Source organism: Mucilaginibacter lappiensis, from assembly GCF_900155965.1.
Classification (GTDB): domain Bacteria; phylum Bacteroidota; class Bacteroidia; order Sphingobacteriales; family Sphingobacteriaceae; genus Mucilaginibacter; species Mucilaginibacter lappiensis.
In genome coordinates this window covers 115,344-173,014 of sequence record NZ_FTMG01000003.1, presented here as the reverse complement: position 1 = coordinate 173,014, position 57,671 = coordinate 115,344, and the positions used below count along the sequence as shown (strand labels likewise).

At 41.4% G+C, this 57,671-nt stretch carries 58 protein-coding genes (2 of these 58 cut by a window edge); 38 read left to right on the top strand and 20 right to left on the bottom strand.

Annotated elements, in window-relative coordinates:
* Nucleotides 1–851, bottom strand: partial view of a tetratricopeptide repeat protein gene (locus BW976_RS08000; protein ID WP_076372229.1) — the 5' portion only. It extends 1,381 nt beyond the left edge of the window; only the first 851 of its 2,232 coding nucleotides appear in the window; the start codon lies at nt 849–851; the stop codon falls past the left edge of the window.
* A 677-nt stretch (nt 852–1,528) separates the two neighbouring features.
* Here BW976_RS08000 and BW976_RS07995 point away from each other — a divergent pair.
* The 5 genes from BW976_RS07995 to BW976_RS07980 all read left to right on the top strand — a co-directional run bounded on the left by BW976_RS07995 (nt 1,529) and on the right by BW976_RS07980 (nt 4,331).
* Nucleotides 1,529–2,119 carry a TetR/AcrR family transcriptional regulator gene (locus BW976_RS07995; RefSeq protein ID WP_076372227.1) on the top strand — a complete coding sequence of 197 codons (591 nt, stop codon included), beginning with the start codon at nt 1,529–1,531 and terminating at the stop codon, nt 2,117–2,119.
* A gap of 51 nt (nt 2,120–2,170) precedes the next feature.
* A complete protein-coding gene (locus tag BW976_RS07990; protein ID WP_076372225.1) occupies nt 2,171–2,539 on the top strand; it encodes a VOC family protein in 369 nt (122 codons plus the stop codon).
* A 43-nt stretch (nt 2,540–2,582) separates the two neighbouring features.
* Nucleotides 2,583–2,864, top strand: a complete 282-nt coding sequence (locus BW976_RS07985) for a YciI family protein (protein WP_076372223.1) — start codon at nt 2,583–2,585, stop codon at nt 2,862–2,864.
* A gap of 259 nt (nt 2,865–3,123) precedes the next feature.
* Nucleotides 3,124–3,348, top strand: a complete 225-nt coding sequence (locus BW976_RS29010) for a hypothetical protein (protein ID WP_139332247.1) — start codon at nt 3,124–3,126, stop codon at nt 3,346–3,348.
* A gap of 293 nt (nt 3,349–3,641) precedes the next feature.
* Nucleotides 3,642–4,331, top strand: a complete 690-nt coding sequence (locus BW976_RS07980; RefSeq protein WP_139332246.1) for a hypothetical protein — start codon at nt 3,642–3,644, stop codon at nt 4,329–4,331.
* Here the strand turns inward: BW976_RS07980 and BW976_RS07975 are convergent.
* A complete protein-coding gene (locus BW976_RS07975) occupies nt 4,328–5,173 on the bottom strand; it encodes an alpha/beta fold hydrolase (RefSeq protein ID WP_076372220.1) in 846 nt (281 codons plus the stop codon). The genes BW976_RS07980 and BW976_RS07975 overlap by 4 nt on opposite strands.
* A 232-nt stretch (nt 5,174–5,405) precedes the next feature.
* Between BW976_RS07975 and BW976_RS07970 the strand changes: the two genes are divergently transcribed.
* The gene (locus BW976_RS07970; protein ID WP_084192117.1) at nt 5,406–6,224 is read left to right on the top strand and encodes an N-acetylmuramoyl-L-alanine amidase family protein; all 819 of its coding nucleotides are present in this window, start codon (nt 5,406–5,408) and stop codon (nt 6,222–6,224) included.
* 168 nt (nt 6,225–6,392) lie between these two features.
* On the opposite strand, the gene BW976_RS07965 is transcribed toward BW976_RS07970, so the two are convergent.
* On the bottom strand, nt 6,393–6,986 hold the full coding sequence (locus BW976_RS07965) for a class I SAM-dependent methyltransferase (protein WP_076372218.1): 594 nt from the start codon (nt 6,984–6,986) through the stop codon (nt 6,393–6,395).
* Between the two features lie 106 nt (nt 6,987–7,092).
* The gene (locus BW976_RS07960; protein ID WP_076372216.1) at nt 7,093–7,560 is read right to left on the bottom strand and encodes a hypothetical protein; all 468 of its coding nucleotides are present in this window, start codon (nt 7,558–7,560) and stop codon (nt 7,093–7,095) included.
* Nucleotides 7,561–7,793: 233 nt separating this feature from the next.
* Here BW976_RS07960 and BW976_RS07955 point away from each other — a divergent pair, with 233 nt between their 5' ends.
* Both BW976_RS07955 and BW976_RS07950 read left to right on the top strand, forming a co-directional pair.
* Nucleotides 7,794–8,015: a hypothetical protein gene (locus BW976_RS07955; RefSeq protein ID WP_076372214.1), complete on the top strand. Its 222-nt coding sequence runs from the start codon at nt 7,794–7,796 to the stop codon at nt 8,013–8,015.
* Nucleotides 8,016–8,382: 367 nt separating this feature from the next.
* Complete coding sequence (locus tag BW976_RS07950) at nt 8,383–8,958, top strand: YceI family protein (RefSeq protein WP_076372212.1); 576 nt, start codon at nt 8,383–8,385, stop codon at nt 8,956–8,958.
* 247 nt (nt 8,959–9,205) lie between these two features.
* Here BW976_RS07950 and BW976_RS07945 read toward each other — a convergent pair whose 3' ends face one another.
* Nucleotides 9,206–9,607, bottom strand: a complete 402-nt coding sequence (locus BW976_RS07945; protein ID WP_076372210.1) for a hypothetical protein — start codon at nt 9,605–9,607, stop codon at nt 9,206–9,208.
* 264 nt (nt 9,608–9,871) lie between these two features.
* Here BW976_RS07945 and BW976_RS07940 point away from each other — a divergent pair, with 264 nt between their 5' ends.
* A complete protein-coding gene (locus BW976_RS07940) occupies nt 9,872–11,122 on the top strand; it encodes a DUF2130 domain-containing protein (RefSeq protein WP_076372208.1) in 1,251 nt (416 codons plus the stop codon).
* Between the two features lie 611 nt (nt 11,123–11,733).
* Nucleotides 11,734–12,741 (top strand): ABC transporter ATP-binding protein, encoded by a 1,008-nt coding sequence (locus BW976_RS07935; protein ID WP_076372206.1) that lies wholly within the window; start codon nt 11,734–11,736, stop codon nt 12,739–12,741.
* A gap of 85 nt (nt 12,742–12,826) precedes the next feature.
* Here the strand turns inward: BW976_RS07935 and BW976_RS07930 are convergent, their stop codons facing one another.
* The 4 genes from BW976_RS07930 to BW976_RS07915 all read right to left on the bottom strand — a co-directional run bounded on the left by BW976_RS07930 (nt 12,827) and on the right by BW976_RS07915 (nt 16,471).
* Nucleotides 12,827–13,780 carry an EamA family transporter gene (locus BW976_RS07930; RefSeq protein ID WP_076372204.1) on the bottom strand — a complete coding sequence of 318 codons (954 nt, stop codon included), beginning with the start codon at nt 13,778–13,780 and terminating at the stop codon, nt 12,827–12,829.
* Between the two features lie 8 nt (nt 13,781–13,788).
* Nucleotides 13,789–14,268: an Lrp/AsnC family transcriptional regulator gene (locus tag BW976_RS07925; RefSeq protein ID WP_076372202.1), complete on the bottom strand. Its 480-nt coding sequence runs from the start codon at nt 14,266–14,268 to the stop codon at nt 13,789–13,791.
* A 458-nt stretch (nt 14,269–14,726) separates the two neighbouring features.
* Nucleotides 14,727–15,017 carry a DUF3892 domain-containing protein gene (locus BW976_RS07920; RefSeq protein WP_076372200.1) on the bottom strand — a complete coding sequence of 97 codons (291 nt, stop codon included), beginning with the start codon at nt 15,015–15,017 and terminating at the stop codon, nt 14,727–14,729.
* 200 nt (nt 15,018–15,217) lie between these two features.
* Complete coding sequence (locus tag BW976_RS07915) at nt 15,218–16,471, bottom strand: metallophosphoesterase (RefSeq protein WP_076372198.1); 1,254 nt, start codon at nt 16,469–16,471, stop codon at nt 15,218–15,220.
* 149 nt (nt 16,472–16,620) lie between these two features.
* Here BW976_RS07915 and BW976_RS07910 point away from each other — a divergent pair, with 149 nt between their 5' ends.
* Nucleotides 16,621–17,478: a glycoside hydrolase family 16 protein gene (locus BW976_RS07910; protein WP_076372196.1), complete on the top strand. Its 858-nt coding sequence runs from the start codon at nt 16,621–16,623 to the stop codon at nt 17,476–17,478.
* 203 nt (nt 17,479–17,681) lie between these two features.
* The gene (locus BW976_RS07905; protein WP_076372194.1) at nt 17,682–17,879 is read left to right on the top strand and encodes a hypothetical protein; all 198 of its coding nucleotides are present in this window, start codon (nt 17,682–17,684) and stop codon (nt 17,877–17,879) included.
* Between the two features lie 122 nt (nt 17,880–18,001).
* On the opposite strand, the gene BW976_RS07900 is transcribed toward BW976_RS07905, so the two are convergent.
* Nucleotides 18,002–18,673: a Pr6Pr family membrane protein gene (locus tag BW976_RS07900; RefSeq protein ID WP_084192115.1), complete on the bottom strand. Its 672-nt coding sequence runs from the start codon at nt 18,671–18,673 to the stop codon at nt 18,002–18,004.
* Nucleotides 18,674–18,850: 177 nt separating this feature from the next.
* Between BW976_RS07900 and BW976_RS07895 the strand changes: the two genes are divergently transcribed.
* Together BW976_RS07895 and BW976_RS07890 are read left to right on the top strand one after the other, a co-directional pair.
* On the top strand, nt 18,851–19,105 hold the full coding sequence (locus tag BW976_RS07895; protein ID WP_076372192.1) for a hypothetical protein: 255 nt from the start codon (nt 18,851–18,853) through the stop codon (nt 19,103–19,105).
* A gap of 72 nt (nt 19,106–19,177) precedes the next feature.
* Nucleotides 19,178–19,675, top strand: a complete 498-nt coding sequence (locus BW976_RS07890) for a VOC family protein (protein ID WP_084192114.1) — start codon at nt 19,178–19,180, stop codon at nt 19,673–19,675.
* Nucleotides 19,676–19,808: 133 nt separating this feature from the next.
* Here the strand turns inward: BW976_RS07890 and BW976_RS07885 are convergent, their stop codons facing one another.
* The 4 genes from BW976_RS07885 to BW976_RS07870 all read right to left on the bottom strand — a co-directional run bounded on the left by BW976_RS07885 (nt 19,809) and on the right by BW976_RS07870 (nt 22,185).
* The gene (locus BW976_RS07885) at nt 19,809–20,024 is read right to left on the bottom strand and encodes a hypothetical protein (RefSeq protein ID WP_084192113.1); all 216 of its coding nucleotides are present in this window, start codon (nt 20,022–20,024) and stop codon (nt 19,809–19,811) included.
* Nucleotides 20,025–20,122: 98 nt separating this feature from the next.
* A complete protein-coding gene (locus BW976_RS07880) occupies nt 20,123–20,527 on the bottom strand; it encodes a hypothetical protein (protein ID WP_076372188.1) in 405 nt (134 codons plus the stop codon).
* A gap of 49 nt (nt 20,528–20,576) precedes the next feature.
* Nucleotides 20,577–21,134, bottom strand: a complete 558-nt coding sequence (locus BW976_RS07875) for an RNA polymerase sigma factor (protein ID WP_076372186.1) — start codon at nt 21,132–21,134, stop codon at nt 20,577–20,579.
* A gap of 451 nt (nt 21,135–21,585) precedes the next feature.
* Nucleotides 21,586–22,185 carry a trypsin-like peptidase domain-containing protein gene (locus tag BW976_RS07870; protein WP_262494187.1) on the bottom strand — a complete coding sequence of 200 codons (600 nt, stop codon included), beginning with the start codon at nt 22,183–22,185 and terminating at the stop codon, nt 21,586–21,588.
* Between the two features lie 415 nt (nt 22,186–22,600).
* On the opposite strand from BW976_RS07870, the gene BW976_RS07860 reads away from it, so the two are divergent.
* Together BW976_RS07860 and BW976_RS07855 are read left to right on the top strand one after the other, a co-directional pair.
* Nucleotides 22,601–25,438, top strand: coding sequence for a TolB family protein (locus tag BW976_RS07860; RefSeq protein ID WP_076372180.1), 2,838 nt, complete (start codon nt 22,601–22,603; stop codon nt 25,436–25,438).
* Nucleotides 25,439–25,513: 75 nt separating this feature from the next.
* Complete coding sequence (locus tag BW976_RS07855) at nt 25,514–25,771, top strand: hypothetical protein (protein WP_076372178.1); 258 nt, start codon at nt 25,514–25,516, stop codon at nt 25,769–25,771.
* Between the two features lie 268 nt (nt 25,772–26,039).
* Here BW976_RS07855 and BW976_RS07850 read toward each other — a convergent pair whose 3' ends face one another.
* From BW976_RS07850 to BW976_RS07840, 3 genes are all read right to left on the bottom strand, one after another.
* Nucleotides 26,040–26,792 carry a copper homeostasis protein CutC gene (locus tag BW976_RS07850; RefSeq protein ID WP_076372176.1) on the bottom strand — a complete coding sequence of 251 codons (753 nt, stop codon included), beginning with the start codon at nt 26,790–26,792 and terminating at the stop codon, nt 26,040–26,042.
* Nucleotides 26,793–26,988: 196 nt separating this feature from the next.
* A complete protein-coding gene (locus BW976_RS07845; RefSeq protein WP_076372174.1) occupies nt 26,989–27,996 on the bottom strand; it encodes a glycosylasparaginase in 1,008 nt (335 codons plus the stop codon).
* Between the two features lie 176 nt (nt 27,997–28,172).
* Nucleotides 28,173–28,589, bottom strand: coding sequence for a putative signal transducing protein (locus tag BW976_RS07840; protein ID WP_076372172.1), 417 nt, complete (start codon nt 28,587–28,589; stop codon nt 28,173–28,175).
* A gap of 198 nt (nt 28,590–28,787) precedes the next feature.
* Here BW976_RS07840 and BW976_RS07835 point away from each other — a divergent pair, with 198 nt between their 5' ends.
* The 4 genes from BW976_RS07835 (at nt 28,788) to BW976_RS07820 (ending at nt 31,318) form a co-directional block, all read left to right on the top strand.
* Nucleotides 28,788–29,738, top strand: a complete 951-nt coding sequence (locus BW976_RS07835; RefSeq protein ID WP_076372170.1) for a helix-turn-helix transcriptional regulator — start codon at nt 28,788–28,790, stop codon at nt 29,736–29,738.
* Nucleotides 29,739–29,815: 77 nt separating this feature from the next.
* Nucleotides 29,816–30,283: an EVE domain-containing protein gene (locus BW976_RS07830; protein ID WP_076372168.1), complete on the top strand. Its 468-nt coding sequence runs from the start codon at nt 29,816–29,818 to the stop codon at nt 30,281–30,283.
* A gap of 62 nt (nt 30,284–30,345) precedes the next feature.
* A complete protein-coding gene (locus tag BW976_RS07825) occupies nt 30,346–30,768 on the top strand; it encodes an SRPBCC family protein (protein ID WP_084192112.1) in 423 nt (140 codons plus the stop codon).
* A 79-nt stretch (nt 30,769–30,847) separates the two neighbouring features.
* Nucleotides 30,848–31,318 (top strand): GyrI-like domain-containing protein, encoded by a 471-nt coding sequence (locus BW976_RS07820; RefSeq protein ID WP_175614070.1) that lies wholly within the window; start codon nt 30,848–30,850, stop codon nt 31,316–31,318.
* A 181-nt stretch (nt 31,319–31,499) separates the two neighbouring features.
* Here the strand turns inward: BW976_RS07820 and BW976_RS07815 are convergent, their stop codons facing one another.
* Nucleotides 31,500–32,834, bottom strand: a complete 1,335-nt coding sequence (locus tag BW976_RS07815) for a dihydroorotase (protein ID WP_076372162.1) — start codon at nt 32,832–32,834, stop codon at nt 31,500–31,502.
* Between the two features lie 324 nt (nt 32,835–33,158).
* On the opposite strand from BW976_RS07815, the gene BW976_RS07810 reads away from it, so the two are divergent.
* From BW976_RS07810 to BW976_RS07775, 8 genes are all read left to right on the top strand, one after another.
* Nucleotides 33,159–34,505, top strand: coding sequence for a DEAD/DEAH box helicase (locus BW976_RS07810; RefSeq protein WP_076372160.1), 1,347 nt, complete (start codon nt 33,159–33,161; stop codon nt 34,503–34,505).
* Between the two features lie 75 nt (nt 34,506–34,580).
* Nucleotides 34,581–34,847 (top strand): hypothetical protein, encoded by a 267-nt coding sequence (locus BW976_RS07805; RefSeq protein WP_076372158.1) that lies wholly within the window; start codon nt 34,581–34,583, stop codon nt 34,845–34,847.
* Nucleotides 34,848–35,173: 326 nt separating this feature from the next.
* On the top strand, nt 35,174–35,503 hold the full coding sequence (gene gldC / locus BW976_RS07800) for a gliding motility protein GldC (protein ID WP_076372156.1): 330 nt from the start codon (nt 35,174–35,176) through the stop codon (nt 35,501–35,503).
* 142 nt (nt 35,504–35,645) lie between these two features.
* A complete protein-coding gene (locus BW976_RS07795) occupies nt 35,646–36,086 on the top strand; it encodes a hypothetical protein (RefSeq protein WP_076372154.1) in 441 nt (146 codons plus the stop codon).
* Nucleotides 36,087–36,307: 221 nt separating this feature from the next.
* A complete protein-coding gene (locus BW976_RS07790) occupies nt 36,308–39,757 on the top strand; it encodes a response regulator (protein WP_076372152.1) in 3,450 nt (1,149 codons plus the stop codon).
* A 1-nt stretch (nt 39,758) separates the two neighbouring features.
* Nucleotides 39,759–40,589, top strand: coding sequence for a CheR family methyltransferase (locus tag BW976_RS07785; RefSeq protein ID WP_175614069.1), 831 nt, complete (start codon nt 39,759–39,761; stop codon nt 40,587–40,589).
* On the top strand, nt 40,579–41,169 hold the full coding sequence (locus BW976_RS07780; RefSeq protein WP_084192111.1) for a chemotaxis protein CheB: 591 nt from the start codon (nt 40,579–40,581) through the stop codon (nt 41,167–41,169). Before BW976_RS07785 ends, BW976_RS07780 begins: the two co-directional genes overlap by 11 nt.
* 21 nt (nt 41,170–41,190) lie before the next feature.
* Nucleotides 41,191–43,119, top strand: a complete 1,929-nt coding sequence (locus tag BW976_RS07775; RefSeq protein ID WP_076372150.1) for a hybrid sensor histidine kinase/response regulator — start codon at nt 41,191–41,193, stop codon at nt 43,117–43,119.
* Between the two features lie 3 nt (nt 43,120–43,122).
* Here the strand turns inward: BW976_RS07775 and BW976_RS07770 are convergent, their stop codons facing one another.
* Nucleotides 43,123–43,608, bottom strand: coding sequence for a methylated-DNA--[protein]-cysteine S-methyltransferase (locus BW976_RS07770; protein ID WP_076372148.1), 486 nt, complete (start codon nt 43,606–43,608; stop codon nt 43,123–43,125).
* A 286-nt stretch (nt 43,609–43,894) separates the two neighbouring features.
* On the opposite strand from BW976_RS07770, the gene BW976_RS07765 reads away from it, so the two are divergent.
* The 7 genes from BW976_RS07765 to BW976_RS07730 all read left to right on the top strand — a co-directional run bounded on the left by BW976_RS07765 (nt 43,895) and on the right by BW976_RS07730 (nt 53,150).
* Nucleotides 43,895–44,578 (top strand): heme exporter protein CcmB, encoded by a 684-nt coding sequence (locus BW976_RS07765; RefSeq protein WP_076372146.1) that lies wholly within the window; start codon nt 43,895–43,897, stop codon nt 44,576–44,578.
* A gap of 177 nt (nt 44,579–44,755) precedes the next feature.
* On the top strand, nt 44,756–45,946 hold the full coding sequence (locus BW976_RS07760; RefSeq protein WP_076372144.1) for a carboxypeptidase-like regulatory domain-containing protein: 1,191 nt from the start codon (nt 44,756–44,758) through the stop codon (nt 45,944–45,946).
* Between the two features lie 152 nt (nt 45,947–46,098).
* The gene (locus tag BW976_RS07750) at nt 46,099–49,767 is read left to right on the top strand and encodes an ABC transporter permease (RefSeq protein WP_084192110.1); all 3,669 of its coding nucleotides are present in this window, start codon (nt 46,099–46,101) and stop codon (nt 49,765–49,767) included.
* 296 nt (nt 49,768–50,063) lie between these two features.
* Nucleotides 50,064–50,735 (top strand): cytochrome c biogenesis protein, encoded by a 672-nt coding sequence (ccsA, locus tag BW976_RS07745; RefSeq protein ID WP_221276129.1) that lies wholly within the window; start codon nt 50,064–50,066, stop codon nt 50,733–50,735.
* Nucleotide 50,736: 1 nt separating this feature from the next.
* A complete protein-coding gene (locus BW976_RS07740) occupies nt 50,737–50,946 on the top strand; it encodes a CcmD family protein (RefSeq protein ID WP_076372142.1) in 210 nt (69 codons plus the stop codon).
* A 152-nt stretch (nt 50,947–51,098) separates the two neighbouring features.
* Nucleotides 51,099–52,535 (top strand): Glu/Leu/Phe/Val family dehydrogenase, encoded by a 1,437-nt coding sequence (locus BW976_RS07735; RefSeq protein WP_076372140.1) that lies wholly within the window; start codon nt 51,099–51,101, stop codon nt 52,533–52,535.
* Nucleotides 52,536–52,631: 96 nt separating this feature from the next.
* Nucleotides 52,632–53,150, top strand: a complete 519-nt coding sequence (locus BW976_RS07730) for a hypothetical protein (RefSeq protein ID WP_076372138.1) — start codon at nt 52,632–52,634, stop codon at nt 53,148–53,150.
* 14 nt (nt 53,151–53,164) lie between these two features.
* On the opposite strand, the gene BW976_RS29290 is transcribed toward BW976_RS07730, so the two are convergent.
* Nucleotides 53,165–53,335: a hypothetical protein gene (locus tag BW976_RS29290; RefSeq protein WP_175614068.1), complete on the bottom strand. Its 171-nt coding sequence runs from the start codon at nt 53,333–53,335 to the stop codon at nt 53,165–53,167.
* Between the two features lie 351 nt (nt 53,336–53,686).
* Here BW976_RS29290 and BW976_RS07725 point away from each other — a divergent pair, with 351 nt between their 5' ends.
* The 3 genes from BW976_RS07725 to BW976_RS07715 all read left to right on the top strand — a co-directional run.
* Nucleotides 53,687–54,097 (top strand): cytochrome c maturation protein CcmE domain-containing protein, encoded by a 411-nt coding sequence (locus BW976_RS07725; protein ID WP_076372136.1) that lies wholly within the window; start codon nt 53,687–53,689, stop codon nt 54,095–54,097.
* Nucleotides 54,098–54,182: 85 nt separating this feature from the next.
* Nucleotides 54,183–56,651, top strand: a complete 2,469-nt coding sequence (gene ccsA / locus BW976_RS07720; RefSeq protein WP_076372134.1) for a cytochrome c biogenesis protein CcsA — start codon at nt 54,183–54,185, stop codon at nt 56,649–56,651.
* A 460-nt stretch (nt 56,652–57,111) separates the two neighbouring features.
* Nucleotides 57,112–57,671 carry the beginning of an RICIN domain-containing protein gene (locus BW976_RS07715; protein ID WP_076372132.1) on the top strand. 952 nt of this gene lie beyond the right edge of the window, so only the first 560 of its 1,512 coding nucleotides appear in the window; its start codon is at nt 57,112–57,114; its stop codon lies off the right edge, out of view.

Here is a 57,671-nt window from a genome sequence, read left to right as displayed (position 1 = left end):
ATGGCTTTATTAAAATAATCAAGCGCTCCTTTGCTATCGCCTATCTTATTTTCGGCATTGGCCAGGTAAAAGAACAAGTTTTTGAGACTGGGATTAATGGCTGCCGCTTTTTTATAATCATCAACTGCACTCTTATAATCACCCAGATTGCCTTTGGCGTTAGCCCGGTAAAGGTACGCTTCGGCATTTTGAGGGTTAAAGGTTAATGCAGTGCTATAGTCGGCTATGGCCCCGTTATAGTCATTGTTGCTTGCTTTGGCATCTGCCCGGTATCTAAATAAGTCGCCTTTTTGAGGGTTTAGTTTTATGGCTGTATTATAATCGTCAATAGCACCTGTAAAATCGCCTTTGTTGTTTTTGGCCAAGCCTCTGTATTCATATAACTCGGCGTTTCCCGGGCTAAGTTTTAAAGCAAAAGAGAAATCGGCAATGGCTCCGGTATAATCCTGCAGATTTGATTTGGCACTACCGCGATACTGGTACATTTTCGCGTTTTGTGGATCAAGGGAAATAGCTTTATTAAAATCATCAATAGCATTGTGGTAATCGCCAATACTACTTTCGGAATTGGCCTTATAATAATATGCTGTTGAGAAATTTGGTCTTAGATTGATGGTTTTTGCATAATCGGCAATCGCAGCTTCATAATTTTTGAGGTTGCCATAAGCATTTGCACGATAAAAATAAGCGTCACTGTTATTTTCGCTAAGCTGTATGGCTTTGGTAAATTCCTGTACAGCGGCGTTGTAATCTTTTGCATTAGCCCTGGCATTTCCATTTTGTATATAAGTACTTGCAGTTTGGGCAAATGCGCTTAAAGGAAATAGGAAAAGGAGTAAGAATTTTTTCATTTATGAATACTGGTTTGCAAGTTTCAGTAAAACCAATACAAAATGTAACAAAGGCCATACCGAAAATAAAAGCACCCTAAATATACTTTAAATAATGATTTACTATATCGGTAAAACGAAACTTGGGGTATAAAAACCCCATAATTAATTTTTTTAATAATGTGTTTTAGTAAATATTAACTTATAAGGGCGAAATAGTAAATTATTAAAAATAGGATGCTTCGTTTGTTTCGTCTGTATGATTTTTGTCCCGTTTTTTATTATAGAAAATGACGACAGTGCAAATCAGGATGCAAAAAATGGCAGATGATTCAATAACGAAATGAATTAGTGGGATATGACCCGGGCTGTTGGAGATTAAAATACCGGCATCTGGCAGAAGTAATCCAAAGAGTGGAAAACAAAAGAACATTCTCAATATTATTAATTTTTCCATAATTATTAACATTTAGTATGATAATACTAAGATAGGCATTATTTTATTATTATTTAAATAAAAAAACAAACTTATTCGTACTACAGTTGAAGAGCGAAAAAGTTTTGTTTTAAAAAAGTAATTTTCGGTAGTCTGGAAAGATAAATCGAAGCCTAGGTATTTGTTTATTGGAGCATGGAAGATAATAAATTGAAAATAAATTTTTAAATGAATGAACGTTCACTTATATTTACATTGATATATGAGACCACGCGACGAAAATAAGGAGTTACTGATACGCCAAAAAGCCATTGAAATGATAGTTACTGATGGCCTTGACGGGTTTAGTATAAATAAATTGGCAAAGGCGGCGACCGTATCGCCGGCTACTATATATATATATTACAAAGACAAAGATGATCTGATTACCCGATTGTGTATCGGCGTAGCCTCTAAAATGCTGGAGTATAGTTTCGAAGACTTTTCGCCGGAAATGGATTTTGCTGAAGGCCTTAAAGTGCAATGGGTAAACCGGATGAAGTATTTCATTAATTTCCCAATCGAAATGGAATTTATTGAAATTATGCGCTATACCCATTATTATGAAGAGGTAAACAAAATGCTCACCGTTAGTTTTGGATCTGCATTGGGGCCATTTATGGAAAGAGGTATTCAAAAGAAGCAATTGGTGCCATTGCCATTTGAGGTTTACTGGTCAATAGCTTTCGCTCCTTTATACCAATTAATGAAACACCATCACCAGGGTAACAGCTACGTAAATAATAAATTTGAACTTACCGAAGGGATAATGATGCAAACATTGGAGCTGGTCCTGAAAGCGCTTAAACCTTAAAAAATTTGTCAATTTAAATAAATGAACATTCACTTATAATATAAATAAGAAATGAAACTCAACCATATTAATCTGCCTGTAACCGATGTAGCCGCCAGCATCATTTTTTTTGAGCAGTACTTTAATTTTAAATGTGTAGAAATAAAAGGCGATAACTTATTGGCAGTTTTGCAAGGCTCCGATAGTTTTACTTTGGTATTAATGGCCAATAGCTTTAACCGCAAGGGGAATTCTGCTTATCCTGACGCATTCCATATCGGTTTTTTTGTCGAAAACCGCGATAAGGTAATGGATATGTATAACCGGTTACTGGCCGGAGGTTACGCTATGGAACATCCTCCTGGTAGCCTGCGTGGCAGTTATGGTTTTTACTTTAACGCCCCAGGAAACCTGTTGACTGAAATTACCTGTCATGTATAACAACTAATCGAAAGTTAAATCAAAATTTTTAATATTTCATCTTATGACACATGCATCAGCTTATAAAGAACCTCACCATGTAATGCTGTTTTTTGAAGAGAAAGAAATTCTAAACGAGCAGCATACGTGTATTAACGAACGCATTAACTATTACGAAAACCTTAAAAATAGGGGTAAAGTGTTGTTGAGCGGTAATTTCTGGAACCAGGCCTGTAATTTCATCATTGTATACGTCTCCTCGGATACGGAGCTGGAGCAAATTATAGATAATGACCCGGCTGTGCGCAATAATTTGTTTGAATTAGTAAGGGCTATGCCTTTTTAAGCTAATTCATTCATATCATTTTCCTGATGATACTTTAATGTGAGTGATTTATATTCCAAATAATGGATATGTGGCATTGTTATATCCGGTAATAATGATAAATATGACATATGTTGGTAAATTTTATTCGTTAATAGTTAAAATATTTCGACAAAATCTATTAAAATTAACCCTGTTGAAATATTATTTTACTTTTTAAGAAAAATAATTTGCTTCGTATTCCTAAAAGGTGTAAATTAGGAGTATCAAATTGTTAGTTATGGAGGAAATAGCGATTTTTAGAATATTCTCGAGTTTCCCACTGCTGGGATTACTCATTCCCGATGTTTCATCACTATTTATATTCCCGGTGAGGCAGATTTCTGTGACACACCTGTATGTAGAGGGCTTTTTATTATTAACCGTTATTATTTGTACCATAGGCATCTGGTACCATCAAAAGCAAGAACGGGGTACTAATATACAGGTACCAGCAGGCACCTGATCGCTATTTTACAGAAAAGCCGGCTTAACTATAGTTTTGAAATATATAATACGAGCCAATTATAAACCTATTTTGTCCGATACCCTTATGCCCGGTCCATTTAAACCGGGCTTTATTTTTTGTTGCCATGGTTAAATGAGGTAATATTTTCACTTTTAGTAATGAATTAAGGTTTTTTCATATTTTTACTGTAAATGAACCTTAATCAATTTAACCCTGGCACCCCTGGCTTTATGCAATTCAATAGCTATCCGTTTAGAGCCATCCGCTGTTTAAAAACGGTTCTAATTTTAATGTTTACTTGTTTTTTTGGTACGGCTATGGGCCAGCACCGATCGCATGAAGCGTTAACCTGGGGTGGCGGCGGTGGAAGCGGCGGTAATTTTGAATCGGGGTATGGTATCACCTTTGGCGCCGGTATTGACGCCCCGCAGAATTATTTTAAGGATATTTACAAGCCGGCAGTCGCGTTTAATTTAGGGGTATCCCGTTTTATGGATAAATTTACCATAAGCCTTAACGTAGGTTATCATAATTATCAACCCAAGGATGCTTACAATCCAAATAATGTAACTATTGAAGCTGGGAATGGTGAAACAACTAATGACGTCCAGGATCAAAGCGCTGTTACACTTTTTACTAACTATAGGGTGTTTTCGGGTTACGCAAGTATTGTTTATAATGTTAATCTGGCAGATGGAGCAAGGTTTTATGGCGGTGCTAATATCGGCGGGTATTTTACCGATTACTCCTATGTAATTTTAGATCCCAATAACGATCAATCTGGTACGGTAGTTACACCAGAACGTAAGAACTTTTATGTAGCGCCTCGTTTAGGATTGATCTTTGTGCTTACTGACCACATCGGCGTAAGTGTAGAGTCGACCTATAACTTTTATGCTCCGCTAAAAAAACAAAGCAACAGCGGAGGCACGTTTTATACATCGGTAACCGGACTGGCGGCGCTTACCTATAAATTTTAGTGAAAAACTAAAGGGTCCCGTTTAATAAACGGAGTTGAAAAAAACTCATCTACTTTTTTGTTGAATTCGTCCTTATGCTCAATCAACGTGCCGTGGCCGGAGTTGGGTACTATCCATAAATAAGCATTGGGGATGTTTTGGGCAATAAGTACCGTATGCTCCGTAGGAATCAGATCATGATCGCCACCGATAATCAACGAAGGGCATTTGATGGTTTTTAAAGCCGAAAGCTTGATATTGGGCTGAAACCAATCAAGCAGAAATATCTTCCTGTCGTTTTTTTCTTTGGCTGTTTTAAATACCGTGTTTTTTTTTGCTTCGTAATCCTTTTGCTCCAGTTTCCAGTAGGCGGGGATGATCCCTGTAGAATCGGGCCATAAATTGGCGCCTGTTGACGCCAGTTTTATCACTTTTTCCGGATGGCGCATAGCCAGTTCAAGCGCATTGATGCCGCCATCGCTCCAACCAATAACATAGGCCGAATCGATGTGCATGGCATCCAATAAACCTGCAAAATCATCAGCCATCATTTCAAAGCTTAAAGAATCACGACCATCTGTTGATTTGCCATGCGCTCTGCTGTCAACCATAATCACCTTATATTTTTCGGCAAAATAAGGCACATTTTTAGCAAAACTGCTCATGCTGCCTCCGTTGCCATGTATCATTAGTAATGGCTTTCCTGTGCCATAAACTTCGGTGTATAACTTTATGCCTCGTATATCATAGTATTTACCCGCAGCTGCGTTATCTCCATATGGTGTTTTTACCTGGGCGTTACAGGCAGAAAGTGCCCCTAATAAGCCAGCAACTAATACGCAAAGTGATTTTTGAATTTTCATAAGGGTTAACTGTACTGATATATCCGGCGATAAAATTATGGCGCCGGGGGCGTAAATGTATAATTACTTTAAATATATTAATAACCGAAAATATAAAAAACTGTGCTAACACGTTAAGTAATATTACCTTTGCCATATTAATTTAAATACTTTTAAACTATACACGTAAAACAATATTCTACTCAATGTAAATTGATGGAAATGTTTTACTACCTATACCAATATATTATTCATGCCTGCCATTTGCCTAAAAAGTAATTATATAGCTTTTCTTCTTTTTTTTATAGCTGGTCTGTTTAGCGCAGGTGCCGCTTTTGCACAGCAGGACGTTACCGGCAGAAGCACTTTTAAGTTTAAAACCGTAATAGTTGATGCCGGGCACGGCGGCAAAGATCCGGGTGCACATGGCGCTTACTCCAAAGAAAAAAACATAGCCTTGAGTATCGCCAAAAAACTACGCGACTTGATTAACGACGAAATGAGTGGCGTTAAAGTAGTTATGACCCGCAGCACCGATGTTTTTGTAGAGTTGCACAAACGTGCAGATATAGCTAACGACAATCATGGCAACCTGTTTATATCTATACATTGTAACTCATCACCCCAAAAACATAGTACCGAGCGTGGAACTTTGTTGCTCGTATATGGTTTTCACCGGAGCCAGGAGCAACGGGAAGCCCTGCGCGAAAATGCCTCTATTTATATTGAAAAGGATTATAAGGATAAGTATAATGGCTATGGCAGCGATGCGGTTGTAAATACCATTGTATTAAATGCTTTTCAGCAAAAATATCGCAAACAAAGTATACAATTTGGCGATCTGATTGATCATGAGTTTAAAAAAACAGATGACCGGCACAGTCACGGGGTAAAGGAACAGGGGGTGCTGGTATTGGCACAAAGTGGTATGCCTGCTGTGTTAGTTGAAACCGGTTTTATTAATAATGCCGCAGATGAGGAATATCTTAATTCAAGCGCGGGCCAAAATGAAATAGCCAGGTCCATTTTAAGGGCTCTGAAACAATATCGTGATAACCTGGAAGGAAGATAGTTAGCTATATCATTTACCCAGCCCCCAAAGTTAGACACTATTTGAGGACAGGGTAAATGAAAAAGAACAAACAGTACAGCACCGTATTTAAGCTCGAAGTTGGTAAAAAGCATTTACAGGGTTAGCATTACTGCAATAAATGATTTCTAAATCAAATCTGGCCTGTTTTTATTTTCTTAATTTAATTATCGAATAGGTAAAACTGTAACCATATTTAGGCACAGCGATATCAAAAAGTTCACAGGAAAAATTCTCGTTATCAAAAACCCCTAAATGAACAGGATTGTTATATATAATGATGGGGTCCCTATCCGCTATTTCTAATATCTGGTGTGCAAATGCCGTTACCATGACTTCTTTAAAGGGATTGTATAAATAGAATATATTTCCTTGCCCGGGAAAATTATCAAAAATATTATCGCAACGGATCTCCACGTTTTTGAAGCGACTAAGCCTTTTTTTTGTTTTGTTACCCACCATTTGGTTAATTTCATAACCAATCATTTTGTTTGTAAAGCCTTTGTATAAGAGATAATTAAATACCCTGCCTTTACCACAACCAACATCAATGATCACATCACTGGGCTTTAGTGAAATTTTCTGTGAAAAAATAATTTCTAACTCTTCATAATTGGTGCTTACTGTTTTAATAATGTTTTTATCATCGATGCTGGAAACCTTCCCGGCTAAAAAAGTTCGTTGCGTTAAAAGATCTATTTTCAGACGTATCAACTGACGCTGCAGATATCGGAATGAATTCATTTACGCAGTATTTAAAGGGCTTAATTAAAGAGGCTCAATTAAGTTTGTCTAAATTTTGAGTTTACTTTATTAAAGCCCGGCTTTCTCTCTGAAAATCTATCGGCGTTTATTGATTAACTTTAGTGTACTTCAATGTACCTCCGGAAGTAACTGTAAGCGTATCTAAATTACCACTTATTTTATATGGTGCTTTATCAAAAATGAGCTGACTTATAGGTGAACCACTGCTATTAGGATCTGTAGAGTTTAGTTTTTGGTTTAAATTAAGATAAACTACAGTGCCGTTGGTATTATATGTTCCTTTATAAAGCGTACTAGTTGCATTTTTAGTTACCGGAGTGGCATAAACATCAGTTTGTAGGGTTGCAAACTGAGCTCCATCATAAAAAGCAATAGTTTGTACACTATCACCCAGTGGGGTGCGGGGTATCACTCTTTTCCATGCACCTACCAGGTTTGGATCTGCTGTGGCATCTGTGAGTTCGCTTTTTTTAGTACATGATTGGATGGCTGTAATCAAGCCTAATGAAATAACCAGCATGGCTGCTTTTGTGTAATAATTGTTGATGTTCATAGTAACCTTGTAAGTTTACAATTTAGTGTGTTTTCTAGTTAATTATTCCACACTTAACGCTGTTGCACGTAAAAAGTTTTCATAAAGAGCAATTTTTGTTATCGTTTTGTGCATATAGCATATATTCGGAGCACAGTTAACGGATATAATTGACCACAAAAAATTATTTAATCCTTAATTTTTACCAAAGCTGTGAAAAACACTAACTTAGTATAAGTTATAACCCGGTTAACGTGGAATCTTTTGTAGTAACTATCAATAATGTAGCTTATCAGGTAAGCATTCATTCGATATTTCCCAAGTTGTTTGATGTTTATAATAAAAACATTAATTATACCATTGGGAAAACAGATGCCGGTAATTGGGTTTATATTAAACATGAACCATCATCAGCCGTTATACCGCTGGAACAAATCGGGATAGCTATTGATGAACATTTTCCGGAGGAAGGGTAGACGCATGACACCTGCCCAAAAAAGCTAAAGCCCCGGGCGATTCCTTCCCTCGGGAAGGGGAGGAAGGGGTTTATGGAATAGTATAGTCATTGCGCGTATAAACCCCTCCCTGCCATTACACTATCCAACGTACCCGTCCCGTGGGGAGGGAATTAAAAACGACAGCCTTTAGTCTCTCTTGAATCGTCATAACATACTCCCTGGCTATTCGATTACCAATATGTATCAACATAAAGTCCACTAAAATAGTAGAGATTTGTCATTAAATTTCAATAAAAAGATGTTTAAACATTTATTTTGAAAAAGATCAGTTTCAAATATATACTTTTGGTACATAAACAAAAGGAATTTAAAAAAATTAAACACAATGAAAAAGATCTTTATCCTGTTGGCCTCAGCGTTTTTATACACGGCTGCATCGGCACAAACAACCTGGACTGCCGACAAAAACCACTCGAACGTTAAGTTTACAGTGACTCACTTATTGGTAAACGATGTTGACGGAACTTTTAAAAACGTTGATGCAACCATAGTTGCAGCAAAGCCCGATTTTAGCGATGCTAAAGTTGCCTTTACTGTTCAAACAGCTTCTTTAAGTACCGATAATGAAAATCGTGACAAACACCTTTCAAGTGCCGATTTTTTTGATGTTGCCAATAAACCAACCCTTACTTTCACCAGCACAGGTATCACCAAAACATCTGATAAACATTATGCGCTAAAAGGCAATCTTACTTTAGCGGGTGTTACCAAACCGGTTACATTTGATTTATGGTACCGTGGTACCATTACCAACCCAATGAGCAAGGCTGACGATGCAGGTTTCCAGTTAACTGGTGTTATCAAACGTTCTGATTTTAATTTTGGTAGTAAATTTGGCGCTGCTATGTTAAGCGACGAAGTAACTATTAAAGCTAACGGCGAGTTTGCTAAAGCAAAATAATTTTTTAGGACTTTAAGATTCTTGGAGCAAGGATTTTTGGAACAAGGAGCAGGGACTGACTTACGAAGGTTTTTGTTTTGTTTCAAAGATCCTTGCTCTTTTTTTTGGAGTAAGGATAGATTAAGGATTTTTGGAGTAGGGACAGACTTAAATAGAGTATTTATTATTGTTCCGGAAGTCTTTACTCCAAGAAAAAATCCTTGTTCTAAAAATCCTTTTGTCTAAAAAAAATCCTTACTCCAAGAAACTAAATATCTTCGTCGGCCAGTAATTGTTTCAAGGTATCAAACCAAAGCTGGTTTTTGGTGCCGAAAAGGCTATTGTCAATCATCAGGTATATAGTATTGAGCCCATCGGCAACTTTGTAACGAAGTCTTAAGGGTTGCCAAAACGTACCATTATTTTTAATGAGCGAACGTTTGTATACCTCATCAAATCCCAGGTAAACCTGTTCCAGCTGGTTTAAGGGAATATCCAAATAGTTATAACCATCAATTACCAGGGCGCCGGAAGTTAATATAATTTCACCTTCGCGATGGTGTGGGGGCGGGGTGAGCGAAAAAAGCCCTCCAGCCGCGTCAATCAATGTGCATGCTGCAATTTCATAATCATAGCTCCACATTGCCTTTCCTATTTGTAAAATTTGCATCGTTTAAATTTCGACATTATAATTGATAACTGCAACCGCGGTATGTTGTGTGCATGTAAATTAAAATTTCAGGCAGAAATTGCCTGGTGTTGACAACTCACTCCGGTCTGCGCTTAGCTACCCTCTCTTCCGTTTCGCGGCAAAGAGAGAACAAAAAAGGCTTTCTGAAATCTAAACAAGAATCCTTACGCTTTGTTCCAAAAATCCTTGTTCCAAAAAACATTATCTTTGATCTGAAGAACTATTTTTCGCAGTATTTATTATATGGCTACAGAAGTTAAGTGCCCCAGTTGTGGTTTTGGTTTCCCGATAGAGGAAGTGATGGCAGAGGAATATAAAAAGGAGCTTAGGCTTAAAATGCAGGATTATACCCGCCAAAAAGAGGATGAGTACCGTAAAAAAGACGAGGAATATTTAACCAAAGAGCGCCAGCAAAAGGACGCTTTCGAGTTGCGGCTTAATGACGAAAAAAAGCAATTGCAATTGGCTATGGAGCAGAACCTGCGTAAATCCATCAGTCAGGATTATGAGAACCAGATGACGATGCTTAAAACATCGGCCCAGGAAACCGAAGAAAAGCTAAAACTATCTCGCCAGAAAGAATTGGAATTTTTACAGCGCGAAAAACAATTGCAGCAAAAAGAAGAGGAAATGGAGCTTGCCCTGCAACGCAAATTGCAGGAGCAGCGTAACGAACTGAGCGAGCAGATCCGTAAGCAGGAAAACGAACGCCATAGTATAAAAGATACCGAATATCAGCTCAAAGTAAAGGAGCTGGAAAAACAGCTCGACGACCAGAAAAAGCTGGCCGAAGAAATGAAACGAAAGGCCGAGCAAGGCTCCATGCAGTTACAGGGCGAGGCGCAGGAACTGATACTGGAAGAGTTGCTGCGTAATTATTTCCCGTTTGATGTGATCAGTGAAGTAGGTAAGGGCGTTCGGGGAGCCGATTGTGTTCAAACCGTACGTAACCAGTTTGGGCAGGAGTGCGGGAAGATCATTTATGAAAGTAAGCGTACAGCCACCTTCGGCACCGATTGGATCGAGAAGCTGAAAAAAGATATGCGCAGTGTAGGCGTAGATGTTGCCGTAATTGTTACCCAATGTTACCCCAAAGGGATGGATTGCTTTGGCGAAAAGGATGGGGTTTGGATCTGTAGCTTTGATGAAGTAAAAGCGGTGTCCTATATCCTGCGCGATGGAGTGATCAAACTATCCAACCAAGCCAAATCGCAGGATAACAAAGGCGATAAAATGCACTTGCTGTATGATTATTTAACCAGCAGCGAATTTTCTGAACAATGGAAAGCTATCCGCGAAGGTTATATGAGTATGCGCCTGTCTATACAAAAAGAGCGTGATGCCATGGAAAAGATGTGGAAATCGCGCGAGAAACAACTGGATAAAGTATTGCTGAACGCGGCACACATTAAAGGCAGCGTAGAGGGTATAGCCGGCAGTGATTCCATACAATTGAGCCTGACGGACGACGAGGACGCGTTATTGTTGGAGTAAAGTATTTTTAGAGTAAGGATTTTTGGAACAAGGAGCAAAGAGTTACTTACAAAGGTGTTTTGCATTGTTCAAAGATTCCTGCTGTTTGTTCCAAAAATATTTGTTCCACGTCTCAAAATCCTTGTTCCCTAAATCATTTATCTAAAGGTATTTTCGTACATTTGTATGTACAGCAGCCCGGTTTCCCGATATAAAGGAAAGCCGGGCTGTTTGGTTAAAGACAAAACAAGACCAAAAATCGACCATTATGTATGTAGTTATTTGATAGTCAATTATTTGATACTTTTTAAAGTTTTAAAAACACATCAAAACCATACTGGAATTTGTTAAAAAGTGTTAAAATGAGGGTTTTTAAATCAATTTTCAATCGTTTTTACCCCGTTTTCGAACAAAAAAATGTTAAAATTTAAGGTTTAAAAAGTTTTTTCAGCCCTGATGGAGGTGCGGTTTCTATCATCAATTACAAAGTTAGATCTGTTTGCCGGCCATTTTAAAATATCCGCTGATCATCATTTTTTGGTCCTGAACTTTTTTATAGATTAGGTACTTTATTCGTAGTGATATACTCGCTTGTATAAGAGTTGATTAGCTAATTAAAACGCCCCTGCAAAATGAACAATGACCTGATACTGGAAACCATATCAGTTACCAAAAACTTTTTTGGTGATAAATCTTCCGGTGTTAACAATATAACCATATTTATTCCCAAGGGTAAAATTACCGCCATTGTTGGCGAAAGCGGCAGCGGTAAAACTACACTGCTCAATTTGCTATACGGTCACTTACAGCCAGATCATGGCGAAGTTTTTTTTAAGGAAGAGCAGGTTTTAAGCAGGGATAATGGACTACAGCATGCCCATCAGGTAATGCGCTTGGTTACCCAAAACGGAAGCGATATGGATGCACAATTGTCTGTTTGGGATACGATAGCTGCCGGGCTTCAGGAAGAAGATAAAAGCCTGACCATACAAAAAGTGACCGAGGTCCTCAATATGCTTCATATTTATCAGTTGAAGGAGCAGCCCTTTGGTAAATTAAGCGGCGGCGAAAAACAACGGGTAACCATTGCCAAAGCCTTGATCAGTCGTCCGGAAGTATTGTTGCTGGATGAGCCTTTTAACCAGGTTGACGCTACCTATCGCGAAGGATTGCAGCATGATATCCGTTACATTGTAAAGGCATGGGGAGTTACTGTGGTGCTGGTATCCCATGACCCCGCCGAGATCCTGTCGATGGCCGATGAACTGATTGTACTGAAGGAAGGGGAGATAGTTGAAAATGGCAGCCCGGAGCAATTGTATCATTCACCTAAACTGTTGTATACCTCGCAGATATTGGCTAGCTGTAGTCAGCTTACCTCTACCCAGGCCAAAGTTTGCGGTATCAAAAGCAGGCGTGGTGTAGTGGTTATATACGCCGAACATATTAAGTTAGGTGTTTTGGGTAACAAGTGGTTGGTAACGCAGGTGTTGTTCAAAGGTTTTTATGAAGAACTGATCATTGAGCGCGAGGGAGTTATTCTCCGGGTAACTAATCACGATAGGGGTAAATATCCCAAGGGTACTAAAATCAGCATCAACATCAATAAATACTTTGAGTTTGGAAAATGGGAGAATTGAAGCAGAAGCAAGAGATTAGAGTCAAGAATCAAGACTATGGTTACCAAAATGGGACTTTCTTGGATCTCGATTCTTGACCCTCGGCTTACGCCAGTTCCATTTTTGCCTGTTTTTCTTTACGGTATTTGCTTAGGTTGATAAGCAGCACACTGCCCAGGATAATCACCAGGCCGCCTACTTGTAAAAGGGTAATGCTTTCGTGAGCAAACAACACCCCGAGTATAACCGCTATAACCGGGTTTACATAAGCATAAGTACTTACTTGAGTTGCCGGGCGAACCTGCAAAAGCCATACATAAGCGCTAAATGCGGCAATGGAGCCAAAAATTATCAGGTAAAGTAAAGCAAGCCAACTATGGGTTGGTATGTTTTGCCATTGCAGGTTTTGAACTTCGTGGGTTAAAAAACTCGATGGTAAAAACACTAAGCCTGCGGCCAGCATCTGCCAGGCTGTATTTACCGAGGCTGATCCTTGTGTATTATTGTATTTAGAATATAATGACCCGGATGCCCATGACATGGCACCAATGAGTAACAGCAACATTCCCGGCAGTTTAGAGAGCCCGGTTGAGGAATCAAACAAGCCTCGTATTTGTTCGCTGAATAGTAACACCACACCGGCAAAACCTATAATTAAACCAACAATGGTAGATGTGTTTTTGAAATTTACACGCCAGTTTTGTTTGTCAAACAATACAAACCAAATAGGAGCTGATGATACCATAATGGCCACCATAGCACTGGGGAGCGTTTGTTCAACCCAAATTACGGCGCCATTGCCTATTACCAACAGCAAAAAGCCGGTAACAGCAGCATGAATAATATTGCGTTTGATAAAAATCTGTTCGCCTTTAATTTTACACCAGGTCAATAGCAAAATACCGGCAGTAAGAAAACGAAGAGCGCCCAACAACAAGGGGGGAAACCCATCGACAGCCATTTTTATAAAAAAATACGTCGAACCCCAAACAATATAAACTGTTGCAAAGGCGATGATAACCATTAATGGAGATGCGGATTTTTGAGGTGTTAAGGCCATGATGATATTTATTTTTCGGGTATAACTAATTGTTGTTCTTCTTTAACCGTTTCCAGTACTATAGTGGTTCGGGTACTAATGATGTTGGGTATTTTGGCAAACTGGTTACGCATAATACTCATCAATGAAGCCGAGTCGTAAGTGCGCACTTTCACCAGGTAGCAATCGTCACCCGCCACATGATGCACTTCCTGTACTTCGGGTATTTTGGCAAGCTCCAATGTAGCGCCGCTATAACCTGGTCCGTCGGATGCTTTCATAAAAACAAATGCCAGCAGTTTTTGCTGCAGGGCAGCTGGGTTAATACGGGTGGTATACTGTTGAATTACATTTTTTTGCTCCAGTTTTTTTACACGTTCCAATACGCCAGATGGCGCCATACCCAGCTCGCGAGCCATGTCGGCATTTGATATCCGGGCGTTTTCCTGCATGAGGCGTAAAATGTGCAGGTCGGTTTTATCAAGATTGATTTCTGTTTCGCTATTCATTCTGTAATATTAAGTATTTAGTGAATTAAATTCAATATAGTTAATAAAAAATGAATTTAATTCAACAAAAGTGTCTATTTAGTGTTTGAACGCATAATTGAGCTGCGGAAATTTGAATCATGCCTTTGGAAACAGCAATAAATCTGATTTAATTATCTTTCAGGGTAAAGAAAGGGTTGCTAAAAGTTTAGCAAGTGTTTGCTTGAAAGAAGTTAAAACGTAGCACGTCTGATCTTTTTATGTTGGTAAATACTAATTTAATTACCTAATTCTGTTTGTTTATTTATTCAAAACTACGCTGTTGAGTGCAGCGGCTAAACCCGAAACTTGCTGTATACTACTATGATGATTTAGTGGGATAATAGTAGGTTACAGGTTTGATTTTGGTATTCCTGTAAAAAACAAACACCCGCCATTTTTTATGACGGGTGCAAGTACGATAAGGTTAAGGTATTTTGCTATTTCGTAGCCAGCAGTTTTAGTAACTTGTCGGGTTTTGTTTCATCAAAAGCCGTTTTTACATACTTGTAGCCACTTTTAGTGGTTGCAGTAAGTAGTTTGGCTTTATTGCCTTCTTCGTCTAAAACATAGGCTGTACCATTGTCATTGATCCAGTCAAAAAGCACATCTCTTGTAGTTATTCCGCGATTTTGTGTGTAGTCATCGACCCACACCAGTGAGTTAATAGCCAGGTAAGGATTATCATACTCACCAGTTGTGCTGTTTACTCCGGTTATTTGTAAGGGCATCGTTAAATATTATCAGGGTTTGAATATTTTAAAACTCTGAAATAAATGCTAACGAGTCAATCCGTGAAAACACCGTATTTTTACTTATGGAGGCACCGTGTTTTCACGGAGTATTTTTGCGGATTGTCGATAATCAATAGCTCGTTATATTTTAACGGCTTTGCACTTTTTTAGTCTGTAAAAAACGATTATCAATCCGTTTATGCTTTCTTCCTTAATTCAATAACGGTGATTTCCGGCCATATGCCTAACCTGCCTGAAAATGCCAGGAAACCAAAACCACGATTCACATATAGGTATCGGTTTTTTTCATTGGCCAGGCCAGCCCAGTCGAGATAGCGATATTTTACCGGGCTCCATCTGAAACCCGGAATTTCCACACCAAACTGTGCCCCATGAGTATGACCAGAAAGGGTGAGGTGAATATTGGTTTCGTTATAACGAACCTGCTCTTCCCAGTGGGTTGGGTCATGAGATAATAATATCTTAAAAGCATCTTTAGGTACACCTTGCAATGCTTTATTCAGATTGCCTATTTGTATAAAGCCGCGCCCCCAGTTTTGGATACCAATAAGTGATATTTTTTGACCGCTTTTTTCAATGGTCACATTTTCGTCCAGTAAAAGGCGGTAACCTAATGTCTGGTGATGTTGCTTTAGCTTATCCAGATTGGCCGCCTTTTCCTGATCACTATCCCAGTGTATATAATCGCCATAATCGTGGTTGCCCAATATCGAGAATTGTCCATGTGGAGCCTTGATTTGGCTAAAACGGTCAATATAAGGCTCAATTTCAAAGGCAGCATTATTAACCAGGTCACCGGTAAAAACAAACAGGTCGCTTTTTTGAGCTTTAGCCATATCAATTCCCCGTTGCATGGCTTCGGTATTATCAAAACTACCTGAATGGATATCCGATAACTGCGTTATCGTAAAGCCGTTAAAAGCATCTGGCAAATCATCAAAGTAGAGGGTGGTGCGATGCAGCTTATAATCGTATTTACCCTTGAACATGGCATAAAACATGGAGGTAAACGGAATAGCAGCAACTAATACCGCTATTTCGCTGATAAACTTACGGCGGGCCGGGAATATTGGTTGGTTACCAGAACGATTGGCGAGCTTGAATAAACCAACAATGAACCGGCCCAGATCACCCAACGATAAAACAATAACAAATGCCAATTTGGTTAGGAAAAACGTGATAAACAAACTCAATATCCACTCATGAAAAGGGCGCATGCCGTTAGCCGTACTAAAACTGCCAAAACCGATCAGGAACAAAGCAACAACCCCGACAGAAATAAACAGGTAGCCAAATAACATGATATTACGCCACAGCTGCGATTGCCAATCGGCACTTAATGTTTTAAGTCCAGAAAAAATATACCAGTCGAATAATAGACTGATAGCCGAAATAATGAGAAATACTTTTAAAAAACCACTGCCGTGCATATAAATAGGTATTAACCTGCAATTTAGAAAAAGAAGTGGATAAGAGTTAAGAATCAAGAACCAAGAAATTATTCAGGATTGTTACACCCGCGTCTTGATTCTTGACTCTGGGCTCTTGATTCTTATCTTAGCTATAATTAAACATAGCAATGAAACTATACTATTTATTATCCGCAGGCTTATTAATAGCCTTACATACCAACGCGCAGCAAACCAAAACCGATACGGTGTTTTTTGAGGATTTCAATGAACAAAACCTCGACAGGAACAAATGGAATGTAGAAGTTACAGGCCAGACTGTGAATGACGAGCAACAAGCGTATGTTGATTCGACGGCTACTATATATATGGTAAAAGGTAAGGATGCGGAAGGCGCGATAAATGGCGCGTTGGTGCTGAAAGCTATATATCAACCTGGCTTTATGAGTAAGGAGAAAAAAAGCTATGATTTTATATCTGGTCGGATAAATACCCGTAGCAAGATGGAATTTACCTATGGCACAGCATCGGCACGAATGAAAATGACCGCAGGAGCCGGGTTATGGCCGGCATTCTGGGCCTTGGGAAACGGTAAATGGCCCGATTGCGGCGAGATCGATATGATGGAAACCATTGGCGATTCCACTTGGGTGAGTCACGCCCTGCATGGTCCCAATTATTTTGGTAATACACCTTTGGCTTACCGGGCGCATTTTGCATCAGGCACAGATGTTACCCAATGGCACGTTTATTCGGTTGACTGGAGCCCAACCAGCCTGATATTTAAAGTTGATGGTAAGGTAACTTATACAGTGACCAAACCTATGGTTGAAAAATATGGGCGCTGGGCTTTTGATAACAAAAAATTCATTATCCTTAATTTCGCCCTGGGTGGAGGATACCCGGGCGGGTACAACAAAATCTCCAAACCCTATTATGGGATCTCAGAAAGCACCGTAAATAAGATAAAAGCCGGCGAAGCTAAAGTGTTTGTTGATTGGGTGCTGGTTACCAAAGGGAAGGAGTAGTTTGTTGTTAAAATTTGTTAAAGAAGCGTAACAAAGCTATAGCAGGCATAATACGCATAGCCAGCAACGCGTTTGAGTTATAAAATGCAAAAAATGTAAAATTGTCATCAAATTATGGCTCTAATTTTACTTTTTTTAAACATTGCCTAAATAGCAATTGCATATTTTTGAATACCAAACATTAACATCAAACATCTACCATTATGGCAATATTAACAATTCAAATACCAGATAGCGAAGTAGCTACTTTATCAAGTATAGTTACTCAAGTGGCCGGCAGTGTAATAAAAGTAAACGCCGACGAAGACGTGCATACCAATGAATGTTTGCAGAAAGAAGATTTTTTTATAGAAAATAAACTTGCCAGATCTGGTCACAAAAGTTATTTGTGGAACGATTGAGCACCCAATAATATATACAAATTTTTAACCTGTTAATACACCATAAAATAAGAAAGCCCCGCTGTTAAGCTGGGCTTTCTTATTTTATGGCCCCACTTACAAACCTTATTTGTTGTTGGTAATTAAATAGATAGCTGCTTTGTTTTAATTATGCGGCTTATAAAAACAAGCAATAACCCCAGCCCTAAAAAAACAACCAATAATACCAATGAGTTGATCAACACATGACCATATCCTAATTTAACTACATTAACAAAAGGATAGGGATAAAGCTGGGTTATAGCTCCGCGGATAAGTGTATATACCAAATATAAGAACGGAAACCAGAGCCAGTTTATAGATTGCATCCATTTTAATTTTTCCGGTGGCGCAAAAATCAGCCAGTAAATAACAAATAATAGTGGGTTTAAGGAGTGCAGTAATTCATCGGCTACTTTAAACAGACCTTCGGGATGCCATAAGCTACGCAGAATAATGTTGTAAACAAGGCCAACTACTATAATATATAAGCAGATACCACTGAGCACGTATCCTTTTGAAAAAAATCTGTAAAAGGCGTTCGAGGGTTTTAATAATAAGACCCCCAAACAAACGCCAACCATTAAATTACTTTGGATAGTAAAAAAACTTAGTATTTGTATAACGGCCCCGGCCCAAGTATGGCCTTCTTGTATATAGGCCGGTATCGAGATGCTTACCTGTAATATCAAAGCGAACCATACTACAAGTCCGGCTGCTGCTGCGTAAATGGTTGCAGGTTTATTGGGTTTGTGTGGAGATGTGCTTTGTTCCATGCTTGTTATTGCTCTAAGGTTGGTTGCATAAAGTTTAAATGATCTTAAAAGTAACAAAAGAAATTGATGCTCCCATACGTTTAAATGGAGGCAATTGTAGTATATGTTAAATGAATAAAATGCTTTTCCATAAGTTCATTTTTAAGCTGTAAATTGTGGTAAGCGGGTAACTACATCATGGGTTTACCCGTAAAAAATGCTATGAATGGCTATTTGACCATACCCAAATCTATTTGCTGCAAACTTTGCAAAACTTGCGGGGCACGCCCTGTGATTAAAGCTGATGCGGCAGGCCTTTATGTGGTTAAATGCCCCAATGACGACAGACACTATCAAACCCGGGCCGGGCTAATAGATATAGATGACTGGAACCGTAACAATTCTTTATATTATGTTCCCTGTCGCGATTTTAACTCTCAGGTATCCTGCTAAGTAACAATTCACTGACTTTAATTGCTACCTCATTTAAACCTATATCTTTAGGCTTTAAAACCAAAACTTCACATGAGCATTTTTTTGAATTTAAGTTCGCATAAGGCCGACAGGCTAAAATGGGGTGTATTTTTGCTGATATTTGTTTTACCTCGCTTTTGTCAGGCCCAAATGGCAACTGATACTGCTCCCGTAGTTGATCATATAGCTATTTGTGTGCGCGATCTTAAAAAAAGCACCGCGTTTTATACCGAAGTAATGCACTTGCAAAAAGTACCCAACCCATTTGCTGATACGCTGCATCAGTGGTACAGCTTGGGGAACCATGTAAAACTACACGCTATACAGGGTAATTGTACTTATAAGCACGATATTACCGAGCATCTTTGCTTTGCTGTAGGTTCTGTAAAAGAATTTGCCAAAAAGCTTAACGAGTTACATATTCCTTACGGCAATTGGAAAGGCGATAGCAAGGAGCCAACCTTAAGGCCTGATGGCGTTCTGCAGCTTTATTTTCAGGACCCTGACGGATATTGGATTGAGATCAATAGTCCGGCAAAGGGGAAATAAGAATAAGAAGCAAGACATTAGAGTCAAGAATCAAGACAGGGGAAAATAGGTTAATTCGACCTTTTTAAATTACTAAAGATATTTAGATCAACCGCCTGTGTTTGCTTTTATCTTGATTCTAATGTCTTGCTTCTTAATACTCCAGTTCCTGGCATTGGATGCCGGCCTTTTGTAAAAGCGTTTCAATTCGGCGCGGGCATACACCTTCAGCCTCAATACGCAATATATTATCACAGTCTTCCAGGTCAAAGTTCCATTGCATAATAGCCGGAATTTTGGTAAGCAGGGTTGTTACCCTGCTTACCTGACGCCGTTCTTTAACGCTTGTTGAAAATACCAGCACATCCATTTTAATAGCATTATATTGTTAATTGTTAGAATTAAGAGCCAAGAATCAAGAGTGAAATGATACTGACAAACTTTAATCTTGATTCTAATGTCTTGACTCTATTCCCCTTTCTTTTCCCCTTCGGCTTTAAAGTCGTTCCATTCACGATCAAACTTTCCAAAGCCCCGGTCACGGTCGTTCCAGTTACACATACGGTCGCGCATTTTGGCTTTGAATTTTTCCTGTTGCTCCGGGCTCATGTTTTTAAAACGCTCGGCCATGCGGGCACGCATAAAACCGCCGCCGCCCCAACCGGGGCGTCCGCCTCCTTTACCAAAACCAAACAATAGCTTACATAAAATAAATATGCCCATGGCCTGCCAAAAGGTAATGGTCCCCAGATGCAAAATATCGGGTAATAAGTTGTTCCACAACTGCATCACTACGAAGCTGATGAGCGACAGGAAGGCGGCGACTGCCAGCGGGATAAATATAAAACGCCCTCTATAAAATACTTTTTTCATTTTCTTGATCTTTAATTTTTTGTGCGACAGGCATTGTGCCCGCCATCATTTAATATTCTGTTATTTCTTTATACAATTGTTGTAAGCGTTTACGCAAATGCAGCACTGCATATCTTTTGCGCGATACCAGGGTTTGCATTTTTTCGCCAGTGATATCGGCAATTTCCTGGAACGACATGTCATCCAGTTCGTGCCATACAAATACATCCTTTTGCTCGTTGGGCAATTCGTCCAGTGCAATAAATAGCTGGTCCCAAAACAGGTTGCGCAGATATTCCGTTTCGGGGGTGCTAGTCTCGGTGAATAAAATAGCCTTAAAATCGGCTGTATCCTCCTCCTCGTCCTCACCGGTAAGCATATCATCCAACAGGGTTTCCGTCTTTTTTTTATGCTTGTCGGTTATTTTATTGCGTGCTACCTTATAAAGCCAGGCGCTTGTTTGTTCAATAGGTTCTGAATTGATCACCGAACTAAACTGGTACCAGACATCCTGCAGAATATCCTCGGCATCGGCATCGTTTTTTACCCTCCGGCGAATAAAACCCAACAGGCTTTTACCATACGCTTTTATGGTATGTATAATTTGGCTGTTCTTATCGTCGGGCATTATGGCGGTTATCAATTTTTTTTACTCCTTATAAAGATAAAGACGATTGACCGACAAAAACATTTTAAATTATTTTAAAGAAAATGAAGGGTGCGGAAGAAAAACTTTTTAAACCTTGAATTTTAACAAATTCCTGCTCAAAAACAGCGTAAAAAGAGTTTAAAACCGATCAAAAAAAACTCATTTTAACACTTTTTAACAAATTTCAGTGTGGTTTTGAGTGGTTTTTAAAACTTTAAAAAGTATTAAATTATTGACTATCAAATAACTGCATACCAAACGATCGGTTTTTGGTCTTGTTTTTCTTTTAACTAAACAGCCCGGTTATCCTTTTGATCGGATAGCCGGGCTGTGGTGTATACAAATATAACGAAAATTTGGGAGAGATAAAAGCTGGGGAGACAATCTTCGAGTCACGTTCTGGAAACAAGAAGAGACAGAAACTAAATACTTATTTTATAAGATCGAACATAAAGTAACTTGGAGTAATGGCAGCCAATTTGCCACCAGTTTCATCAGAAAGTGTACCATGTATAAAACCGTAACACATTGTTCCAGAGCCGGTAGTAGTCATTGAATTTATCACTGTCTGAGATACGTCAAAAACCGGACCTCCACTATATCCTCCAACGCTCGGATTTTCTAAAAGTAGAAATTCACACATCGTTTTCAAGTCAGCCCTTTGCATGGTAATAAATCCACTTGATGGATATGTGCGATATGTTAGGGGAGAAAAACGCTTTTCAACCCCTATACCCAAAGGGAAGCCAATTATAGTTAGTTGGATATCTCTTGACACTGCCTTTGAAGAATCTTTACTAATATAATTAGTAGGTAAAAACTTCCCCTGAAGGAGGCCACTATTGGCTATAGACCTCTTAGGGGAGGGTTTTAATACAGCTAAGTCAGCTCGATTGTGGAACTGCCATATTGGTTTACGTTCCTGTATCAAGTCGAGTAAATAAACTTTCCTTGGTACATCATTGCTGCCTCCCATAATGATGTAAGAAGAAAAGTCCATAGATTTAGCCACATGAGCTGCGGTAACGATATATATATATCCTTTCCGCTAAGAACAAACAGGCCTGTGCCAGATATGGTAGTATTTATTACAGCTCCTTTGTTATTTATAATAGTTGTGTCTTTGCGAAGATCCATTACGCATCTTACCAATGTATCTCTACTTATTATCCCGCCCGAAGTTTGTGCTTCAACATTTAGATATGCAAAAAAGATTAGGCAATAACTTAAAATAAATTTCATGTCTGTGATCGGATTGGATTTATGCTAAATATAACGAATTAAATGGTGTCGTGTGCAGAGATCTGCGTCATGAGTCAACAACTCAGCATGCTCTCTTTCCGCAATAGGTGAGGGAATGTCCAGCAAAGCGCAGAGGACTGAGTTGGCGCCAATATGTTAAACCAATTGTTTAAATTACAAATTGTGCTTACTTTGAGCAACCTATGAAAAAAACCTCCGCCGTTAGAAAAATCTTGCCCACACTGCTGTTACCTGCGCTTTTATTCACCGTTACCGTTGCCCGCTCGCAGGAATTTGGGGGTAATCCGCCGTCGATAAAGTGGAAGCAGGTAAATACACCGGCGGCGCGTATTATTTTCCCGGCGGGGATGGATTCGGCAGGGTTGAGGGTGGCCAATATTGTGCAGCAAATGAACGGGCTCATTAAGCCCACCATCGGTTTAAAACAGAAACAGGTGAGCATTGTGCTGCAAAACCAAACTACTATTGCCAATGGCTATGTAGGTTTGGCGCCTTTCCGCAGCGAGTTTTTCTTGACACCCGAGCAAAACAGTTTTGATATAGGCAGTTTGCCCTGGGCACAACAGCTGGCCATTCACGAGTTTAGGCATGTACAACAGTATAATAATTTTAACGTAGGTGTTTCGCACGTACTGCACATTCTTTTTGGCGAAGGCGGGCAGGCCCTGGGTAACGACCTATCCGTACCCAACTGGTTTTTTGAGGGCGATGCCGTTTTTAACGAAACCCATGTAAGCGGACAGGGCCGCGGACGCCTTCCCTGGTTTTTTAATGGTTACAGGGCCCTATGGGCGGCCGATCGTGATTACAGCTACATGAAGCTGCGCAATGGATCGTACGTTGACTTTACGCCCGATCATTATCCACTGGGCTACATGCTGGTTTCCTATGGGCGCGAAAAATATGGGGATAACCTCTGGAAAAACGTAACGCACGATGCCGCGGCTTTTAAGGGCGGGTTTTATCCATTTCAGCGGGCCATCAATAAATACACGGGTACCGATTTTAAAACATTTACCAATAACGGGCTCAGTCATTTTAAAGAGGTTTTTAAGGATGATGAAAAAACACCTGCTGCCAAAAACAAACATTTTGACGCTGATAGGGAGTATCCGGCTTATATTAATGATAGTACGCTCATTTATATGAAGAGCCCCTATGATCATATCCCGGCTTTTGTAATCCTTACCGGCAACCGGGAGCGGAAGATCAGTACCCGTTCATCATCGCTTGATAATTACTTTAATTACCATGATGGCCAAGTGGTTTATGCGACTTACCGCCCTGATGCGCGCTGGGGCTACCGAAATTACAGCGAACTGATGATTTTGGATATCGCCAGCGGTAAAGAGCATCGTATCACCCAAAAAACAAAATATTTTTCGCCCGCCTTTAGCCCCGATGGTAAACGTATCGTAGTGGCTCAAGTGGCTACCTCGGGCGCGAGCGAGCTGCATTTGCTAAACACCGATGGTCAGCTGATTAAAGTATTGCCTAATCCGCAGCATCTGTTTTATACCTATCCGCAATTTTATGGTGATGATCAGCTGGTGGCTGCGGTCCGTAATCCCCAGGGTAAAATGACGTTGGCGCTGATCGATATCGCCAGCGGCAATGCCAAATACCTGGTCCCTTTTAGTTACCGGCCCATTGGTTTCACCACCGTTAAAAATAACGACGTTTACTTTACCCAAACCGAGGATGTGAACGACCGCCTGTTTGTGTTGAAATTGAAGGATAACCAATGCTTTGAATTACTGCCAACCGGTCATGATACCGGTATAGGTCATTACCAGCCCGCTGTGGCCAATAATAAACTGGCCTGGGTTGGTTTTACCGCTTTTGGCTACCAGATTAACGAGGTAAACAAAAAAGACCTGAAATGGATAGATGCTGGTCCGCAGTATGTGCGTCATTTACCTACGATGGGTATCAGCGCGTTGGGCCGGGATTCGTCTGCCGATATGCTAACGGAAGTAGTTGATAAGCCGCTGCCGGTTGTCCCTTATTCCAAAGGGCATGGCTTGTTCAATTTCCATAGCATCATCCCCAACATCAGCGACCCTAACTACTCTTTTGCCATTACCGGCGAAAACGTGCTGAATACTTTTCAGTCGCAGATCTCCTTTGATTATAACCGCAACGAAGGTTACAAGCAATTTGGCTTTGATGCTATTTACGGCGCTTTGTATCCCTTTATATCTGTCGGGGTTGATTATACGCTTGATCGTCGCCAGTTTTACAAAGGCAGCTACGTGTACTGGAACGAAACATCGGTACATGGCGGACTCGAGGTGCCGCTTAACTTCAGCGCAGGCAAACACTCTACCGGCCTCACCTTTGGCAGTGATCTGTATTTTAACCAAACGCATTTTCAGCAGGGTAATGCCCAGCAGTTTAAAGACCGGAACTATGCCTACCTCAACAATTATATATCCTTTAGCAACCAGGGTTTAGTAGCTAAACAAAATATATACCCCATGCTGGCGCAAAGCCTCAGCCTCAATTACAAGGCCGGTGTATCTGGCGGGGCGGCTACACAGTTATTGGCGCAGGGTACATTTTATTTCCCCGGACTGACAACTAACCACAGCCTGGTGATCAATGTGGCCCATCAGCAAAAAGGTAAGAACAATGTGATCGGTTTCTCGAACGATTTTCCCTTTAGTAAGGGTTATACCGCCGAAAGCCTGGACGATATGAATAAGGTTGGCCTTAACTATCATTTCCCCTTTGCTTATCCCGACGCCGGTTTTGGCAACATCGTATACCTGCTGCGTTTAAGGGGACAATTATTTTTTGATTATACCCGAGCCACTGCTGATAATTTTTTTACCAATGGTGCCGGCTTTAAACAAAACTTCCGGTCGACTGGAGCTGCCGTGTTTTTTGATACCAAGTTTTTTAACCAGAACAGCATCTCGTTCGGCATCCGGTATAGCAGGCTTTTGGATGATGACTTTTTTGGCGGTACGGGCCGTAACAGGATAGAGCTGGTACTGCCGGTGACGTTTTTTTAATTACCCCTCTAAATCTCCCCGAAGGGGAGACTTTAAAAAACATGATAGCCTGGCAAATTTTATGAAGTAATAAATATGGAGCAAATTAAGGAAGAAATAATAGCCCTGTTAAAACCCCTCAATATTCTAACTAATGATCAGATAATGGAGGTATTTTTTAAAATAGGGAGCCTTGGGGATATCTTTATACTGAAAAATGACGGAGTGAGAGGAAAAAATGTCTATACCGTGGTTATTAGTTCATCGAAAGGAGCTTTTGATAGTATAAGATTTGATGGCGATGATCTAAATGTAATTATAAGGAAGGCTCTAAATGAATATTTGGAATCATAATACAGTGCAATTTAAAGTCTTCGATTTCGAATTACTATGCCTGTAGTCTGAAGACTACGCGCATAATCGTCTGAAGTCAGAGACCCCTGCCGTCTCTTGGCTCCAGCCGAGTGACGATTATTTACAGGCCTCTGGCCTGCGATTCAAATATAACTCTGATTTTTACTGCGGCCGGAGGCCGGGTAATAGCTGACACTCGGCTGGAGCCGATCGACGGCAGCTTTTTAAAATCTTATTTCTTGACTCTTATATCTTGATTCTGTTCCCCTCAGCTATTAGCCAAGGCCACTAACTTTTCAACCCGGTCAACGCTGGTGAGATCGATGCTGTATTCATCGCCGGGTTCGTTGCTCATCAGGATATAGTCGTTTTTGTATTGCATTTTGCTTTGTACGCTAATGCGGGCCGATGAATGCACTTCGGTTACGCCAGTGAAATGTACCAGATCGGCCAAGTTGGCTTCACTTACCCCGCTACCCGGCATAATGCTGATGCGGCCCGCGGCTTTTTGAACCAGGTGATTGATCACGGTGGCGCCTTCCATGGCGGTGCTTTTGCCGCCCGATGTCAAGATACGCTCGCAGCCCATCTCAATGATTTCTTCCAGGGCTTTATCCTGGTTGGCGCACATATCAAAGGCGCGGTGAAAGGTAACACCCAACCCCCATTGGCGGGCCAACCGTGTCATTTCCAGGCAGCGTTTGGTATCAATAGAGCCATCGGGATTTAGCATACCTATTACTACACCATCACAGCCGGCCTCGATGCAATAACGGATATCGGCCATCATGATCTGATATTCCAGCTCGGAATACAGAAAGTCGCCACCCCGTGGACGGATCAGTACATACAGTTTAATGTGCAATAAGCTGCGGGCCATTAATATCTGCCCATGCGAGGGGGTGGTACCACCTTCTTTTAAATTTTCGCACAGCTCCACTCGTACAGCGCCGCCCTCCTGGGCTGCCAGTGCTGATGTAACTGAATTGGCGCAAACTTCAAGAGTAACGGGTTTAATCATAGTTGGTTAAGATTATCGTTAGTCGTTAGTTGGGTATTAGACCATAGTCGATGGTCCATGGTATTTGATTGTTAATTTAGTTCATGGTTCATAGTCGATGGTTCATGGTATTTGAAACGTCCTTGACCGGCCTTAAAATTACTAAGATGAACATTTATAATCTATGGACTATGTTCCATTGACCATGGACTAAAAATCAATAAAAGCTTTTGCCCTTGATGAGCAGATCTTGTTGTTGTGCATTGCAAACCGCGAACGAAAAACCGCTTTGTATGGCATAAGCGCCGTATTCGCCTTTTTTGTTGATGGCTAAAAAGCCTACCTGTATCTGTTTGGCGGTTTCGGGTTTCTTTTTGATGATACGACGAACAGCTTCTTTACAGGCATCCTCGGGTGAATAACCTTGACGCATCAGTTCGACAACCAAAAAGCTGCCCACATTTCGGATCACTTCTTCGCCCACGCCGGTTGATGTGGCGCCGCCTACTTCGTTATCTACATATAAACCCGCGCCAATGATCGGACTGTCGCCCACACGGCCGTGCAGTTTAAAAGCCATGCCGCTGGTGGTGCAACCGCCAGATATATTGCCTTTGGCATCAATTGCCAGCATACCGATGGTGTCATGATTGTATTTATCGCCCGGTTTTTTACCGTTCTCGATATTCATTACCGGGCTGTATTTGGCTGTTTTGAGCCATTCCTTCCAGATTTTTTCGGACTCTGGTGTCAGTAATTTTTCTTTTTTCATCCCCTGCTCCACTGCAAACTGGGTGGCACCATCGCCCACAAGCATCACGTGCGGGGTTTTCTCCATCACCAAACGGGCAACTGATATCGGGTGGGCTATGTTTTCCATGGCCGCTACAGAACCGCAGTTGCCGTTCTCGTCCATTATGCAGGAATCGAGCGTTACGTGACCGTCGCGATCAGGCAAACCGGTACGACCAACCGTATGGTTGGTAATATCTTCGGCTTCGGGGATGCGTGCACCTGCTTCAATAGCATCCAGCGCACGACCACCTGTTGAAAGTACCTTCCAGGCGCCTTTGTTGGCGATGATGCCAAAATCCCAGGTAGATATCACGATAGGGAAACCGGCATCGGTAGTTGACGAAATGGCTTTGGCTACAGCAGAGTTGGATAATGCGGCAAGCGAAGCGCCCGCGGCTGATATTTTGATAAACTTACGGCGGTTATACATGCTGCTAATATATAAAAAACTTGGGTACGTGTGGGTGTGAGTGCGGGTTGTGGGAGCGAGGATCGGGGTGCGAGAGTGAGGCTGGCGGTGCGGGAGCAAGGTAACAGATTAGAGTTATAATGCTTCAAATCGAAAGTCGGGTTTCCCGCTCTCTCACCCCACACCCGCTCTAATTTCTATTCAAAATCCTGCAAGCAGTTAAAGCAATGCCAGGCTTTGGTGTTGTAAAACGGAAAAACAGTCGAAAGAAAAGTAGAGAACTTACCAGGATCTGCCGGACCGATATTGGTGGAGGCGCAATACGGGCAGATGATCACATTGTTGGTTTCCTCATCAATTTCTATATGATCCTGATCATGCAGATCGCCCTCGGCAGCTAGTATTTCGCGACAGCGCTCCAGGTCGCGTTCAAATATTTTGAGTTTAACACCGCCAACAGCCTGGTTATATAGGGGATTGGCTCCTATGGTATTTTCATCGGCAATAAAGCAGGGTATGCCATTATCCTCCAGCTTGGTGCGCATGATGTGTGCCAGCATTACATCGTAATAGGTTTCGAGGGTGATGATCTTATCTTCAGCAGGGTTGGCCATGGTTTATTTTGATTTTAGAATTCGGATGTTCGATTTCGGATTTATTTGGATTTCGGAATTCGGATGTTCGATTTCGGATTTAGAAAATTCATACTTCGTTAGAGAAGAAAAATCTGAAATTAAACCAAATCCCAAATCGAATATCCGAAATCCGAAATAATTGTTCAAAGGTAGCTTGTTTTTTGCTTAATTTGATGTATGAACCGCATCGATCGTATTTCGGCCATTTTGATACAGTTACAATCGCGCCGGGTTGTGAAAGCCTCGGATATTGCCGAGCGTTTTAATATCAGCCTGCGTACGGTTTACCGCGATGTGAAAACGCTGGAAGAAGCGGGCATCCCCCTCATGGGCGAGGCCGGTGTGGGTTATTCTATCATGGATGGCTATCGTTTGCCACCCGTAATGTTTACCCGCGAGGAAGCCACCGCCTTTTTAACCGCCGAGAAGTTTGTGGAGAAGATGACGGATACCAGTACCATGAAACATCACCAGTCGGCGATGTACAAGGTGCGGGCCATCCTCAAAACCGCTGAAAAGGATGTACTGGAAAATCTTGATGGTAGTATTGAGGTACTAAAAAGCCGGGCACAAAAACGTTCTGATAATAATACCGATCATATCCAAACTATACTGGACAGCATCATCCAGAAAAAATTGTTGTGTTTGGATTACTTTGCCGGTCACAGCCAGGAAGCTACCAAACGGGATGTAGAGCCCGTAGGTATTTTTTACCTGGAAGGTTTCTGGCACCTGATAGCTTTTTGTCGCTTACGTAACGATTACCGTGATTTTAGAGTTGACAGGATGCGTAAGGTGGTGATTACCGATACTACTTATAACAATAGTCATCACCCCACTTTAAAAGCTTATATAGCCCAAACTGCCTACGAAAAACAATTGGAAACGGTTATTGTAAAAGTAGATAAAGAGATAGTGAGCTATCTGGATCATCAAAAATACTACAGTGGTTTTGTATCCGAAAAAATGGTGGGTAATAAGATCGAGATGACTTTTTTAACCCGGTCTATCGAAGGTTTTGCCCGCTGGTTAATGATGTACGGCGATCATGCCGAAATTGTGAAGCCCCAGGAACTTATCGACCAGGTTAAAACCATAGCGGCCGCCATCGTCCAAAAAAATAAATAAATTCTTCTTTTTCTTCTGCTGACATAGGGTTGTCATTAGCTGGTGTTTACTTTGTTTAACAAATAAACAGGTGCATTATGAAATACTGGATAACCGTAGCTTCAAAAGATCATATAGCCCGTGGCATGGCAGGCGGCTTTATGCAGGCCAATCATGGTAAACAGGCTGCCTTAAAAAAGGTACATGCCGGCGATTGGGTGCTCTTTTATTCACCAAAACAAACTATGAACGGTACTGAACCCTGCAAGGCTTTTACAACCGTAGGGCAGGCCGTTGGCGACGAAGTTTATCAATATAAGATGTTTGATGATTTTATACCCTGGCGCCGTAATATCCAATTTTATGAAAGTACCGAGGTGCCTATAATTCCCCTTGTTGATGAACTCGACTTTATCATCAATAAAAAATCATGGGGGTACCCTTTTCGTTTTGGTTTCCTGGAAATAGGCGAAAAGGATTTTGAACTGATCAAAAAGCAAATGATTACAGGAGAATTAATAATAACCTCACCTAAATCCTCTCCAAAGGAAAGGGCTTTAGTATAGCAATTTTGAACCCTCTCCTTTGGATAGGGGAGGGTGAGGTCTAAACCATAAATAACCATATTATGAAAAATTTAACATTAAGCATCGAATTAACATTTAAGGCCCCAATAACCAAAGTTTGGCAAGGCCTTACCGATCCGGAAATGGTAAAAGCTTACTTTTTTGGTACTAAACTGGAGTCGAGCTGGAGGGTAGGGGAGCCCATCGTTTTCAGTGGCGAATGGGATGGCAAAGCTTACCGCGATCACGGCACCATACTGGAAATTGACCCGGGTAAATACCTAAAGTATAACTATTGGAGCAGCATGAGCGGCACCGAAGATAAGCCCGAAAACTATGCCGACATTACTTATAGTCTGACTGAAAAAGATGGAGTAACCACCCTGGCCATTACCCAGGATAATATTAAAGACGAGGCGGCTAAAGCGCATTCGGAGCAAAACTGGGAAGGGGTTTTTGACGGATTACGGAAAATGATTGAGTAATTTTCATATTAAATAAATAATTTATATAATCGTTATAAAAATTTGGTATAAAATTGATTATATACCTATATAACAAATAGTGATAGCTTCAGTTATGGATAAGATAGATGTGAAAGGTTTCTTTTTGCTGGGGATAGCCGCCCGCACCACCAATCATGATGGGCAGGCAGCCCAGGACATTGGCGACCTATGGTGCCGCTTTATGGACGACAATGTTTTACTGCAAATTGAAAATAGGGTAAGTGATGAGGTACATTGCATATATACCAATTACGAAACAGACCATACCGGGCCTTATACCGCTATACTGGGCTGCAAGGTAAACTCGCTGGATAACATTCCGGAGGGATTGGTTAGCCTCGCGGTAGCGCCAGGTACTTATGCAAAGTTCACAGCAAATAGCTGGATGCCAGATCGTGTGGCCGAAACCTGGCAGCACATATGGAACAGCAGTCTAAACCGTAAATACACGGCCGATTTTGATGTGTACGGCTGCAATAGTTGCAACTCGGATGATACCCGGGTGGAAATTTATGTAGCGGTGGAGTAGGTTGATTAGGAGCTAATACATTATGTCAATTGCGAGCGAAGCGTGGCAATCTCTTCGTAGGCATATCGATTAAAATAGCTACGAGATTGCCACGCTTCGCTCAATGACATAAGTTATATAACGTGCTTTTGAGGTTATTTTCCGCTACAGAAAATTCTGTAATTTAAAAATATAAATTTTATTAGTGATTAAAATTCAAACGCTTGCCAGCTTTACCTTCAGTTAAACTTCCATTAGCGTAGGCTATATTACCCGATACCAAAGTATAGGCAATTTGGGAGCGGAAGGTAGTGCCTTCAAAAGGGCTCCAGCCACAATGATATAAGATATTGCTTTTGTTTACGTTCCAGGGTTTATTCAAATTTACCAGTACCAGGTCGGCCCAGTAGCCTTCACGGATAAAACCGCGTTTGTCTATCCGGAAGAGGGTGGACACATTATGTGCCATTTTTTCGGCTATTTGTTCCAGGGTGATTTTGCCGTGATGATACAGTTCCAGCATGGCAGGCAGCGCATGCTGAACCAATGGTCCGCCAGATGGTGCCTGCAGGTAAGGTTGCTCTTTTTCTTCCAGGGTATGTGGGGCATGGTCTGTAGCAATCACATCTATGCGGCCATCCAGTACAGCTTGTAAAACAGCATCACGGTCTTGTGAGGTTTTTACAGCCGGATTCCATTTGATAAAGTTACCCTTGGTTTCATAATCGGCATCGCTGAACCACAGGTGATGCACGCAGGCCTCGGCCGTAATGCGCTTGTCCTTCAATGGGATCTTGTTGGTAAAAAGATGGGTTTCCAGAGCAGTGGATATGTGCAGGATATGCAGCCTGGTATTATGCTTTTTAGCCAGCTCTACCGCTAACGACGACGACAGATAACAGGCTTCCTCACTCCTGATTTTGGGATGTAGTCTCACGGGTAGATTTTCACCTAACAGCTGTTTATAATGGTTAAGGTTGCTTTTGATAGTGGCCTCATCCTCACAATGCACAGCTATTAGCATGGGCGATTGCGCGAAAAGGTTATCCAGCGTGCGCGGATTATCTACCAGCATATTCCCGGTTGATGAACCCATAAATACCTTAACCCCGCAAACATTGGCAGCATCGGTACGTAGCACCTCGTCCAGGTTATCGTTGGATGCACCCATGAAAAAAGAGTAGTTAGCCAGAGAGTTACGCGAGGCTATCTCATATTTATCTTCCAATAACCGTTGCGTTAAAGTGTTGGGCACTGTGTTAGGCATTTCCATGAAGGTGGTAATACCCCCGGCTACAGCCGCGCGCGATTCGGAATGGATATTGGCCTTGTGGGTTAATCCAGGTTCGCGAAAATGCACCTGATCGTCAATGCATCCGGGCAGTAAATGTAATCCTTCGGCGTTGATCACCTCATCAGCGGGGGTCTCAATGCTTGAATCTATCCGTTCAATAAAACCATCTTTTACCAGAATATCAGTTACATATTGCCGGCCTTCGTTTACTACTGTTGCTGATTTGATGAGGATTTTCGTCATTTCGGAGTTGGGATTTTCGATTTCGGATTTGTTATATGGGCAAATTTAGGATATAAATATGAAAATAGATCATCGCTGCATCCTTCACGCGTCATTGAGGTACGAAGCAATCTCTACAGAAGCAGGTTGATTATGCTTGCTCTGTATAGCATAGAGATTGCTTCGTACCTCACAGCAATGACGCTCGGAAAAAACTTCAGAGAAGTAAGTTTATCACCGCAAACCGATGCTTAATCTTGACTCTTGATTCTTGTTTCCTGACTCTTATCCCAGCCTCTTGATTCTTAATTCTTGACTCTTTCCCCAAAAGCTTATCTTTGCGCCATGGCTGTAACTTTTGAAGAATTTAATTTTAACCGGCAAATATTGAACGCGATAGCTGATGCCGGTTATACCGAAGCTACGCCCATACAGCAAAAGGCCATTCCCCCGATACTGAACGGGCAGGATGTGATGGGTATTGCGCAAACCGGCACCGGTAAAACGGCGGCCTATGTATTGCCCATCTTGATGAAACTAAAATATGCCCAGGGTGAAAATCCGCGGGCACTGATCATTTCGCCAACACGCGAACTGGCCATGCAGATTGAGGAAAACGTAAAAACATTTGCTGCTAATACCGACCTGCGTGTAGTGGTGCTTTATGGCGGATTGGGTCCTAAAACACAAATAGAGCAAATTAACAAAGGGGTTGACATTATTGTGGCTACCCCGGGCCGTTTTATGGATATTTATCTGGCCGGGCATATCGTAACCAAAACGCTCCAGGTACTGGTACTGGACGAGGCCGATAAAATGATGGACATGGGCTTTATGCCCCAGATAAACCGCATATTGGAAGTGGTGCCGGTAAAAAGGCAAAACCTGCTGTTCTCAGCCACCATGAGTGATAAAATCCATGAGCTATCCAATAATTTCCTGGAGTACCCAACCATTATTGAGGTTACCCCGCAGGCTACCCCGGCACAAACGGTGAACCAGCATTTGTACCATGTACCTAATAATAAAACTAAGATCAACCTGCTCAAAAAGCTGCTTGATCTGGAAGGCGATATCACCAAGCTTATTATATTCTGTAAAACCCGTATAGCTGCCGAAGATGTGTATAAATTTTTGCTGCGCAAATACGGCGAAAATGGGGTACGGGTGCTGCATGCCAATAAAGGACAAAATACAAGGATCAACTCCATCAATTCGTTCAAGAACGATGAGGTAAAGATTTTGGTGGCTACCGATGTAGCTTCGCGCGGTATTGATGTGAGCGATGTGAGCCATGTGATTAACTTTGATGTGCCGGTAGTGATTGAGGATTATGTACACCGCATTGGGCGTACAGGCAGGGCCCTGCAATCTGGCGAAGCCATTACCTTTTGTGGTCCGGCAGAGGAGTATTACCTTAAAAAGATCGAAAAGCTGATCAAACAAAGCATACCCGTATCGGCCATACCTGATGATGTATTTATGGAAGAAACCGGGTACGACGAAAGGCAGGAGCAGAACAAAGAGATCGATTTGCAAAAGCGCAAAGACGATCCCGACTTTAAAGGCGCCTTTCACGAAAAGAAAACCCTTAACCAGCGCAAAAAATTCGATGCCACCAGGGACAAGGCCCGTTACGGTAAAGTAGGTAAAAAAAATCCGAACAGTAAATCATCCAGGAAAAAACGATAATTAATAAATGTGCAGATATGCGAATGTGCAGATGTGCAGATAATAATTCACTAAATCAATAATTCGCTAATTGTTTTGAAATTACGCATTACCCCCTTAAATTTTGCCACTACTTTTTTTATTGTGGCGGCGGTTTATATTTGGATCTATGGAGCCCACATCGCGGGCAGGCCATTGGAAACCTGGAGCACTACCATTGGCTGGATATTTTTGCTGTTTGCGGCGGTGGTGTTTTTTTTAGACCTGATATTCCGTAACTTTTTTGCCGAGCTAAAAAAGCTGTGGATAGTGGAATTGTGTTTTATAGCATTAGTTGCCATTATATTTTTCATGGTTAAATAATACAAGTAGCCGAACCGACTCACCCGGTCTGCGCTTTGCTTTACCACCCTCTCTCTGGCTTTGCCGCAAAGAGGGTTGCTAAGAAGAAAAAATCCCCTCTATGCGCGAAGCGGAGAGATGTCGGGGTGAGTCAATGGAGAGGGTTGGCTGAAACTAAAATAATTACAAACCCATTATATGCCGCTTGTTTAAAAATTAAGATACTTGCGGCCGGAAAATAATTATTAAAAAAAATATTAATCTGTAAGCCCTCTATATGATTTTTTACAGAGAAGGATAAAGAAATCACTAATCCACTAATTCAATAAATCACTAATTATTTTTAGATGAAAACTGCTGAAATAAAGCTGACCATCAGCCTTGATGATAACAATGTACCGGAAAGCATCCTGTGGGAATCGACAGATTCGCAAAATAAAGAAGCATTGCCTGTAAAATCAATGATGCTGGCCCTGTGGGATCAAAGCTACAAAAATACCCTGCGCATTGACTTGTGGACAAAGGACATGCCCGTTGATGAAATGAAACGTTTTTTTTATGAAACCCTGCAAACCATGGGCGACAGCTTTTTACGCGCCACCGGCGAAACCAATATCGTAGAAGACCTGCGCGACTATTGCGCCCACTTTGCCGATAAAATGGAGATAAAACAATAAATTAGTGAGTGGTGAATAGGGAGAGGTGAGTGGTTGTCAACTTTAAAGGAGATAGCTTTTACACTTTTCTTTCCCTGTTCACTACTTACTGCTTGCTATAAACAATTGCCTATTCACTATTCACCATTCACTACTCACCAACATGCGTATCAGTTCTATTTTATCATTTTTGGGTTTTGTGCTGCTTTTTGCCGGTACTTATTGCCCCTTGCTGCGCCCGCTTGGCTTATTTAACTGGAATGTTTATCAGCTTAATCAGCCCTACGGTTTGGTATTGGCGCTGGTAGCTGTGGTTGGTGTGGCGGCGTCGTTTTTAAATCAGCCTAAAATTATAAAAGCAGCTGCATGGATGGCGCTGGCTTTGGTAGTATTACTGTTACTGGCTTCTATATTCAAAGTGCAAACCGCCTTTAGTTTTATCCCCTTTAAAAAGCTGGATGCTTACTTAACCAGGCATGTAAGGTTTAAATGGGGTTGGTATGTGCTGTTCACAGGAGTGATACTCTCAATAGCAGGCGCGTTAAGCAGTAAACGCAAAGCCTATGTTAAACCAACACCGGCAGCCGAAGATGCAGGGAATTAGAATCAAAAAATTAGAATCAAGAGTTAGCAAAAGTATTGATTTCGATCTTTACGATTATCAACCGATATTTTCATTCTTGACTCTTGATTCTCGGCTCTTGGTTCTAATATCACGGCTCTTGATTTTAATCTCCAATCAACTATTCCTTAAATGTTTATTAGCCTTTTAAATGATTAAAAGGTTTTTTTTAAACATATTTGTATTATAAATAAAAGCTCTGCATGTTAAAGTTTTCTTTCCGCCAGCAGGTTTTAGCTGGCTTTGTGATATCCATCATTCTGGTTTTAGTGGTTGGGGTGTTATCCTTCAACAGCATCCGTAAGTTTGAGGATGATAATCGCTGGGTTGACCATACCCAAAAAGTTATTAAATCGGCAAATAGCCTGTTGCAACATATGATCGATGCCGAAACCGGTATGCGGGGTTATGTTGCTACGGGAAACAAGGTGTTTCTTGATCCTTATAATGAGGCGCTGCCACGCATTGGGGTCGATCTGCAATCCATGCGGGATCTTTCGATAGATAATGCAACCCAGCAGCAAAGGATCGATTCTTTAACATCTTTTGTTGCCGCTCAACGCATCACCCTGAAAACAAATATTGATACCCGGGAGGCAAAGGGGCTTGACTTTTTGATAAGCAATAATATGTTGCTGAATGGTAAGCAAAACATGGACATGATCAGGTTGGTTGTTAGTCATGTTATTGATGCCGAGAATGATTTTCTTACTTTACGTAAACAAAGCTCCGAAAAAGCCTCAGCTACGGCCATCCTGGTTATTGTGGGTGGCTCTTTTATATTCCTGGTTATTATCCTGATCCTGTTCTTCTACATACAACGCACTTTTGATCAGCAGAAAAAAATTGAAGCCGAAATTAAGGTAGCCAATATTGAACTGGGGAAAGTGCTTGCCGAAAACGAAGCCAAAAACTGGCTGCTTACCGGCACCGGGCAGCTGAACGAAAAAATGCAGGGCCAGCAAAGCGAAAAGGAACTATCCGGAAATATACTGGCCGAAGTTTGTACCTATACCAAGGCCGCCGCCGGCACACTATACCTGTACAATGAAACCCATCAGCGTTTGGAGCTTTATGCCTCGTACGCTTTTCATAATCCGGATTTTATTAAAAAGACCGTTCAACTATCAGAAGGCTGGCTGGGCCAGGTGGCTAAAAATGAAAAAGCCTCGGTTGTTAAAGGTAAGCTGAATGAGAAGTTCGACCTGGAATCGTCAGTAATCAAAGAAACATTAACCGAAAACTTTATTGTTCCTTTCTTTTTTGATAAAAAGTTAAAAGGGGTACTGGAAGTGGCCTATGTTGGCGAACTGACATTGAACAGTAATGATTATATATTGGCCGTAGCCAACGATATTGGCATTGCAGTGAATACCGCCCAGGCACGCACCATTATGCACGATCTGTTTGAGGAAACTCAGCAACAGGCCGAAGAGCTGGAAGCACAACAGGAAGAAATGCGCGTTACCAACGAGGAACTGATGAACAAAACAGAAATGTTGCAGGCATCAGAAGAGGAGTTGCGCGTTCAGCAGGAAGAGTTACGCACCATTAACGCCGAGCTGGAAGAAAAGGCAAGCCTGCTGGAAGAAAAGAACGAAGCAATTGAACAGGCCCGTGCGGCCATTAACCTTAAAGTTGATGAACTGGAAGTAACGGGTAAATATAAATCGGAATTTTTGGCTAACATGAGTCACGAGCTGCGCACCCCGCTCAACAGTATCCTGGTACTGGCCCGTATATTAAAAGATAATAAGCCACTGAACCTGTCTGAAGACCAGGTGAAATATGCCAGTGTAATATTTAACGCCGGTAATGATTTGCTTACGCTGATCAATGATATCCTTGACCTGTCAAAAATTGAGTCGGGCAAATTGGATATGCAAAATGAGGATATCAAGGTATCCGATATTTTGGGCGATATGGAAATGCTGTTTGCCGAAGTGGCCAGCAACAAAAAGATCAACTACAGCACGCATATCAATAAAAACCTGCCGCGAATTATATTTACCGATAAGGTACGTGTGGAACAGGTGATCAAAAATCTGCTTTCCAACGCGTTTAAATTCACCTCGGAAAACGGTTCTATAACCATTACCGCCAGGCCGGGCGAAAAAGAAGCGACTATCAGCTTCGCCATTAAAGATTCGGGCATTGGTATCCCCGCCGAAAAACAACGCATCATATTTGAGGCATTTCAACAGGCCGACGGATCAACCAGTCGCAAATATGGTGGTACAGGTTTAGGGCTTTCTATAAGCCGCGAACTGGCCATGCTGCTTGGTGGTAGCATCAGTTTGAGCAGCGAGCCAGGCGTAGGCAGCGAGTTTGTGCTCACCATACCATTGAAGGCTATACAGGTGGCACCGCATGAAGATGATATATTGCCAACCGCTCAAACCTTCAAGGTTGAAAACATAGCTTTAGCACATGCCCCCAAACCAGCTGCAGACAGCGGTCGCGAACCATTGGTAGTGATTGTAGAGGATGATAAAAACTTTGCCCACATATTGCAGGATTACGCACGCGATCATGGTTATAAATCGGTGATGGTGCATGAGGGAACCTCAGCTGTTGAAACAGTGCAGGAACATATGCCCGATGCTGTGATACTGGATATTATGTTGCCAGGTAAAGATGGGTGGCAGATATTGAAAGAGCTGAAGCATAATGAAGCAACTATGCACATACCCGTGCATTTGATGTCGGCAGGTGATGCCGCAGCCAACCGGGTACGCCGCGAAGGTGCCATCAGCTTCTTGAAAAAACCGATCAATACCGAAACATTGGATAAGCTTTTTGCCGATATTATGCTGCAAAGCGGTACCAAATTCAAGCAAATATTACTGGTGGAGGATCATAAGGCCCAGAGCCAGGCTTTGAAAGATATGATGCAGGGTCAGGGTATCACGGTTGACCAGGCCTTTGATGGCGAGTCGGCCTTCCGGATGCTGCATGAAAATGAATACCAGTGCGTGATACTGGATCTGAACCTGCCTGATATTTCTGGACTAGACCTGCTGGACAAGATTAAGGAGGTGGAACGTTTTGCCTCGCTGCCGGTAATTGTTAACACTGCTATGGAGCTGGACAAGGCATCGGTTAACCGCCTCATGCAGTATGCCAACGCCATGGTGGTAAAAACCAACAAATCTGCCGACAGGTTGATTGACGAAGTAAACCTGTTCCTCAATAAGATCAGCGAATCAAACAACGCTCAGTATGAGCAGGCACCGGCATTTAGCAAAGCAAAACTACCCTCAAAAGGAAAAGAATCTTTAAAAGGGAAAAAGGTACTTATTGTTGATGACGATATGCGCAATATTTTTGCATTGAGCAGCGCTCTGCAAAGCTATGACCTGGTTGTAGAGATAGCCAATGATGGCGAAGAAGCTATTGCCAAACTGGAGGAGGTGCCCAATATTGATATCGTATTGATGGATATCATGATGCCTAAGATGGACGGATATGAAGCTACCAGGTACATACGCAAACAAAACAAATGGGCCAAGCTGCCTGTAATAGCTTTAACCGCAAAAGCAATGAAAGACGACCGGGAAAAGTGCATAGCGGCCGGCGCTAATGATTATATTACTAAACCGGTTGATATGGACAGGCTTATTTCATTGATGCAGTTGTGGTTAGAGAGTTAGTATGAGTGATACTTCCATTATTATAACATCCACCCAAATAACCGAACTGATTGACCTGGTAAGAAGAGTGCATGGGTTTGATTTTTCTGGTTATACCAAAGCCTCGTTAAAAAGGCGGGTAGTTAGGATAATGCAATTGAAAAAAATGGAGTTTTATGATCTGAAACACACCCTGGTTAACGATCAGCATTTTTTTCAATATTTTTTAGAGGAAATTACGGTGAACGTTACCGAAATGTTTCGTGACCCGTCGTTTTATAAAGCGTTGAATTTACAGGTAATACCTTACCTGTCAACCTACCAGCACGCCAAAATATGGTGTGCGGGCTGCTCTACAGGCGAGGAGGTTTACTCCCTGGCCATATTACTGCGCGAGGCAGGACTCAGCAATAAATCATTCATCTACGGTACCGATATCAATACCGAAGTGCTGAGGGAGGCCCGTAAAGGGATATATAGTTTACGCAGTATAAAAAGTTATGCCGAAAATTATCAGTTTACGGGCTTAAAAGGCTCCATATCAGATAATTTTACTATTTTGTATGATGCGGCGTCGGTACATAATGAGCTGAAACAGAATACCTTGTTTTCGGTACACAATTTAGTGTCCGACGATGTTTTTAACGAGTTTCAACTCATCAGCTGCCGCAATGTTTTTATTTATTTTGAAACAGAACTACAGGAACGGATATTAGAATTGTTTTATAAAAGCCTGTGCCCGTTAGGTTATTTATGCTTAGGCAGTAAAGAAACCATACGGTCTGATGCTTTTAAACGAAAGTTCAAGGTGATCAATCACCAGGAAAATATTTATCAAAAAATTGGGACCTGATAAAAATTTACTCGAACGCTGGCGCACTACCGAATTATTGTTACTGGGTGGTTCTGCCGGGTCGTTTAAACTTTTGTTCCAGATGGTAAAATTACTTCCTGCCGATCTGGGTAAAATCGTGATCATTGTTATTCACCGTAAACGGAACTTTTTTAGTGAAATAGCGAAACTTTTTGCAGAGAACAGCAGAATGTCACTCCGCGAAATTGAAGATAAAGATGTTCTTGAAAAAAATACGATTTATATAGCACCGGCCAATTACCACACCCTGATAGAAAAGGGTGGGTATTTTAGTTTAGATGTATCAGAGGCAGTGTGGTATTCGAAGCCGTCAATTGATGTAACCTTTGAATGTGCCGCCGAGGTTTACCAGGAACGCTGCATGGCCATTTTATTATCGGGCGCAAACCAGGATGGTGCCGAAGGGATGCTTAAATTAAAAAACAGCGGGGCCGTTACCATAGCCCAGCATCCAGAGGATGCTGAAATGGATGAAATGCCAGCGGCGGCTATTAACAATGGAGCGGCCGGTTATATATTACGTACAGATGAGATATTTAAACTTTTACATACACAGTAATTCACTTACATTAGCATCAAAATGAGTCCCGTTAATATTCTTATTGTTGATGATAGAGAAGAAAATATTGTTGCGCTTGAAGCATTATTAAAGCGCGATGATATTCGTATATTTTCTACAACATCGCCCAATGAGGCCCTGAAAATTGCCTGGGACACGCACATTGCTATTGCCCTTATTGATGTGCAGATGCCCGAGATGGATGGTTTTGAGCTGGTTGAAATGCTCAAATCAAATCCGCGAACGCGGGATATTATGGTGATATTTGTAACCGCCATATCCAAAGAGACTAAATATGCGGTAAAAGGGTTGGGTACCGGCGCTATTGATTATTTGTATAAACCTCTTGACCCATACATTACATCAGCCAAAGTTGATTCATTTGTGCACCTGGCACGCACCCAGGCCGAGATCAGGTTAAAGAACGAAGAATTGCAGAACTTTGCGATAGTTGTAAAAAACTCTGCCGATATTATTTGTTCGGTCGATGCGCAAAATCTTCGTATCAGTAATATTAATCCCGCGGTTGAAACCATTATGGGTTTTAAATCGACCGAATTGATGGGGAAAGGAATCGTTAGCCTTGCGGTTGAAAACCAGCAAACACTGTTTCGTAAAAAACTGGGCGAAATTATTAAGGATAACCTGAACTTTGCCGTTTTTGAATTGCAGTTTGAAACCTTTGATAAACGGGTGATATGGGTGGAGTGCCGCGCATCCTACCACAATAAAACCATCTTTTTAAACATCAGCGACATCTCTCCGCAAAAGAGCTACCAGGAGCAGCTGATCAAGTCGAAAGAGAATGCAGAGTACAGCAAAAAGGTAAAAGAAACTTTTTTAGCCAATATGAGCCATGAGTTGCGTACACCAGTTAACGGCATTATTGGTATAACCAGTTTGTTGTTGCGCACCGATTTAAATGAGCAGCAAAAAAACATGCTTAATTTGTTAGAAACTTCATCAAAATCGTTACTGGGTGTTATCAACGATGTGCTGGATATATCCAAAATGGAAGCGGGCAAGTTTAACATTGTGCGTACGCCAAATAATGTACATGAGATCATCAAAGCGGTTTTTGATCTGCTCAAATTCCGGGCCGACGAAAGCAATATCGAATTTATACTGGAAATAGAGGATAATGTACCGGAAAATCTGATGGTTGATTCGCTGCGCCTTAACCAGATATTAATGAACCTGCTGAGTAATGCTATCAAGTTTACCGAGCGTGGATATGTAAAGCTTAAAGTATCGGTGCTACAAAAACACGGTGATAAGGTGAAGCTGAAGTATAGCGTTGAGGACTCCGGAATAGGGATTCCGGCTGATAGATTGAGCAAAATTTTTGAGTCATTTGAACAAGCCGAGGAGGATACGGTAAGCAGGTACGGTGGTACCGGCCTTGGGCTAACCATTGTGAAAAAACTGGCTGAGTTAAAAGGCGGAGAGCTTACGGTGAGCAGTCAGTTAGGCAAGGGAAGTACTTTTAACTTTATAAACTGGCATACCATAGCGGCTAAACCCGTTGAAAAAGTGAGTAATAAACCAGATAGGGTATTGAGTCCTTTTAACAACGTATGTGTTTTGGTGGCCGAAGATAATATGGTGAACCAGTTTATGTTATCAAAAATGCTCAAGGATTGGAATGTAGAAGTTGAAATGGTTGATAACGGGCGCAAGTTGATCGAGAAGCTGAAGACCAAAAGATACGATCTTATTTTAATGGACACCCATATGCCCGAAATGAATGGCTATGAAACGGCCCGCACTATACGTGTTGACTTTGAAGAACCTAAAAGGAGCGTACCTATCATATCGCTTTCGGCATCTTCATTTGGGCACGAGCAGGAACAGGCCCTTACCGCGGGTATGAATGATGTATTGGCAAAACCATTTCAGCCGTACCAACTACACGAAAAAATGAGTCAGTTGCTAAAAGTTGAGGCATAAGTGCTAAAAATCGAGCCTGGTTTGGCCTATACCCATCACTTTGGCTTCGTGTTCCAATAGCCATTTCTTGCGCCAAAGACCACCTGCATAACCGGTAAGGCTACCATCAGAGCCAATAACCCGGTGGCACGGTACTACTATCCACAAATCATTTTTACCATTTGCCGATGCTATGGCCCTTATAGCTAATGGGCTATTCATCTGGTTTGATTGCTGGGCATAGCTTATGGTGCGTCCATATTTTATTTGCAGTAATTCATCCCAAACCTGCTGCTGAAAAGATGTCCCTGCTTGTTTCAGTGGCAGATCAAATTCCTTACGCTCGCCCTTAAAATACTCATCCAATTGGTCAATGGCCATTTGCAGCAATGGGGTAGGAGCCGGTGTAATTTCATATTCCTCATCCCTCGCCGATATGGAGGCGATAAAACCATCCTCTTCAATAATACGGGTGATGCCAAGCGGGGTATTACAATAAGCAAGGGGCATGAATTTTAATTTTTACAGGTTGATAATAGATTGCCGGTGACAATGCGATCTCTTTTCAAATTTAAGGCAATCGGTGGAATTGAGCAAATGTATGCGTCAAGACTATCTCATAAAAAACACGTCATTGCAAGGTAAGAGGAACCCCCTCTAAATCTCCCCCAAAGGGGGAGACTTCAAGAAAGGTATTTTAGAACCTTCTCCAAAGGAGAGGGTGGGGCTTCAGCCTGCAAAACCAATGAATCAATAAACCAATGAACAAATGAACCAAATAATTACCTTTGACGCCATGAAACTCGTTAACGAAACCTGGCATCTGCTTAAAAAAGAAATTTTGCTTGAATGGCGGTCAAAATATGCTTTTAATGGTGTTTTGTTATACGTAGTATCAACGGTATTCATTTGCTATATCTCGTTTAACCTTACCCCGGGTTTTAGCGGCAGCAATGGTTATAAAGTGGTGTGGAATGTACTGTTCTGGATCATTATGCTGTTTGCCTCGGTTAATGCTATTGCCAAAAGCTTTATGCAGGAGAGCAAAAGCCGTTTGCTTTATTATTATTCTATAGCCAGTCCGCAAGCTATTATCCTGTCAAAAACCATATACAATGTTTTGCTGATGGCCTTGTTAAGTATACTGGCCTTATTGGTGTATATGGTGTTTTTTACCAATACCCTTGGCGATCCTTTGTTTTACTTTTTAACGGTGTTGCTGGGCAGCCTGAGTTTCTCTACCGTGTTTACCATGATATCGGCTATTGCCTCCAAAGCGGGTAATAATGGAACGCTGATGGCTATCCTGAGCTTCCCGGTTATCATACCGGTGATACTGGTACTTATCCGCCTGAGTAAAAACGCGATGGATGGGATAGACAGGAGCCTGAGCTTGGGTAATATAGGCGTTTTGTTCGCCATTAATGCCATCGTAATCACCACTGCGCTATTGCTTTTTCCGTACTTGTGGAGGGATTGATAAGGAATAAATCTGATGAGTAACATAAGATCCGGTCAAGTAAAAAAGCACTATCACATCAATACCCATTGTAACTTTATTGTATCAATAAATAAATACCGTGCAATTTCATCAAGCGTTCATAAAAAATACGTTTTTTAGTATCTTGGAAAAAAATTGTATCCCTTATTAATATTAATGCGGCCTTATTGGATCATTCTTCTTTTTATAGTGTGCCCGTTTGTAGTAATTGCTCAAAATACTACTATTACCGGTACTATTGTTAATGCCAATGGCAAAAATCCGGTATCCAGAGCCAGCGTGTTTTTAAGTAACGCAACCTATGGTACGGTAACCTCTGATGATGGTTCATTTACCCTTGGTGGTGTTAAACCCGGGCAGTATGAGCTGGTGGTTACTACCGTTGGGTATGAAGACTTCTCGCAAACTATACAGGTTAGCGGCGCACCGCTGAAACTCCATATCGAACTTACTCAAAAAGTACTGATGCTGCGCGAAGTAGTGATCAGCAGCGCGGCCGACTGGAAAAAGAACTATGAACAGTTTAGGCGCGAGTTTATTGGTACTACCGAAAACTCCAAGCTTTGCCGGGTGGTTAATCCGCACATCCTTAATTTGATCTATCACCGCAACAAACAGCAGCTGGAAGCTTCTGGTGATGAATTTCTGGTGGTAGAGAACCACGCATTGGGATATCGCACTAAATTCCTGCTTAAAAACTTTGTGAGCGATGCCATTGAGCACACCATACAATATGCAGGCAAAGCCCTGTTTGAAGAACTACCTGGTTCGGCAGAGCAAAAAAGGGCCTGGAAACTGAAGCGCGAACAGGCTTATTATGGTTCGGCGCAACATTTTTACCGGTCGTTATATAAAGATAAGCTGAAGGAAGAAGGTTTTGAGGCGCATGATTTTACGCGTATGCTGAACCGGGAACGTCCGGAAGAAGGCCTGATACTGCAAAAGATCAAAAGATACAAGGATATAGCCCCCAACCGCGATTCGTTAAACAATTGGTATAGGATCAGCAACCTTACCAAATGGAACAGGGAAAACCTGGTCCGTACTCCTTATCAATCCATCGAAATATTGCGTAAAACACAAGAAAAAGGTATATATGCTGTTGTATTTCCGCATCTGTTATACGTTGTATACACCAAAAAGGAAGAAACTACGGAGTTTAGAGATGTTTACCGACCGCTGGATATGGGTAACTTTGAAACCAGCATTGTAAGCCTTTCCAGTGCCTATATTTTATTTGATATGAACGGTATTGTGATATCAAACCCAAGTCCGCTTTATGAAGGTACGTGGTCCAAAGCCAAACTGGCCGATCTGCTACCGGTAGATTACGAACCAGGGGACTAAATTTATTCATTAGTTCATTGGGGCTCCTGTGCAAGTCAAAACCGAACGGGTCAATGTCCGGTTTCGTTACAGGAATCAGTTTAAATAAAATGTAATTTTCTATCTATCAGTAAATTAGTAACTTGGAACAGTGATTGCGTTATTTAATTTACTTGAATACATATACACTTCATATTAACCTGTATGACCTGGCCTTCCTGGGGGCGATATTTATTGGGCTCTCTTTTGCGCTGCAATTAGGATTTGCCAAAAAAGTCAACCAGACTGCAAATCGCTTTTTGAGTTTGGCCCTGGTTACGATGGTGCTGTGGCTGCTTTGGGTACTAGGCAGGGACATCGGACTTGAATCCTGTTTTTCTCATTGGAGCTGGCTGCCGCTTCAATTTTCGCTGGCATTTGGCCCGTTAATCTTTTTCTATGTTCTCAAAATAACCCGGCCCGAATATAAATTCCGGTCTAATGATCTGCTGCATTTTAGTCCCTTGTTGCTGGAATTCACTGCCCAGGCATTGGAAGTTATGGATAGTATAAAAAACGGCGTAGCTACTGATAAAACGCCGATCTTTCACCAGCTGAACCCTATATTACAATTGCTAACGTTTATTTCGGTCGGCGCTTACCTGTACGCATCTCACAGGCAGATAGAACGCTTTTACCAGGGGCTGAAATTTAATGGGGGCGATAGGTACCGGTACGAGTTGCGGTGGCTGCATAATTTATTAATAGGTTTCGGCCTGTTATGGTTCTTATGGATACCTTTTACAGCGATAGATTATTTTTACTACCAGTATCAATTTAGTATACATGCTTATTATCCGTTGTATCTCCTTTTAGCGGTAATGGCCATTTGGATAGCGGCCGTAGCCTTTTTAAGGCTGGAGAATGGCATGGTGACCGAACCTCCCTTGTTTTTAAAGCCGGCGCTTCCAGCGGAAATCAAGCAAAAGGGTATTTGGCTAAAGAGAGCTGTGCAAGCCAACCTGTATTACCGGGACCCGGAACTAAGCCTAAACTCATTGGCCGAAAAGCTGGAGATGACTACCCATGAATTATCCCGGATCATCAATACAGCGCTTAAAAAAAGCTTCAATGATTTCATTAATGAATATCGCGTACAGGAGGTGTCCCGAAAAATGAAGGATCCTGCTTTTGATCACTTTACGCTTCTGGGCATAGCATATGAATCGGGTTTCAACTCTCAAAGCACTTTTAATCGCATTTTTAAACAAATGACCGGGAAAAGCCCGCTGGAGTATAAAAATCACCTGAAAAAAGAGTGCCCATCTTATAAGTTGGGAAGCCAATCCCAATTTGCGCCGGTAATATTGCATCGTGAAACCCTTTCAAAATGGGCTCATGAAAAATTAAACGGCAATTATATGTTTAGGAACTATTTAAAAATCTCATGGCGCAACCTGGTGCGCAATAAAAGCTATACCGCTATTAATGTTATTGGTTTAGCTGTTGGTATTGCCGTTTGTATGGTGATCTTTATCATTATCCAATATCAAACAAGCTTTGATGGTTTTCATTCCAAAAGAGATCGCATCTATCGGGTGTTAACCGAATATCATCATGCCGAATCGGCAAATATTTCTTATGGGAAAGATCTCCCTTTTCCAATGCCCCTGGGATTGAAAACGGCTTTCCCTCAAATAGAACAGGTGGCTCCAACTTTTGCAAGCCAAAATGATCAGGTGTTGATAGTTGATCATAACGGAAGTGCGGAGAAAAAATTTAAAGAGCAACGGGGCGTATTTTTTGCAGGGCCTTCATTCTTTAAAATATTTGATTTCCCTTTGCTTGCAGGCTCCTATGCCTCATTAAATGACCCGAACAATGTATTGCTTACCAAAGAGATTGCTGAAAAATATTTCGGCGACTGGAAAACGGCAATAGGCAAAACCATTAAACTGCAAGCAGGCGGCTATATATTTGAGCACGGTACCGACATATTGAAAGTTTCGGGCATCCTTGCTACCGTACCTGCAAATACAGATTTTCAGCTAAAAATGGTTGTGGCGTTTGGAACAGGCTTTACCGGAGATTACCTGTCAAAATCAACCAATTGGGTCGAAACGGTATCTAATTTTGGCTGCTACATTTTGTTGCCACCGAATGTTTCTGCCAATAATTTTAATCAGCAATTAAGAGCATACTCCCGGAAGGTGGAATCTCCCGACAATAAGGATAGTCATATTATACAATCAATAAGTGCGGTACATTACGATGCAGAAGCAGGTAACTACAGCAGTAAAACAATCAGTCATCAACTGCTCAATGTATTGTGGCTCATCGCGGCATTCATCCTGTTAATTGCCTGCGTAAACTTTATAAACCTCTCTACCGCGCAAGCTGTTAATCGTGCAAAGGAAGTTGGTGTAAGAAAAGTTTTGGGCAGCAGTAAATCCCAATTGCAGGTCCAATTCATTGTTGAAACATTTTTGATAGTGGCAAGCGCTGTGATATTGGCAGCCCTTATTACCATGCTTGCATTGCCTTATATCAATCAACTTTTAGAACTTTCGTTATCGTTTAACATATTTAACAATCCCGCAATTATTTTATTTCTTTTAATTGTAACCATTGTTGTAACCGCATTCGCCGGTTTTTATCCTTCTCTTGTTTTATCACGTTTCAATCCGGTTAATGCTTTAAAGAGTAAACTCACATCAAATGCAAAGGGGATTTCATTAAGAAGGGGATTGGTTGTGTTTCAATTCATTATTGCACAGGTGCTCATCATCGGAACGCTCATCATTGTAAAGCAAATGAATTATTTTATGGATCAACCCTTAGGCTTTGATAAAGATGCTGTTATCAATGTCCCTTTCCGGATTGATACTACACTCCTTAACAAACTGGATTATTTAAAGAGGCAGTTATTGACGGTAAATGGCGTGCAGGCCGTAAGCTTAAGTACCAACACCCCGATTGAAAATGGTAATGATATGTGGAATACGGTTAGATTTAACCATGCCGTAAAAGAAGCAGACTTTCAGACTATTATCAAATTTGCCGACAACGAATATGTGCCAACTTATAAATTACCACTGGTTGCTGGTAGAAATTTGCAGCCATCTGATACTGTAGGAGAGTTTTTAGTAAACGAATCCCTGATAAAAAATTTAGGTATTAAAAATCCAGAGGACATATTGAACAAAGACATCAGCACATGGAACGATGTGCTGCATGGCCCTGTCGTGGGAGTATTGAAAGATTTTAATGACCGATCTTTTCGCAATACTCTTGCACCATTGTTGATTACCACAGACAAAGCCATGTACAACCAGATCGGCGTCAAACTTGCAACCAAAAACATTTCTTCTACACTGGAATCTGTTAAAAAAGTATTTGAGCAAACCTATCCCGATTTTGTTTACGAATACAAGTTTTTGGATGAAAAAATTGCAGGTTTCTACAAACAGGAAACTCAGTTAGCAGCATTATATAAAATTTTTGCAGCCATCGCTATATTCCTTAGTTGTTTGGGCTTGTATGGTTTAGCCTCGTTCATAGCCGTACAGCGGATAAAAGAAGTTGGTATTCGTAAAGTCCTTGGTGCCACTGCGGGTAGTATCGTTTATTTGTTTTCAAAAGAATTTATCATACTCATAGCTATTGCCTTTGCCATTGCTACACCCATTGCCTGGTACTACATGCACCAATGGCTACAGGACTACGCTTATCGTATCAGCATTAGTTGGTGGTTATTTGCTACAGGCGGCCTCGCTGCAACAATTATTGCATTAGCAACCATAAGTTTCCAGGCAATAAAAGCAGCAAAAGAAAACCCGGTGAAAAGCTTGAGAAGCGAGTAATATAAAAACTGCTTTAGCAGTAAAGAACTTGGATCAATAACATGAGATCTGAGGTTTAGTTGACACATTTGATGTGGTGCGTTCCGGGGTGAGATACGGAACGCATTTTTTATATCCGGAGGGTTATAGCTTTTTTGTCTAAAATGTGTCTATTCTTTTCGCCTGTTTACCAAAGCGCTTTAATCGCTTTTAAAAAATGTAAAAGCCCCGCGAAAAATTACAAAGAACCAATGAACTAATAAACTAATGATACCAATGAACTAATACAAAATACCTACATTTGCCCATCAATCAATATGAAGTTTATTTATCAAACATGGTGGAAAGTGATAGCCGTATTAATGGTGTTATCCACCTTTATTACCGGTTTATTATTTAAGGTGCCCCACCTGCCGATCATCCACGAAACCATACGTAACTTATACTTTCACGTACCCATGTGGATGGGGATGCTCACGGTGTTTGTGGTATCGGTATATTTCAGCATCAAATATTTAAGCTCAGGTAAAGAAGAGCATGACCTGGCAGCTGTGGAATGTGTTAACACCGGCTTACTGTTTTACGCGCTTGGCTTGGTAACGGGCATGCTGTGGGCAAAATACACCTGGGGTGAGTTTTGGAGCGGCGACCCTAAACAAAACAGTGCCGCGATAGCTTTTTTGCTGTACTGTGCTTACATCGTTTTACGCAACTCGATAGACGAGGAGCAGAAGCGCGCTAAAATATCGGCCATTTACAACATTTTCGCTTTCCCGATTATGATTGTGCTGATATTTATTTTACCCCGGATGACGGATTCCTTACACCCCGGAAGCGGTGGCAACCCCGCGTTTGGAAAATATGACCTGGATAACGGCATGAAGATAGCTTTTTACCCTGCCCTGTTAGGCTGGAGCTTTATAGCCTTGTGGATAGCCACGCTCCGTTACCGTATCCGTTTAGTTGAGAATAAAAAGAACGACAATTAATATGAAGAAATTGATCTTTTCGTTATTACTGCTCATCAGTTGTACCGCCGTTATGGCACAACAAGCACAGCAGGTTGAAATGGCCGATGCCTTGCGCAGCTCGGGCAAAATATACGTTGTAGTGCTTACTATAGCCATTATTTTTGCCGGATTGGCCCTTTATCTGTTCTCGATGGACCGCCGATTAAAAAAAATCGAAAAGGAAAAATAGTTCAAATAATTTGCCTATCTTGTTTAAACATAGTTTTTGTACCGCTGTTATAAGGTGTATCTGACACACTAACAATAAAATATTTGCGATATTGATAAAAATTGTACCAAATTTGTGCACTTTTTTAAGAGTTTAATATTTATATAATAATTATGGCTACGAATATTTTAGTTGCTGACGAGGATACCCATTTCTTTGGCGACGTATGTAAAAACTTCGATTACGCAGCGCAGTTTACCAAACACGATGCTGGCTTATTAGATCAGATCAAATCCTGTAACAGTGTTTACCGCTTCCGTTTCCCTATCCGTAGGGGTAATGGTTTTGAGGTGATCGACGCATGGAGGGTAGAGCACTCACATCATCAATCGCCAACCAAAGGCGGTATCCGCTACAGCGAAATGGTGAATGAGGATGAGGTAATGGCATTGGCCGCTTTAATGACTTACAAATGCGCCATTGTTAATGTACCTTTTGGTGGCGCCAAGGGTGGTATCAAAATAAACCCCAAAAACTACACCGTAAGCGAGTTGGAAAACATTACCCGCCGCTACACTGTGGAATTGATTAAGAAAAACTTTATTGGCCCCAGCATCGACGTGCCTGCTCCGGATTATGGATCGGGCGAGCGCGAAATGAGCTGGATAGCTGATACGTATGCTACCATGAACCCAGGTCAGCTGGATGCTATGGGCGCCGTTACCGGTAAACCTATTGCGTTGCATGGTATTGCTGGTCGTCGTGAGGCTACTGGTCGTGGTGTGGCCATGGCCATCCGCGAGTGCGTAAGCGTTGGTGAGGATATGCAGAAATTAGGCTTATTACCAGGTTTAGCCGGTAAAAGAGTAATTGTACAAGGTTTGGGTAATGTGGGTTATTATTCAGCTAAATTTTTGGCTGAGTTTGGTGCCATCATTGTAGGCCTTTGCGAATTTGAAGGCGCTATCTATAACGAAGACGGACTGGATATCGAGGCTGTTTTCCAGCACCGTAAAGCAACCGGATCTATTTTAGGTTATGCAGGTGCCCTGCGCGAGTTTGCTAACACTATGGAAGGGCTGGAGCAACCATGCGACATCCTGGTACCGGCCGCGCTGGAAAACCAGATCACCGAATATAACATCCGTAACATACAGGCAAAAATTATTGCCGAAGGTGCAAACGGACCAACATCGCCAGAAGCCGAAGCTATATTTTATGCTAATGGTGGTTTGATCATCCCTGACATGTATGCTAATGCCGGTGGTGTAACCGTATCTTATTTTGAATGGTTAAAAAACCTGAGCCACGTAGCTTTTGGACGCATGAACCGCAGATTTGAAGAAAATTCTAATCTTAACCTGGTGAACATGGTAGAAGGTATAACCGGAACATCATTAACCCCAATGCAGCGTTCAACCATTATCAAAGGCGCGTCTGAACTGGAACTGGTAAACTCCGGACTGGAAGATACCATGATCCGCTCATACCACGAGATTAGGGAGATTTACAAAAACAATCCAAAGATTGATACCCTGCGAAGCGCAGCTATGGTAGGTGCTATCAACAAAATAGCCGTATCATACCAAAACCTTGGTGTTTGGCCGTAAATACATTTCCTTTGTCATCCTGAGCAAAGCTTGAAGCGGCGGGTTGAAAAACCTGCCGCTTTTGTTTTTATATTTAGCAGGCTTTAAAATAAGTGGATGAGTAGAACAAAAAAGAAAAAAGCGTTAATAGATATAGATAGAGACGACTTGGATGAAGGGAAAATGCGCCTTGGAAGAATAGGCTGGTTGCTTCCCTCCATTATTTCTTTTGCATATATGTTAAGCAACTCTACTAATGTATTGATGGATTTGAAATGGTTGATCATAATTGGAGGATTCTTAGGCCTTATTATTGTGTTGATATGGGTAAAGAAACGCGATATGATGGTGATAGCGATTATTGGCATATGCTCTTTATTTATCAATCTTCCTTTAATTATCAATAGTGTGTTTGCCAATTCTAAAGACATCCAATTAAAATTAATGATTGATAATAAATACCCGGCTGGTCGTCGGTCTGGGCCGTCCGTTTCTTTTAAATATCAGGGGTATACGAAAAATATTCCGGTAAGTAATGAATCTGAGATGGATAGTGCATCTTATGTGATGGTAATTGTAAATAAGGGCCTGTTTGGATATTATATTATCAGACGAGGTTACTTGGTTAAAGAATAAGATCAAATACCCTTTCACCCTTTGTTTTTCCGTCCATAAACAGTTTTTGTTTTGGATTTGCCGTGGAGCATCGAAGAAAATTTACTGGCAATAGGTTTTTTTTTTAAATTTTTGTCAGATAGTTCGGTAGTATCCTTATATGCTTCTGGCACCCATTCCAATTTTATTCTGCATTCGTTACTCATGGTTGTGTGGTTTTACGTAAATATACCAAAAGTATCCAGCACGCGTCATTGCTGCGAGGGGGACCGACGTGGCAATCCCCGATTTGTAGAGCCGGTCTGTATAGTTAGGGATTGCCACGCTACGCTCAATGACGCGTGGATATAAAAAGCCGAAGAGAGAGTGGTCCAGTGTGGCGCCGACCGGATGAGTCGACCCCGCGTTCCATAAAAATCTTGATTCCTGACTCTCACTTCTTGCCTCTCTTTAATTTATCAAGAACGGTTCTAAATAACACATATGGCTTGTAATAAACTTTATTAGCGCTATGTTTTGTATTTTTGCATTCTATTATATAATTTATAAGCCTCGGAATGAAGAAAAGTGCAATTTTTGGTCTTGTAGTTATAGCCATCGCTATAGCGGTTATCATTAGTGTTTACTCCAACTCCAGTACCTATGGTTCTTTTAGCGACGCGCAAAAAACTACCAGCGAATTGCATATTGTAGGGCACCTGAATACAACAAAAAAGTTGTATTATGATGCCACCAAGGATGCTAATTACTTTTCGTTTTACATGAAAGATAATAAAGGCGAGGAGCGTAAAGTGGTTTTTACGGGTACCAAACCCGAAGACTTTGAGCGCAGCGAGCAGCTGGTATTAACCGGCACTATGATTGGCCAGGAGTTTCACGCCTCCAAGATCCTGATGAAATGCCCTTCCAAATACACTCAGGACAAGTTAGAAATTACAGAAGCAAAGGCCACGCAGGCCAGTATATAATAAAGTTAAAAGTCAAAATTCAAAAGTCAAAAAAAACACAAATGCCTGACTTTTAAATTTTGACTTTTGAATTTTGACTTAAAATATGGATACAGTTTTTAAAGGTGAACACCTTTTACCCGGCCAGATAGGTCAGTTTTTTATAGTTCTTTCTTTTGGCGCCGCGCTTATATCATTTATAAGCTATTATTTTGCCACCACCGAGGATGCAGGTAAAAATGATAGCTCATGGCAGCGCCTGGGCCGCATCGGCTTTTATATCAATTCTATCTCTATACTGGGTATGGGCACATGCCTGTTCTATGTTATTTATAATCACTATTTTGAGTATCATTATGCCTGGGCCTATACCTCGCGCTCCTTACCGGTGTACTACATCGTATCGGGTTTCTGGAACGGACAGGAGGGAGGCTTCCTGTTGTGGACCTTCTGGCAGGCTGTTTTAGGTAATATCCTTATTCGCAGGGCCAAATCATGGGAACGCCCGGTCATGACGGTGGTTGCTTTTTCGCAGGTGGTATTAGCCACTATGGTGCTGGGTGTCGAAATTTTGGGTACCCGCGTCGGCAGCTCGCCATTCCTGTTGTTACGTAAAGCACTGGAAGCGCCTATCTTCCAAAACCCCGACTATCTTTCGTTTATAAAAGACGGACAGGGTATGAATCCATCCCTGCAAAACTATTGGATGATTATTCACCCGCCAACACTGTTCCTGGGTTTTGCTTCCATGGTGGTGCCTTTTGCTTACGCGGTAGCCGGTTTATGGCAAAAACGTTATAAAGACTGGGTTGCGCCAGCGATACCATACGCCCTGTTTTCTGGTATGATACTGGGCACCGGCGTTATTATGGGTGCATTCTGGGCATATGAATCGCTTAATTTTGGTGGTTTCTGGGCCTGGGACCCGGTAGAGAATGCCTCTATCTTCCCATGGATCACGATGGTAGCAGCCCTGCACGTGCTTATCGTATTTAAAAATACAGGTCATTCCTACTTTACCGCTACGTTTTTAGTGCTCATCAGCTTTGTGCTGGTTTGGTATTCGTCATTCCTGTCGCGTAGTGGCATTTTGGGCGATACTTCGGTACACTCCTTTACTGATAACGGTATGTTCTGGCAGCTGGTTATCGGCGTGCTGATATTCCTGGTGCTTTCGGTTGTATTGCTTGTGGCCAGGTGGAAACAATTGCCTATCACCAAAAAAGACGAAGACACTTACTCGCGTGAGTTCTGGATGTTTGTAGGCTCGGTATTTTTGGGCCTGTCATGCTTCCATTTACTGGTGGTAACCTCTGTGCCGGTTTGGAACGCCATGTTTGGTACCAAAATGGCACCGCCATCAAATATTAAAATGCATTACAATGTTATCCAATCGTCGTTTGCTTTTGTAATAACCATACTCACCGGTTTTACCCAGTTTTTAAAATATAAGAAAACCGATGTAACCCGCTTTTTTATCACCACGGGCTTGTACCTGCTTTTTGGAGCTTTAATAACCGCCCTGGTGGTGTACGCAACAGGCGTTTACAAGCTGAACGCGGTGTTTATACTGGTGATGTGGGGCTCGGTATATTCGGTAGTGGCTAACGCCAAAATACTAGCTGATGCCTTTAAAGGTCAATTCAAACTGGCTGGATCGGCTGTGGCGCATATTGGTTTTGGCTTCCTGATGGTTGGTGCGGTGATTGCAGCAGGTACCAGCAGCATTATATCCATTAATAATACTGGCGAAGGCTTTTCGCCTGAGTTTGCTAAAGAGGAAAATCCACGCGAAAATGTGTTGGTTTACTTGAATCAGCCTCAAAAAATGGGCGATTATACCGTTACATACGTAGGCGATTCCGTTTCTACCCCTAACGTGTTCTTTAAAGTTGATTATAAAAAAATTGATGCTACTGGAAAAATTGAGGATGAATTTGTGTTGAAACCCAAAGCATTGATCAATAAAGGACAGATGTCAGCATCGCCAGATACCAAGCACTACCTGTTTCATGACATGTACACGCACATTACCATGTTTTATCCAGTGCCGTCTGCCTTAAAGGGTGATGCAGAGGAGAATGGCGCGGGTGGCCATGACGAGGCTAATGATGATAAAAATTATGATGCACCGGTAAGTCACGAAGTGAAACCCGGAGATACTATCCGATATCGCGACGGCTATATTTTATTAAAAGGCCTGAACAAAGAAGCCAAAGTACAAAGCATCCCGCTTAGTGATAGTGACGTAGCTATAGGTGCTAATTTGGAAATTGTAACTCATGGTAGAAAATATGAAGCGGTACCGGTGTACATGATCAAAAATGGTAACGTGTTTGATTTTGCCCGCAAGGTAGATGATGCCGGCTTGAAACTACGTTTCAGCAAGGTGATACCCGAAAATAAGAAGGTAGAGATCATGGTATATCAGCAACCAGAAAGCAAAAAGAAATTTATTGTAATGAAGGCCATCCAGTTCCCATACATCAACTTCTTCTGGGCCGGTACTATCATTATGGTTATCGGCTTCTTTATGTCGATCCTCCGCCGTAAAAAAGAATTGAAAACAGTTTAAGACCTCACTCAGCCCTCTTCATTGGAGAGGGCTTTTAAATAAATATTCAATAAAAGCTAAGGCCTAGTGCGATTCCTTCCCTCGGGAAGGGGAGGAAGGGGTTTCTACACCAAAAAGGAAAATTTAACCACGATACTCATCCCAATTCATAAAATTGATACGATTTTGCTAACTGTTGATACGCAGATACTTAGTAATTTTCAAATAAATTGAGTTATTTGTTTAATAAAGCCAATTATCAACAGCGCTTCATTATACCAATTTATAAACAGTAACTATTGCTTAACATCTTCCTGGTTTAAATCCGTATGCGTATTTAAAACCCTTGTGTTTGTTTCATTTACCAAATGAAATCATGGGGACTTTATTGCCCATAAAATGGGTTGCACGGGTTTATAAGGCAGGTAGATAAAAGCATCGTTCCTGAATTTTAAGTATGCTAACCAAAACCACTTAAAATATGAGAAACACCTTCTTTATCCTCTCGGTTGTGGCATCACTGTTATTATTTAATAGCTGCCAAAAATCAAAAATTAATACTCCTGACACTGCAAAGGCATCAAAACTAGATGGCAACAGCCTATCGGCAATTTTTACTAATGCTTTGCCATCAACTGATAATGGCAGCTATTATGATCCCTGGGTAATACGGGCTGGTGGCTATTACTATTATTGCGGCTCGGATGGAGGAAGGCTCTGGATAACTAAATCAGCCACACTGCAAAATATCCTGCAGCAAACCAAAACTTACATTTTTACACCTCCCGCGGGTACTCTATATTCCAGCGATCTTTGGGCGCCCGAGCTGCATTACCTGGGTGGTCGCTGGTACGTATATTTTGCTGCCGATGATGGTAATAATAACAACCACCGCATGCATGTTTTGGAAGGCGGGGGCGATGCTAATGATCCACTGGATGGCGGCTATAACTATAAAGCCAAATTAGCCGCCACTACCGATAATTGGGCCATTGATGGTTCGCCCTTTGTTTATAACGGGGTAACCTATTTCATATGGTC

What these genes read in the sequence shown, in the direction of transcription:
- BW976_RS07995 (WP_076372227.1), top strand. Translation starts at nt 1,529, where the DNA reads ATGAGACCACGCGACGAAAATAAGGAGTTACTGATACGCCAAAAAGCC.
- BW976_RS07990 (WP_076372225.1), top strand. Translation starts at nt 2,171, where the DNA reads ATGAAACTCAACCATATTAATCTGCCTGTAACCGATGTAGCCGCCAGC.
- BW976_RS07985 (WP_076372223.1), top strand. Translation starts at nt 2,583, where the DNA reads ATGACACATGCATCAGCTTATAAAGAACCTCACCATGTAATGCTGTTT.
- BW976_RS29010 (WP_139332247.1), top strand. Translation starts at nt 3,124, where the DNA reads ATGGAGGAAATAGCGATTTTTAGAATATTCTCGAGTTTCCCACTGCTG.
- BW976_RS07980 (WP_139332246.1), top strand. Translation starts at nt 3,642, where the DNA reads ATGTTTACTTGTTTTTTTGGTACGGCTATGGGCCAGCACCGATCGCAT.
- BW976_RS07975 (WP_076372220.1), bottom strand. Translation starts at nt 5,173, where the DNA reads ATGAAAATTCAAAAATCACTTTGCGTATTAGTTGCTGGCTTATTAGGG.
- BW976_RS07970 (WP_084192117.1), top strand. Translation starts at nt 5,406, where the DNA reads ATGCCTGCCATTTGCCTAAAAAGTAATTATATAGCTTTTCTTCTTTTT.
- BW976_RS07965 (WP_076372218.1), bottom strand. Translation starts at nt 6,986, where the DNA reads ATGAATTCATTCCGATATCTGCAGCGTCAGTTGATACGTCTGAAAATA.
- BW976_RS07960 (WP_076372216.1), bottom strand. Translation starts at nt 7,560, where the DNA reads ATGAACATCAACAATTATTACACAAAAGCAGCCATGCTGGTTATTTCA.
- BW976_RS07950 (WP_076372212.1), top strand. Translation starts at nt 8,383, where the DNA reads ATGAAAAAGATCTTTATCCTGTTGGCCTCAGCGTTTTTATACACGGCT.
- BW976_RS07945 (WP_076372210.1), bottom strand. Translation starts at nt 9,607, where the DNA reads ATGCAAATTTTACAAATAGGAAAGGCAATGTGGAGCTATGATTATGAA.
- BW976_RS07940 (WP_076372208.1), top strand. Translation starts at nt 9,872, where the DNA reads ATGGCTACAGAAGTTAAGTGCCCCAGTTGTGGTTTTGGTTTCCCGATA.
- BW976_RS07935 (WP_076372206.1), top strand. Translation starts at nt 11,734, where the DNA reads ATGAACAATGACCTGATACTGGAAACCATATCAGTTACCAAAAACTTT.
- BW976_RS07930 (WP_076372204.1), bottom strand. Translation starts at nt 13,780, where the DNA reads ATGGCCTTAACACCTCAAAAATCCGCATCTCCATTAATGGTTATCATC.
- BW976_RS07925 (WP_076372202.1), bottom strand. Translation starts at nt 14,268, where the DNA reads ATGAATAGCGAAACAGAAATCAATCTTGATAAAACCGACCTGCACATT.
- BW976_RS07920 (WP_076372200.1), bottom strand. Translation starts at nt 15,017, where the DNA reads ATGCCCTTACAAATAACCGGAGTAAACAGCACAACTGGTGAGTATGAT.
- BW976_RS07915 (WP_076372198.1), bottom strand. Translation starts at nt 16,471, where the DNA reads ATGCACGGCAGTGGTTTTTTAAAAGTATTTCTCATTATTTCGGCTATC.
- BW976_RS07910 (WP_076372196.1), top strand. Translation starts at nt 16,621, where the DNA reads ATGAAACTATACTATTTATTATCCGCAGGCTTATTAATAGCCTTACAT.
- BW976_RS07905 (WP_076372194.1), top strand. Translation starts at nt 17,682, where the DNA reads ATGGCAATATTAACAATTCAAATACCAGATAGCGAAGTAGCTACTTTA.
- BW976_RS07900 (WP_084192115.1), bottom strand. Translation starts at nt 18,673, where the DNA reads ATGGAACAAAGCACATCTCCACACAAACCCAATAAACCTGCAACCATT.
- BW976_RS07895 (WP_076372192.1), top strand. Translation starts at nt 18,851, where the DNA reads ATGGGTTTACCCGTAAAAAATGCTATGAATGGCTATTTGACCATACCC.
- BW976_RS07890 (WP_084192114.1), top strand. Translation starts at nt 19,178, where the DNA reads ATGAGCATTTTTTTGAATTTAAGTTCGCATAAGGCCGACAGGCTAAAA.
- BW976_RS07885 (WP_084192113.1), bottom strand. Translation starts at nt 20,024, where the DNA reads ATGGATGTGCTGGTATTTTCAACAAGCGTTAAAGAACGGCGTCAGGTA.
- BW976_RS07880 (WP_076372188.1), bottom strand. Translation starts at nt 20,527, where the DNA reads ATGAAAAAAGTATTTTATAGAGGGCGTTTTATATTTATCCCGCTGGCA.
- BW976_RS07875 (WP_076372186.1), bottom strand. Translation starts at nt 21,134, where the DNA reads ATGCCCGACGATAAGAACAGCCAAATTATACATACCATAAAAGCGTAT.
- BW976_RS07860 (WP_076372180.1), top strand. Translation starts at nt 22,601, where the DNA reads ATGAAAAAAACCTCCGCCGTTAGAAAAATCTTGCCCACACTGCTGTTA.
- BW976_RS07855 (WP_076372178.1), top strand. Translation starts at nt 25,514, where the DNA reads ATGGAGCAAATTAAGGAAGAAATAATAGCCCTGTTAAAACCCCTCAAT.
- BW976_RS07850 (WP_076372176.1), bottom strand. Translation starts at nt 26,792, where the DNA reads ATGATTAAACCCGTTACTCTTGAAGTTTGCGCCAATTCAGTTACATCA.
- BW976_RS07845 (WP_076372174.1), bottom strand. Translation starts at nt 27,996, where the DNA reads ATGTATAACCGCCGTAAGTTTATCAAAATATCAGCCGCGGGCGCTTCG.
- BW976_RS07840 (WP_076372172.1), bottom strand. Translation starts at nt 28,589, where the DNA reads ATGGCCAACCCTGCTGAAGATAAGATCATCACCCTCGAAACCTATTAC.
- BW976_RS07835 (WP_076372170.1), top strand. Translation starts at nt 28,788, where the DNA reads ATGAACCGCATCGATCGTATTTCGGCCATTTTGATACAGTTACAATCG.
- BW976_RS07830 (WP_076372168.1), top strand. Translation starts at nt 29,816, where the DNA reads ATGAAATACTGGATAACCGTAGCTTCAAAAGATCATATAGCCCGTGGC.
- BW976_RS07825 (WP_084192112.1), top strand. Translation starts at nt 30,346, where the DNA reads ATGAAAAATTTAACATTAAGCATCGAATTAACATTTAAGGCCCCAATA.
- BW976_RS07815 (WP_076372162.1), bottom strand. Translation starts at nt 32,834, where the DNA reads ATGACGAAAATCCTCATCAAATCAGCAACAGTAGTAAACGAAGGCCGG.
- BW976_RS07810 (WP_076372160.1), top strand. Translation starts at nt 33,159, where the DNA reads ATGGCTGTAACTTTTGAAGAATTTAATTTTAACCGGCAAATATTGAAC.
- gldC (WP_076372156.1), top strand. Translation starts at nt 35,174, where the DNA reads ATGAAAACTGCTGAAATAAAGCTGACCATCAGCCTTGATGATAACAAT.
- BW976_RS07795 (WP_076372154.1), top strand. Translation starts at nt 35,646, where the DNA reads ATGCGTATCAGTTCTATTTTATCATTTTTGGGTTTTGTGCTGCTTTTT.
- BW976_RS07790 (WP_076372152.1), top strand. Translation starts at nt 36,308, where the DNA reads ATGTTAAAGTTTTCTTTCCGCCAGCAGGTTTTAGCTGGCTTTGTGATA.
- BW976_RS07785 (WP_175614069.1), top strand. Translation starts at nt 39,759, where the DNA reads ATGAGTGATACTTCCATTATTATAACATCCACCCAAATAACCGAACTG.
- BW976_RS07775 (WP_076372150.1), top strand. Translation starts at nt 41,191, where the DNA reads ATGAGTCCCGTTAATATTCTTATTGTTGATGATAGAGAAGAAAATATT.
- BW976_RS07770 (WP_076372148.1), bottom strand. Translation starts at nt 43,608, where the DNA reads ATGCCCCTTGCTTATTGTAATACCCCGCTTGGCATCACCCGTATTATT.
- BW976_RS07765 (WP_076372146.1), top strand. Translation starts at nt 43,895, where the DNA reads ATGAAACTCGTTAACGAAACCTGGCATCTGCTTAAAAAAGAAATTTTG.
- BW976_RS07760 (WP_076372144.1), top strand. Translation starts at nt 44,756, where the DNA reads ATGCGGCCTTATTGGATCATTCTTCTTTTTATAGTGTGCCCGTTTGTA.
- ccsA (WP_221276129.1), top strand. Translation starts at nt 50,064, where the DNA reads ATGAAGTTTATTTATCAAACATGGTGGAAAGTGATAGCCGTATTAATG.
- BW976_RS07740 (WP_076372142.1), top strand. Translation starts at nt 50,737, where the DNA reads ATGAAGAAATTGATCTTTTCGTTATTACTGCTCATCAGTTGTACCGCC.
- BW976_RS07735 (WP_076372140.1), top strand. Translation starts at nt 51,099, where the DNA reads ATGGCTACGAATATTTTAGTTGCTGACGAGGATACCCATTTCTTTGGC.
- BW976_RS07730 (WP_076372138.1), top strand. Translation starts at nt 52,632, where the DNA reads ATGAGTAGAACAAAAAAGAAAAAAGCGTTAATAGATATAGATAGAGAC.
- BW976_RS29290 (WP_175614068.1), bottom strand. Translation starts at nt 53,335, where the DNA reads ATGAGTAACGAATGCAGAATAAAATTGGAATGGGTGCCAGAAGCATAT.
- BW976_RS07725 (WP_076372136.1), top strand. Translation starts at nt 53,687, where the DNA reads ATGAAGAAAAGTGCAATTTTTGGTCTTGTAGTTATAGCCATCGCTATA.
- ccsA (WP_076372134.1), top strand. Translation starts at nt 54,183, where the DNA reads ATGGATACAGTTTTTAAAGGTGAACACCTTTTACCCGGCCAGATAGGT.